Below are 57,671 nucleotides of genomic sequence, written 5' to 3'. Positions count from 1 at the left end.
AAATGCCAGGTGTTTACGTTGCAGGAGATTGGGCTGGGCATGATGAAATATTAGCTGATGCTGCGGTAGCAAGCGGGAAACGTGCAGCGTTACACATTTTAAAGCAATTAGAAAGTGAGGCAGTTCATCATGGAAACGGAGCAATTATATGAAGCGTATCAACCATTATTATTTTCATTAGCATATAGAATCCTTGGGAGTGTTATGGACGCTGAAGATATCGTTCATGACGTATTTATCGAGGTAAATAATATAGAGGATGTTCAATCTATAGAAAATATGAAAGCATATTTGTGTAAAATGGCGACAAATCGTTCAATTGATACATTACGTTCGGCAGCGCATAAACGTAATGTATATGTAGGGATGTGGTTACCAGAGCCATTTGTGGAAGAGTCTGATGAGCCAGCAGAGTCATTTGTAATGAAAGAATCAATTTCTACGGCATATTTATTACTTTTACAACAATTGTCTGAGGTAGAAAGGGTTGTTTTCATATTAAGAGAGGTTTTCAGTTATGACTACGAGGAAATAGCTTCAATTGTTGATAAGAGTAGTGTGAATTGCCGGAAGGTCTTTCAACGCGCACGAAAAAGTATTTTAGATAAGCCGAAGCAATCAACATTAAGTACGAAGAAAATGGCTGCCTATGTGGAAAAGTTTGTATCATCATTACAGTGTGGGGATACGCAAGGCATGTTAGAAGTATTAAAAACAGATGCGATATTTAAAGCAGATGGTGGTGGTAAAGTTACAACTGCAATTAATCCGATTTATTCTGCAGATAAAATTATACGTTTGTTCTTTGGAATTGTAAAACGATTGCCAGAAAAGTATAGTGTTGATTTCAAAATAGTAAATGGTGCACCAGGCGTTATAGTTACAATAAATAATAAAGTGACGTATGTACTTTCATTCATATTTGAGGATGAGAAAATTTCAAACATTTATATGATGGTTAATCCAGAAAAACTTATGCACTTAAATGTAATAGTATAAAAAAGACGCATTTCTTTAGAAGTGCGTCTTTTTTTTATTTTTCTAACATTTCAAGAGGTACATCTTTTTCGCCGGCTACCTCGAATTTAATTTCCCCGTCTTCTTCATAAATGCGTTTAATAATCGGTATAGTTATCATTAGTTTTTTATGCTGTTTACGTCTTCTAGCAGCATCTAAGTTAATCACGTTCATGTGTAAGCATCCTTTCTTACAGAAATATATAAACAAAAGAAAATGCGTCCGAAAAGGGCGCTTAGTTGAATTAGAAATACCGATTCATTTAAATGGGGTTTAGATTATCTTATAATTGAAAACTGATTGTAAAATAATGTGAATTAAATAATTGCACGTAGAAATTAACTTTACCAAAAAACGAAACAATATGCTATAAAAAAAATTAATTCTTTGTCGTATAACAGGAAAAAGGTGTGCATTTCGCATATAATGAAAAGTAGACGGGCATCATGTACTTTTTCATCATATTGCTTGGAAAGGCGATGGAGAAAATGAATACTCTAGATTCATTATTATTGCAACTTGAACAATATGGAGAAGAGCATGATCGACATAAAGAAAAAAGAGAAGAAAAATTAAGAAATATTTCTCGTGAAATGGGGCAGTTTTTATCAGTATTAGTAAAGGGGTGCAATGCAAAAAAAATTTTAGAAATTGGAACTTCAAATGGCTATTCTACATTGTGGCTAGCAAATGCGGTAGAAGAAACAAATGGAAATGTTATAACTGTAGAACTTTCTTCAGAACGGGTTGGAGAGGCACTTGGAAATTTTGAAAGGGCAAATCTTATACAGAGAATCGATATTCATAATCAAGAGGCTGGGGCATTTTTAGATTCGCAAGTAGATCGTTCATTTGATTTTATTTTCCTAGATTCAGAGCGCACGCAATACATGTGGTGGTGGGAACATATAAAACGTATTTTAGAGCCAAAAGGTTTTCTTGTAATTGATAATGCAACTTCTCATGCGGGGGAATTAGCTGGATTTATAAAGATGATTGAAGAAGACGTTACGTTTGAAACCGTATTATTAGCTTTTCAAAAGGGAGCATTTGTTGCGCGGAAGAATAATTAGAAGTGGACCTAATATAATTATCACATTGAAAGATAGTATATGTCAAAATATAGAGCATTGTATGAATTTAAGAAGGTAACTAAATGGAATTTAAAATTAATAGTCAGTGGTGATAAGTAAGGTAAGCTGTGAAGAATCCGTCTTCAGCATGTTGTTCTCTAGGTCTTAAGTCTGAGGAAAATAATGACGAGAACAGGTATACTTATACTATGAAACAGGGAATGACTGCATAAGCAGGTATTTCTTGAAAAATCGATTTCAAGCAAGCAAAAATGTATATGAAATACGATATATTAGATGAAATATAGTGCACATAAATTCGCACATATAAATAAAGGAGCGATTTTGTTGACTGAACTCGAGAAAAAAGAACCTGTATCGATTGTGAAAGATAATAATGTAGAAGTAGTAGTGGATACAGTAATAAAAGATGCAGAACTTGAAGAACTGAATAAAGAAGCAGATCTTTATGTACAAAAGTTAAATAGCGAGCAAAATACAGATTTATCAAAAGTATTGTCGCAGCTTGGAGACTTAGGGGATAAAGAGCAGCAAGCGGCAGGACAAACGCTATCAGCTTTAAAACGTCCAGTGACAGCGATGATGAATGGAAAGAATGAAGAAATTCCAAATACATTGTTAGAATTACGAAAAGTGGTATCAGAACTTGATCCAAACTCATTAAAAGCAACTGGTATGAAGAAACTTATGTTTAAAGTGTTTAAGAAAAATCCGCTTGAAAATTACGTGCATAAATATCAATCTATAGATAAGCAAATCGAGGAGATTATAAGATCACTTCTCATTGGCCGTGATAACTTGCAAGAGGATACGGTTGGTCTTGAAATGTTAAAAGAGCAATCACACGATAAAATTCACGCTCTTGATAAACAAGTATACTTAGGAAGAAAACTTGCTGGTATGCTTGAAGCTGAGAAACAAAATCCAGAACGTCAAAGGGATATTCCGTTAATAAATGATGCATTAGAAAAGATACTTGTGCGTACTCGTAATATGCAACAAGCAAAAAGTGTATTATTACAATCTATCGCATCTGTAGACATCATTAAGAAAAATAATGAAAAGCTATCAGAGGCAATTCGTAATGCAATTACGATGACGCAAAATGTTGTAACGGTTTCCGCTGCAATACAGCTTGCATTAACAAATCAACGTAAAACAATTGATGCTGTTAATGCAACAAATGAAGCGATTGAATCAATGGTATTAAGCAATTCACAAGCATTAAAACAAAATACAGAAGAAACAACAAAACTCCTTGAAAATCCTGCAATTAGCATGGATAAATTACGTGAATCATTCCAAAATGTATTTGCCGCTATTGAAGCATCTGAGAAATCGTCAGAACGTATTATTGAGTCTAGTAAGAAATTTGTAATTGAACTAGATACATTTAATGATGAGATGAAGCAGAAACTCATTCAGCGTCCAAGGAAATAACAGACTTTTAGAGGAGGTGAAAAAATGAGTTTCATTCAAGGAGTATTATTACTATTAGGATCATTACTTTTAATCGCATTTACTGTCGTCGTTTTAGTTGTATACTTCGGACGTAAACTTTATTTTTCATGGACGAAACCATATAAGAGAGCACACGATTCCATTGAGAAATTATCAAACAAATCGACACCGTTTTTACAAGAGTTTACGCAACATCCACTCTTTTATCGCTGGATTCGTACGGAAGGAAAGAAAGAACAACATACATTGAATACTCTTTTCTGTACATCAGGTCAACGTACGAGAGAACAAGTATTTTCAATGTTACCGAAAGAAAAACAGAAAAAAGTGCATGTAATGGCAAAAACAACGAAAAAGCTTACAAATGAAGATATCGATGTGGCCGCGATGAAAGTGAAAGATTTCTTAAGACAAGAAACGCAGCAAACTGTAAAGCCGACAGACTTATCGTTTTATAAACTGTATTTCTATGATCGATATCCAGATGCATTAAATACAATTCAAGCATATAAACGCTCGATTAATCCTTCACTACAAAGAACGGTTGATGACATTACAATTTCAGTATTAAATGCATTGCCGTACTATCAAGAGCAGCGTATGTTTGAACAACAACATAAACTTGAAACGTTTTTAATGAAAGATTTAACTGCGATGTTATCTTTAGTGGTGCAATTACCTCCATCACAGCGACCAGAAAAAGAAGAAGAGTTAAAAGTCTACTTGCAAAATTTCCAAAAAGAAATGGAAGTAGTAGAGCGTGATATTCGCGACTCCATTGATCATGATTTGAATGTGAAGATGAGAGCAGCGACTGAGAAGTTTAAGAATAAATAAAAAAGGCGCCTTAAAAGCTAAGTATTTCTCAGCTTTAAGGCGTTTTTTTTGAGATTTTATTTTGCCTTAACGGTAGTAAAACTAGAAGGAATGCTTTCATTATGCAATCGATCAACTGCAGTTACCACATACGTATACGTTTCTCCAGAAATAGCCGTTTTATCTACGTAAATTTCTCCAAGTTTTGTTTTTCTTACAGTAGTAAGTAAATGTTTTGGATTTTCTATATCCACTTCATTTTTTCCATTTACACGGTAAATTGCGTAATAAGCAGAGTCATTCTCTCTATCATCAATGATACCTATAGCAATACCTTCTTCTCTTGGAATAGCACCTTTTAAAGTAGGTTGTTTTGGTGGGTCTTGATCAAGCCAAGGCATAGGTGGGATTAATGCAAGATGCTTATATATGTCTTTTGAGAGTCTGTTTTTAACTCCTAGTGGATTGTTATTAATATCTTTTAAGCTAAAATGCATACTTCCTTTTATTTCAGGATATTGACGATTTAATGCGATTTGTTTTGGATATTCTTCAGGATCAGACCAAGCAGGGACAGAGTTGTTATTAATTTTATAGGCCGCCTGACCGATGTATAGGTGAATGGGTTTATTATTGGTTTCTTTTACCCACCAATCTACTAATATATCATATGCAGCAGGTGTAAAACCTATATTCCAATATATTTGCGGTGTAATGTAGTCAATATATCCTTTTTGTATCCACTCACGTGTGTCAGCGTAAAGGTCATCAAAGTTTCTTTGACCTGCAGTTGTGTTAGAGCCAGTTGGATCATCAGCTATATTTCGCCATACGCCAAATGGACTAATGCCAAATTTCACGTATGATTTTTCTTGTTTTATAGCAGTATTTAAACCTTTTACGAGTTCATTTACATTATTGCGACGCCAATCTTCGATAGTTGAAAAATTCCCATTATTATATGATTCAAATGTTTTTTGATCAGGAAATTCTTCGCCAACTACTTTATAAGGATAAAAATAATCGTCCATATGAATTGCATCAACATCATAATTTTTTACGATTTCTAAAGCGCCTTCCGTTATAAAGTTTTTCACATTTGGAATACCAGGGTTGTAATATAGCTTCCCGCCGTAAGGTACAACCCAATCGGGATGCTGTTTTGCAGGGTGATTATCCGATAATCGATTTATATCAGTGTGATTCATCGTTATTCGGTATGGATTAATCCATGCGTGGAATTCTATATTTCTTTTATGTGCTTCTTCAATCATAAATGCGAGTGGGTCGTATCCAGGGTCTTTTCCTTGTGTACCCGTAATGTATTCAGACCAAGGACCGTAATTTGAAGGATAGAAAGCATCAGCAGTCGGTTTAATTTGTACAACGACTGCATTCATACCAGTGTTTTTTACATCGTCTAATAGTCTTATAAATTCTTGTTTCTGCTTTTCAATAGGTAAGCCAGTTTTTGAAGGCCAATCAATATTGAGAACAGATGCTAGCCATACAGCGCGTAATTCATGTTTTTTGTAAGTATTATTTACTTCAGCATAAGTAGAGTGAGGGGAAATAAAAGAGAAAGGAATAAAAAAGATGACGATACAACATATCATTAATAAACGTTTAACAATCATTTATACGCCTCCCTATCATATGATTATCTAATATATTATCTGAGGCGGGGTTGGCCTTGCAATAGAGAAAATTGCATATTGAAACATTAATTTAATAGGAAAAATATTTTTAGTGAAATTTACTTTCAGTATAACTAAATCGTTTCATTTCTTCATATGCTTGTTAGTAAAGTGAAACTTTCTTTCATTTGAAGGAAACAATTTATAAGTATAGGAGGATTCAATAATGAAAGTTTTATTCGTTTGTTCTGGAGGAATGTCCAGCGCAATTGTTGTAAACGCTTTAAAAAAAGAAGCACAGAAAAAAGGTATGAACATGGAAGTGCATGCTATTGGAACAAGTGAGGTGGAGGAAGAAGTAAAGAATGGTTGGGATGTTGTAATGGTTGCACCTCAAGTTAGACATCGATTTGACGCTGTAAAAAAACTTACAGAACAAGAATCTATTCCGTGCGGTATTATTCCGCCGCAAGCATACACGCCGCTTGGTGGACCGACTTTATTAAAAACTGTAAATGAATTAATTAGTTAGGGGGAAGCGTTATGAATAAGTTTGTCACGTTTCTTGATAAAAACTTATCTGGACCGATGGCAAGGCTTTCTGAACAGAGGCATTTACAAGCAATCCGTGATGGAGTTATTTCGGCGTTACCATTTATTATCGTAGGGAGTTTCTTTTTAATAGTAGCATTTCCACCATTACCGAAAGATAGTTTCATATCAGTTTGGGCATTGAAAAATCAAACAAGTATATTAATACCATATCGTTTAACGATGTTTATTATGTCTTTATATATAGCATTTGGTATAGGATACAATTTAGCGAAAAGTTATAAGTTAGATGCTTTATCAGGGGCACAGTTAGCAGTATGCTCACTACTTTTAACATTGACGCCCGAATTAATCGATAAAAAAGGATTTATGCTTCCAATGACAAATCTCGGGGGGCATGGATTATTCGTAACGATGATCGTATCTATTTTATCAGTAGAGATTTTAAGATTTTGTAAGACGAAAAATGTAATGATTAAAATGCCAGAACAAGTACCGCCGTCTGTTTCACGTTCGTTTGAAGCACTTATACCTGCTGCATTCGTAATTATTTTAATGAGTTTAGTAACTGTCGTTTTTAGTATTGATTTACATCATGTAGTTGATAAATTAGCGGCACCGTTAGTAAAAGCTGGTGATAGTTACTTCGGTGTAATCATTCCAGTATTTTTAATTACATTTTTTTGGTCATTCGGAATCCATGGTGTGTCGGTTGTTGGAACTGTTGCCCGGCCATTATGGGAAGTATATTTAGGGAAAAATGGTGAAGCAGTTGCTAGTGGAGCAAACCAGTTGCCATTCATTTCACCAGAACCATTATACCAATGGTTTATATGGATTGGTGGTTCTGGTGCGACGTTAGGACTTGTATTAGCTATGATTGTATTTGGTCGATCAAAATATTCGAAAGCATTATCAAGAACTTGTATTGTGCCTGGTATCTTTAATATTAATGAACCTGTTATTTTTGGATTGCCGATTGTACTAAATCCAATTTTAATTATCCCGTTTATCATTACACCACTCGTAACAGCAACTGTTGCATATTCAGCAACTGCGATGGGATTTGTAACGCCAACACATATTATGCCGCCGTGGACATTGCCAGCTCCAATTGGCGCGTATTTAGCCACAGGTGGAGATTGGCGTGCAGTAGTATTAGTTTTTATAAATATAGCAATATCATTCCTTATTTACCTACCATTCTTTAAAATGTATGACAAAAATATGCTTGAAATTGAAAAGAATGGTGACGGGGAATCTGTTAGCCCTTAAGTTTTATACTGTTATTTTGAGTGATAGACTTTTTGTCTATCACTTCTTTCATATTAAATCGAGAGAGGTGAAATGGAATGAATATAAAATTTAGTTATAAAGGTGTATTTATATTATTGTTTGGAGTAATATGTGCAAATTTACTCTTAGTACCTTTATTAAGAATGTTAAATCTACCACAAATGCATAGTATATGGATCGTTACAAGCATTGCGGCAAGTGTTTTGCTTACGATCGTTGTTTCTTTCATTGATGGCACATTTGTATCGAAAGTCCAGTTGTTTATTAGATTTATATTGTTTTCTGTAGGTTGTACGTTGTTTACTTACATAATTGTTTTTTAGTGAATAGGGGGCATGCATTTTATGTATATTGCAGGAATAATGTCCGGTACATCGTTAGATGGAATAGATGTAGCGCTCGTTCATATAGAAGGGAACGGTGTAGATTCTAAGGTCGAACTCATCCATTTTACTACTGTTCCATTTTGCAATGATATAAAAAATGAGATACAACATGCATTATCAATAGAGAATTCAAATGTGCAACTAATATGTAGTTTAAATTTCAAACTTGGTTTATGTTTCGCCAATGCTGTAAAGGAAGTTTGTAAACAGGCTGATTTGTCGCTAAAACAATTAGATTTAATAGGTTCTCACGGACAAACGATTTATCATCAACCAGCACCAGAAGGTAATATTATTTCTTCAACATTTCAAATTGGGGAACCAGCAGTTATAGCGTATGAAACGAACACTTCGGTTATCTCTAATTTTCGAACGATGGATATGGCAGCAGGGGGACAAGGTGCACCACTTGTGCCATATTCAGAGGTCATTTTGTATCGTCATCAAACTAAAAATAGATTACTACAAAATATTGGCGGGATCGGTAATGTTACAGTAATACCAAGTCATCTAAGTGATAAGAGCGTTATTGCTTTTGATACTGGCCCAGGAAATATGGTAATCGATGATGTATGTCAAAGATTATTTCAGTTGCCATATGATCAAAATGGTAGGATTGCAAAACAAGGAGTAGTTGTAGATGAAATTTTGACATATTGTATGAACCATCCATTTTTGAAAATGAATCCACCGAAATCAACTGGTAGAGAACAGTTTGGAGAAGAGTTTGTAAGTGAATTATTGAAGCGGTTTGAAAAGCATGGTAAAGAAAATCTTTTGACGACTGTCACGATGTTTACAGCAAGTTCAATTGTTCATCATTATAAGGAGTTTATTCTGCCGTATTATGAAATCGATGAAGTAATTTTAGGTGGTGGGGGCAGTTATAATCGTACACTTGTTGAAATGATACGAAATGGATTGAAGGAAGAAAAGTGCGCGATATTCATTCAAGAAGATATAGGCTATTCTTCAGAGGCGAAAGAAGCAATCGCCTTTGCGATTTTAGCAAACGAAACGCATCATCGTAATCCGAGTAATGTGCCAAGCGCAACAGGTGCAAAGCAATCTGTAGTTTTAGGGAATATAACATTCCCTCCAATAAGATGATGAAAATGAGGCGAACATATGAAGTATATGATTGGAGTAGATGGTGGGGGCACGAAGACAGAAGCAATTGCATTTGATCAAGACGGAAACGAAGTTGTAAGAGGTACGAGTGGGTTTGGAAATATATTAATAGATTATGAAAAAGCAGTTTCGCATATTATGGAGGCGATCGATCAATGCAAGAAAGCTTTAATAGATGGGCACTGCGTTTGTATTTGTTTAGGGTTAGCGGGTATAAGTGGAGCGAATACAAATGAATTAACATTACGATTAATAAAGAAATATGAAACGAAAATTGAAGTTTTTAATGACGCAATGATTGCACATGCAGCTGCTTTAAAAGGTAAGAATGGAATATTAACTATAGGTGGTACAGGTGCAATTTGTATAGGAAAGAAAGACGAAGTGTACGAGTATAGCGGTGGATGGGGACATATTTTAGGGGATGAGGGAAGCGGTTATTGGATTGCGTTACAAGGTTTAAAGAGAATGGCAAATCAATTTGATCAAGGAGTTAGACTTTGTCCATTAAGCTTAAGGATTCAAGACGAGTTTCGACTTTTAACATCATCTCATATAAAAAGACTAGTATATAGTTCTTCAAAAGATAAAGTTGCAGCAATTGCACCATTAATTATAGAGGAAGCGAGGAATGGGAATGATGATGCACATAAAATTATTTTGCAAGCGGCTAAGGAATTAACGATAATTACGGTGAATATTTACAACAAGATGCAGTTTGATTTATCACCTTTAATTGCAGTTAGTGGTAGTATATTGTGTTCAGTACCTGAAATATATGCTGAATTTAAGAAATGCTGTGAGAAAAGTATGGGAGAAGTTACATTTATAACATTATCAGAAGTTGCAGCGAAAGGAACATATTATTTAATGAAGGATATATATTTTAATGTGTAAATAACCAAATGCGACTTTTGGTATGATTTGTAAAAATATGATGTTAAAATGTATAAAGGAATGTAGAGCAAGAAAAGTACAATATACATAGTAATTGAATATTGTATAAGTATTCCTATGTAGAAGGTGAATAATTACATGATTAATAGTATGCAATTGTTTTATGTAGTGGCTTCTTATTTGTTTGGAAACATATTGACCGCTTATATAGTAACAAAATGGAGACATAACGTTGATATTCGTGATGAAGGAAGCGGAAATCCCGGTGCAAGAAATATGGGGAGAGTATATGGGAAAGGGTATTTTGTCGCTACATTTATAGGTGATGCGATTAAAGGTGCAATTGTAGTTTATATAGCAAAATACCTTTTTGAAGATGCTACATTCGTAATGCTGGCATTATTGGCTGTTATCATCGGACATATTTATCCAATTTTGTTTAAAGGCAAGGGTGGAAAAGGTATTTCAACATTTATTGGAGGATTAATCGCATTTAATTATTTGATAGCGCTTACTCTAATAGGTATTTTTATTGTATTTTATGTAATATTTAAAGGATTTACTAAGCCAGGGTTAATTACAATCGCTTGTTTACCAATTTGCATGATTTTTTATTCTTACTCTAGTGTTACGACTATTTTAAGTGTACTTATTATTCTACTTATTCTATATGTAAATCGAGAATAAAGTGAACTTTTAATAAGTGGAGTAATCTCCACTTATTATATTTTTTAAATAGATAGTGAGCGATAATTAGAGAGATAAAGGGGATAGGACATGGGGTTAATTTATAAAGTTGCTGATCAAACTTGGGAATTTGAAAGTATACATAAATTGAACTATAAAACATTTGTAGAAGAGATTCCGCAGCATGAAGAAACGAAAAACCGTTTTCGTATAGATCGATTTCATGAAGAAAATACATATTTAATTTGTTTAGATGGTGAGAAATTAGTAGGTATGGTCGCGGTGCGGGGAAAACGACCATTCTCATTAGATTATAAAATTTCAAATTTAGATTTTTATTTACAAGAGCATGGAGAGAAAGTATATGAAATTCGGTTGCTCTCAGTAGAAAGTGAATATCGAAATGGAAGAGCGCTATTAGGCTTAATTCGCTTTTTACATCGTTATTTACTTCTAAATGGATATGAATTAGCACTCATTTCAGCCACAACACGTGAGCTTCTTTTATATGAGCAAATGGGATTCAAACCTTTCTATACGTTAGTTGGTACAGAAGCAGCAGCTTTCCAGCCAATGTATGTTACACCTGCTATGTTTGAAGAGTCGAGTGTTGGGGGGATTATGACGAAAGAATATACGTTTTTACCTGGCCCAGTAGACATCGAAGAGAATGTCCAAAAGGCATTTTCTACTAAGCCTATTTCCCATCGCTCTAAGTCATTTCAAGTGACGATGGAAAATGTAAAAAAACGATTACTTCAAATAACGAAAGCAAAACGTGTACAACTTATGTTAGGAACAGGAACGTTAGCGAATGATGCAATTGCTTTACAGTTACGTTCTTTAAAAGGTAAAGGACTAGTTTTAGCGAACGGGGAGTTCGGTAATAGATTAATTGGGCAGGCAAAACGCGCACAGTTATATTTTGATACGTATGAAAAAGAAATGGGAGAACCGTTTATTTATACAGAATTAGGAAAAATAATGGAAACTGGAAATTATGAATGGCTTTGGTTTGTTCACCATGAAACATCAACTGGAATGTTAAACAATTTAAAAGAGCTAAATACTCTATGCAAAAAGTATCAAATGAAACTATGTGTAGATTGCATAAGCTCAATTGGGGCAATACCAATAAATTTGAAGGATGTATATTTTGGAAGTGGTGTAAGCGGAAAAGCGATTAAATCATTTACAGGATTATCTTTCGTTTTTCATAATCACATGATAGAGAAAAACGAAGCAATACCTGTGTATATGGATATTGGTATGTATGAAATGAATGATAGTATTCCATACTCCCATTCATGGAATTTAATTTATGCATTGCAAGAAGCATTGAAGCGACTTGAAAATGAAGAGGCATTTGAAAAAATAAAAGAGGCGTATGCTTATATTGAACAAGCTATTAATACTATGGGTTTAAAGCTTGTTTCACCTAAAAATCATGCCGCTCAAATTGTTCTTACCATTCAATTAAACGAAGGGCAGTCTTCTAAGGCAGTAGGCGATGCATTAGCATTACAAGGATATATTGTTCATTATGAATCAGCGTATTTACAAAAGAATAACTGGATCCAAATTGCATGCCTGAATCATTACAAAGAACGTGATATGAAAAGGATGTTGAATTGTTTACACAGATGTACATTAAAGAATGGCGTACATATATGAGCAATGATTTTTGAACATAGTTGGTTGCGTATAAAGGGATTATTACTTACGAAAACTTAAAAATGAGACAAACAGTAGATTATAAATTATTAGAAGAGGTGTTAGCATGATAACTAAAAAACTACCATTACATATAACAGACATTAAAAAAGCTCAAAACATTTTAGACAGAAATGCTCGTAAAACTCCTTTAGTAAAATCATTTTATTTGACTAGTAAAACAGGCGGAGAAATTCACTTGAAATTAGAAAATATGCAATTAACGGGTTCTTTTAAATTTCGTGGTGCGTTTAATAAAATGTCACAGTTGACAGATCAAGAAAAAGAGCGAGGCGTAATTGCTTGTTCCGCTGGTAATCATGCGCAAGGAGTTGCTTTATCTGCTCATTTACTTGGTATTAAGAGTAAAATTGTGATGCCGATTTCTGCACCGAAGGCGAAAGTTGAAGCAACTAGAGGATACGGATCAGAAGTGATTTTATATGGTGAAACTTTTGATGATGCGAAGGCAAAATGTGAGGAGATTATTAGGAAAACAGGTGAAACATACTTACATCCATATGATGATGTGGAGGTAATGGCTGGTCAAGGTACAATTGGTTTGGACATTCTTGATGATATGTGGGATGTAGATACGGTCATTGTACCAATTGGCGGAGGTGGCATTATTTCTGGTATTGCTGTTGCATTAAAGTCTTTTAATCCATCAATCAATATAATTGGTGTACAAGCTGAAAATGTTCATGGGATGAAGGCATCTTATGATAAAGGGACAATCGTAGAACATTATGAGGCACCTACTATAGCAGATGGTTGCGCAGTTAAAATACCAGGTGATTTAACTTTTGAGGTTGTAAAAGAATTAGTAGATGATATTGTAACAGTGTCAGAAGGTGAATTAGAAGTAGCGATGAAAGACTTATTACAGCGTGGTAAAGCCGTTGTAGAAGGTGCAGGTGCATTAGCTACTGCTGCTCTACTTGCAGGGAAAGTGGATACATATATAAAAGGGAAAAAAGTAGTAGCGGTTATATCTGGTGGGAACGTAGATTTGCAACGCATTTCGAGTGTTTGTGAGCAATTTTTTGTAGCTAATGAAGTGAAATAATCTTCAAAAAACATAAATTTTATGAAAGCAGAGTTAAGAAAACTAATCTTAGCTCTGCTTTTTGTCTACTGTATAGTACAAGTTGTAATACACATGCTGTATTTTCCGTATAGTGAATTATTTTATTTAAGCATCTATTTTCATAGATAACTCAAATAATTATATCAATATTGTCGAAACAGAAACAGAAATTTAATATAATGGTTTTAATGTATGAATGAGCTGTTAGGAGGATAGGCCATGAATAAGGAAGAACAGGTCATGAACGGTTTCAGGGAATTATATAATAAGATGGTTTGGCTAAATAAGGATAAGATGGAAGCAGGTCTGAAGGGTTTTAAGTCTTCTGAAGTACATTGTATTGAATATATTGAAAACAATACAGATTCTAACGTGACACAACTTGCAGAGGCTTTTTATGTGACTCGCGGTGCAATAAGTAGAATGACTAAGAAGCTCATAAAAAAAGACCTTATCGAAAGCTATCAAAAGTCGGAAAATAAGAAAGAAATTTATTTTAGGCTTACCGAACAAGGGAAAGAAGTTTATAAAATTCATGAAGAACTGCACAAAGAGTTTCAAGAGCGGGATAAAGCTGTATTTGAGCAAGTAACCGAGGAAGAATTCGACAGTATAATTAACTTCGTGGAAAAGTATAGTAGGCATTTGGATGCAGAAATAAAGAAACAAGGTATACATATTAAGTCATAATAAAGTTGAAGCATTCGGGCTTTTACGGGTAGTTAATCCCGAAAACTAACTTATTTTCCCGTTCATGCGGGATACATTTAAATAATAAAAAGGTAGCCTGTTCATAGTAAGGCTACCTTTTTATTATTGTATTTTTGTTGACTAATCAACAAAACAGAGTTATCATTTTGTTGACAAAGCAACAAAATGTTTTAAGGGGAGAAGTTAAATGTCTATTTTTAAATCACAAAATGAAAGCGAAACTGAAAAAAACATAGATAAACATGCTTTAATATTCGGCCTTATTTCTGTATTTCTTTGTGGAATAGGTTTCAGTATCATTATGCCTGTAGTGCCATTCTTAGTGCAGCCTTATATAAGTAGTCCGGAAGAACAGGCTCTAGTTGTTACGCTACTGACCTCTGTTTATGCGGTTTGCGTGTTTTTTGCTGCTCCTGCACTCGGGGCTTTGAGCGATAAATATGGCCGTCGTCCATTACTTTTAATATGCCTTTTCGGTTCCGCAATCGGGTACTTAGTTTTTGGTATAGGAGGGGCCTTATGGGTACTATTTGCTGGACGCATAATAGAAGGTATAACAGGCGGGAGTATAAGTACAATTTTCGCATATTTTGCAGATATCATTCCTCCAGAACAGAGAACGAAGTACTTTGGATGGGTGAGTGCAGTGGTAGGTGCAGGAACCATTATTGGGCCAACACTTGGGGGATTACTTGCCAAGTTTGGTCATTCTGTACCTTTATATTTTGGAGCGTTCATAACTTTATTAAATGTCTTATATGGGATGAAATATATGCCTGAGAGTCTTGACAAAAATAATAGGTTAAAAGAGATTACTTTTGTAAGGTTAAATCCTTTTGTACAACTTGCAAACATACTTTCCATGAAAAACTTAAAATGGTTACTTGTCTCAGCGTTTTTACTTTGGATACCTAACGGATCTTTACAAGCAATTTTCACACAATTTACGATGGATACTTTTAGCTGGAAGCCTGCACTAATCGGACTTATGTTTTCAATTATGGGCTTTCAAGACATCATTTCACAAGCTTTTATAATGCCAAAGCTTTTGATCAAGCTTAGTGATAAACAAATAGCTATACTTGGAATGGTTTCGGAGATTATTGGCTACAGTTTTATTGCAGCATCTGCTTTGTTTTCCCTATATCCTCTTCTAATCGTTGGGATGTTACTGTTTGGTTTTGGTGACTCAATTTTCGGACCTTCATTCAATGGGATGCTTTCAAAGTCTGTCGATTCTAGTGAACAAGGGAGGATTCAAGGTGGTAGCCAATCTATTCAAGCTTTGGCAAGAATGATTGGTCCAATTATTGGAGGACAAATCTATGTATCACTTGGTCATGCTGCTCCTGCTTTTATGGGGATGATTCTTATAGTAGTTGCAATAGCAGTTTTGTATAAAGGGACGCATGTAACTGTATAAACTATCTGCACTATTATGGTCTTTCTTTATATAAGGATGTTTCTACGGGAATCTTTCCTGAATGAATTGTATAACAGATAAATATAAGAACAAATAATAGGGTGTCAGAACTTAGGAACAAGTACTGGCCCCTATTTGTTTACAGTTTGAGAGCTAAGAAAAATTAAGAATTTATTCTGTAATGCTCTCATGGTGAAGGCTAAATAGAACTATCAATAATTAAAGTTAGCTTTTTTGAAAGTAAAAAGCTATGTAAATGACTAGATAGTTTAATTATGCTTGTGCTGAAGTAAATAATGACTCCATTTTTACTTTGCTCTTTTCTCGAATTTCACTGTCCGCATGGCGCATTACAAATTTATGTGCTATAGCGATTGCTAAAACATCATCTAATAAGCCGATCCCAATAATAGCAGCTATATCTGGAATGAAGTCGATTGCTAATACGTAATAAGATAAAGCAGCTAATATTATGAATTTCGCTTTAGTAGGTAACCCTTTTTTTCTCATTGTGTAGTATAAAATAATACTTTCATATACGCTTGATTTCCCGAGGTTTGCTGAGCTTTTTTTGAATTTTTTCCAAAGGGTCTGTTTCTCCATATAAACACTCCTATTACAAAAACATAGATTTTTTAAAAGGATAGACAAAGAAGTAGGGAAATAATCAATTTTATTGTTTTTTCTTATTGTATATTTCGATATTTATAAGCGAATACCTGTTCAAAATAAAACAATGCTTGTTAAGCGGATACGATTATGGAAATGGATGAAGAGAAAATCTGTTTTGGAAAGCAAATAAGTTTCCGATAGAGGTTTCAATGAATTATTTGCGTTCTGCAACGAAGGCAGAAAAAACTTTTGATTTCTTAATACAAAGCTCGAGAGTTCATATGAAAAATACGTAAAACTTTTAGCGGAAATCTTAAAAGATAACAAGTTATCTGTAGGAAAAGGATTGTGGATTCACTACGATGTGATTAAATATCTTGGCGGTACAGATCATGAAGATCAACTTGATTATTTAAAATCTCATGGGGGATCAGGAGCTCAATCCCGTGCTGATGTACAACGCGCATACAATAATTCTAGTGTGGATGTTTCTGTACCTGAAAGCCACCTAAACCAACAGAAGTACCAACAGCTGTAACCAATGGTATAGCTTATATTGAAGGCTACAACGTTAATTTACGTAAAGGACCAGACACAAGCTATTCTAAGATTCGTCAACTAAATAAATCAGAAGCTTATGTTGAATGGGGCGAAAAGCCTGGTTGGTTAAACCTTGGTGGAGAGCAATGGATTAAGAACAATCCATCCTATGTGAAGTTTAGTAAGAAAAGTACAGTAGATTGTTCTATTGTAGGAAAGCGTGTTGTTTCTAAAGTTAACATTCTACGTTTCTATGATGCTCGATCTTGGCAGGATAAAGACGTGGATGGTTTTGTAGATGTAGGTGAGGTATTTACAATTTTCAGGAAGTTAAATATGGAAGGTTCAGTACAATTTAAGGTGCACAATAGTATAGGGAAAACATATTATATTACGATCAATGAAGTTTATGTATATGTAACTGTATTACTACAGTATAGTACACTCATAGGAGGTAGTTATGTGTTTGATAAAAATGAAATACAAAAGATAAATGGGATACTTCAAGCTAATGCATTAAATCCAAATTTAATTGGCCCTACACTTCCCCCAATCCCACCATTTACTTTACCCACAGGTCCAACAGGAGGGACAGGCCCAACAGGAGTAACGGGTCCAACAGGAGTAACGGGTCCAACAGGAGTAACGGGTCCAACAGGAGTAACGGGTCCAACAGGAGAGACAGGCCCAACAGGAGGAACTGAAGGTTGTCTTTGTGATTGCTGTGTTTTACCTATGCAAAGCGTTTTACAACAACTTATTGGAGAAACTGTTATTCTTGGCACTATTGCAGACACACCCAACACGCCCCCGCTTTTCTTTCTATTTACTATCACTTCTGTGAATGATTTTTTAGTTACAGTTACAGATGGCACCACAACCTTTGTGGTCAATATATCTGATGTAACAGGGGTAGGTTTTTTACCACCAGGACCACCAATTACATTACTTCCACCTACCGATGTAGGATGCGAGTGTGAATGTCGTGAACGACCAATTAGACAATTACTGGATGCGTTTATCGGATCTACAGTAAGTCTTTTAGCAAGTAATGGTTCTATTGCAGCAGATTTTAGCGTGGAACAAACAGGACTTGGGATAGTACTAGGGACATTACCTATAAATCCAACTACAACCGTTAGGTTTGCAATTTCAACTTGTAAAATTACAGCTGTGAATATAACCCCTATTACGATGTAGTCTATTTCTTTCAGAAGTATCTGTTGCTACTCGATAAGAAAAGCACAGTTTATTTGTCCACCTTGAAAACGTATTGTTTTCAAAGTGGACAATCTACGTTTCTAGGATGCTCCATCTTGGAAATATAAAGATGGAGCTGGTTCTGTAGATGCAGGGATTTATGATTGATGCAAAAGTGAGTGTCAATGGTTCGCCACAGTACAAAGCACACAGCAGTAAAGGGAAAACATACTATGTTATTGCAAATGAAGCCTATTTATTCATCTAACGCACTATACCTTCATGAGTAATTAACCATGCCCCCTTACTCTTTCTATATCCTTCATTTGTAAATTTCTTACTACTATATTATTGGCGTACAATATATGGCTAAATGTATCTAAATGGTTTTCTAAACGCACAAAATTCCCAAATTGATATGGTAAGGCTATAAAAATTATAATGAAAAATAATAAATATCTCTAATGCACTATTAGGATTTTTCCATTTTATATTGCAAACCATCTTTCTGAAAGATAAGCTCATATGCTAAATCAAAATGAAGGTTATATAATGCTTTCGTATTACATATTAAATTGTAGAACTTAGTTCCTTGATGTACATATTGGTGTAATTTATTTTGAATTGGTGAAACAATGATTTTTAAAATTACGTTAATATCTTCATTAAAGAAGTTATAGGAGGGAATAACTTGGGCTCATTATTTGATGTAATAGCAGATATAATTTTATTTTATCCTCGAAATGACGTGAAATTAAAACACCATATTGCCAAATTAAGCGAATTTGAGTGGTTTCGAAGGTTACACGAAGATCCGAAATATACAGGTCTAATTTGGAGTAATAGAAAAATTAAGAAGTATATTTTGAATTCGACAAACATGGAAGCATTAATAAAATCCGAGAAAAAACAAAAAGAATTTGTGCATCTAATACACGATGAAAATAAAAAAAGAAGATAAGAATTTTTTTATTTTTCATATTTGGCGAAACAAATGGTACAATGAAAGCTAATGTGAAAAATAAGGAAAAGAAGTGGTCTATTTGAAAAACTTTTTAGAATTAGGAATTAGTGAAACTTTTAATCATACATTACGTGAAAATGGAATTACAGAAGCAACACCGATTCAGGAGAAGGCAATTCCTGTTATTATGTCAGGTAAAGATATTATTGGGCAGGCGAAAACAGGAACGGGTAAAACGTTAGCATTCGTGTTACCGATTTTAGAAAAAATCGATCCAGAGTCTAGTGATGTTCAGGCTTTAATTGTTGCACCAACAAGGGAACTAGCACTGCAAATTACAACTGAAATTAAAAAAATGCTTGTTCAAAGAGAAGATATTAATGTACTAGCGATATATGGCGGACAAGATGTAGCACAACAATTGAGAAAATTAAAAGGTAATACACATATTGTTGTAGCGACACCAGGACGATTATTAGATCATATACGACGTGAAACAATTGATTTAAGTAATCTTTCAACGATTGTACTAGATGAAGCAGATCAAATGCTTTATTTCGGATTCTTATATGATATTGAAGATATTTTAGATGAGACACCTGATAGTAAACAAACGATGTTATTCTCAGCAACGATGCCAAAAGATATTAAAAAATTGGCGAAGCGTTATATGGAAGAGCCGCAAATGATTCAAGTACAAAGTGAAGAAGTAACGGTAGATACAATTGAGCAGCGTGTCATTGAGACGACAGATCGTGCAAAGCCAGATGCACTTCGTTTTGTTATGGATCGTGATCAGCCATTTTTAGCAGTTATTTTCTGTCGTACAAAGGTTAGAGCAAGTAAGCTTTATGATGATTTAAAGGGACTTGGTTATAATTGTGCTGAACTTCATGGTGATATACCTCAAGCGAAACGTGAAAGAGTCATGAAGAGTTTCCGCGAAGCTAAAATTCAGTACTTAATTGCGACTGATGTAGCAGCTCGTGGACTTGATGTAGATGGTGTAACGCACGTATTTAACTTTGATATCCCTGAAGATGTAGAAAGTTATATTCACCGCATTGGCCGAACAGGACGTGCAGGTGGATCAGGTCTTGCAATTACGTTCGTTGCAGCGAAAGATGAAAAACATTTAGAAGAAATTGAAAAAACGCTTGGTGCACCAATACAAAGACAAATAATCGAACAACCGATGATAAAAAATGTAGATGAAAATGGAAAACCGGTACAAAAGCCGGCTCCAAAGAAATCAGGTCAATATCGTCAAAGAGATAGCCGTGAAGGTTCAAGAAGTGGTTCAAAAGGTGGTCCAAGAAACGATTCAAGAAATAGTTCTAGAAATGATAACAATCGATCATTTAATAAGCCAAGTAATAAGAAAAGTAGTACAAAACAAGGTCAGCAAAGACGTGGCCGTTAAATAGTTATTATTCAAAAAGAGTCGCAAAGTGTTGCGGCTCTTTTTTGTTTTTATACAACGAAGTCGATATAAGTACAAGGGTGATTACATAGAAACAACCTTTAAAATTTCATTCACCGTATTAAAAATAAATTTTAAAATTCATAAAGGAAATATAAAGTAGGTTGTTGTATATGTACGATAACAGGAAACTTTTCACATACTAAACATATACTTTAAATAAACCGACAGTCGGTCCGTAGGAAGGAGTACATGAATGAGGATCGTAAAAGAATATGGGGAGCGTAGAAATGAAATTTTAGAAACTGCTGAACGTTTGTTTGTTACAAAAGGGTATACGAAAACTACAGTAAATGACATTTTAAAAGAGATTGGTATAGCAAAGGGGACGTTTTATCATTATTTTAAGTCGAAAGAAGAAGTAATGGATGAAATTATTATGAGGATTATTAAAGCAGATGTTGCTAAAGCGAAAGCAATTGTCTCTAACCCTAATATCCCAGTTTTGGATAAGTTATTTCGAGTTTTAATGGAACAATCACCAAAATCAGGAGATGTAAAAGATAAAATGATTGAACAATTTCATCAGCCAAATAATGCGGAAATGCATCAAAAAAGTATAGTACAATCAATTATTCATTTATCTCCTGTTTTAGCAGAGATTTTAGAACAAGGAATCGCTGAAGGCATATTTTCTACTCCATACCCACAAGAAACGATTGAATTATTACTCTCTTCAGCACAAGTCATATTTGATGAGGGTTTATTCCAATGGAAGCCGGAAGAAATGATGAGGAGGGCTAAAGCTTATATCAAAATGATGGAAGCATCTGTTGGAGCGAAAGAGGGAGCCTTTGATTACATGGTGGAGGTTTTAATCAAACAGAAATAATAATTTTCTGTTTGGATATTATCGACCGACAGTCGGTCTGAATCGAATGAAAGGTGTGATAAGGATGTCAGCCAGTATAAGGTCTTCGATGAAAGATTTTCACTTAATGGTGAGTGGACAAATTATTACTATTTTAGGTTCAACACTTGTACGTTTTGCCCTGTCATTATATGTGCTAGATATAACAGGGCGTGCTGATATATTCGCAGGATTATATGCGGTAACGAGTATTCCGTTTTTACTAGCTCCTCTCGGCGGAGCGATAGCAGATCGTTTCAATCGCCGTAATTTAATGGTTATTTTTGACTTTATCAACGCTGCGATTGTATTAAGCTTTATAGTTTTGTTATTTACTGGACCTGTATCTATTATATTGATTGGAACAATTATGTTTTTACTAGCAGTCGTTAGTGCAATGTATTCACCTGTTGTAATGGCGAGTATTCCGCAATTAGTTCCAGAGAATAAGTTAGAGCAAGCGAACGGTATCGTAAATGGTGTGCAAGCATTGTCAAATATAGTTGCTCCTGTATTAGGAGGAATACTGTACGGTATAATTGGTTTGAAAATGCTCGTAATAATAAGTTGTCTTGCTTTCTTTTTATCTGCGATTTTAGAAATGTTTATTAAAATACCTTTTATAAAAAGAGCACGAGAAAGCCATATAATACCGACAATTGTAAAGGATATGAAAGAAGGATTTATATATGTTTTAAAACAACCATTTATTTTGAAATCTATGCTTTTAGCTGCATTACTAAATTTAATACTTACACCGCTATTTGTTGTTGGCGCTCCAATTATTATACGAGTAACAATGGAAAGTAGCGACACGTTATACGGAATTGGAATGGGATTGATCGATTTTGCTACTATTTTAGGTGCATTATCGATAGGTTTTTTTGCGAAAAAGCTACAGATGAAAACATTGTATTACTGGATGCTTTTAATAGCTTTATTAGTACTACCAATGGCACTATCAGTTACGCCAGTTATTCTTAATTTAGGATACTATCCACCATTTATCCTCTTTATACTTTCTTCTATTCTAATTGCAATGATCGTGACAATTGTATCCATCTATGTGATTACTGTAGTCCAAAAGAAAACACCAAATGAAAACCTAGGAAAAGTAATGGCAATTATAACAGCGGTATCTCAATGTATGGCACCAATTGGGCAAGTCATTTATGGTTTTATGTTTGAAGGATTCAGTATGAAAATTTATTTACCTATATTAGTTATTAGTTTCATAATGATAATAATAGCGATGGTGACGAAGAAAATATTATGGAATGAAGGGAACTAGCTTCATATGATTAGGAGAATGTTAAAAAGAGATTTCTCTCAAAATAAAATGATAATTACCATTCTATTTATGTTTATCATGTTATCAAGTCTTTTAATCGCAAGTGCTTCAAGTAACGTTATAAATCTATTGAACTCAACGGATCAATTGTTTAAAGTATCAAACGCACCGCACTTCGTACAAATGCATGCCGGAGAAATAAACCAAAAGTCAATTGATTCATTTGTAGCGCAAACTCCTTTTGTAAAAAAACAACAAACAGCAGAGATGGTTCAAATAGGCGGATCTAACATTTTTATAAAGAAGAAAAATCAAGCGGAACATAATAGTGTAATGGACATTAGCTTCGTTAAGCAAAATACTATTTTGGACTTTTTATTAGATTTAAATAATGAATTGATCAATGTTAGGAAAGGAGAAATAGGTGTACCAATTTATTATATGCAAAAATATAATTTGCGTATTGGAGATAAAATATGGGTTGTGAAAAATAATAATGAGCTAGAATTTACTATTTCGGCATTTGTTCGTGATGTTCAAATGAACCCATCACTTGTTAGTTCAAAACGATTTGTAATAAGCGATGAAGACTTCGAAAGAATAAAGGGGAATTTTGGAGAAAGTGAATATCTTATTGAATTCCAGCTAACAGATTTAAATAAAATAAATGAATTTGAAAATTTATACCAGTCATCAAACTTACCTCAAAAAGGTCCCTCTATTACGTATTCACTCTTTAAAACACTCAATTCATTAACAGATGGAATAATAGCTGCAGTGCTGATCATTATAAGTGCATTATTAATGCTAATCGCGATTTTATGTATTAGATTTACGATTATGACTTCAATGGAAGAAGATTATCGGGAAATTGGTGTTATGAAAGCTATAGGCATTCAAAGTAAAGATATTCAAAAACTATATGTAACAAAATATGTTGTTATTTCAGCTATCGGATGTATATGTGGATATATCCTTTCGTTATTTGTTACAAAAATATTTACCTCTAACATCGCACTTTATATGGGGACAGCTAATAAAAGTATTTTATATTATGTTGTGCCATTGATAGTCACAACATTGTTATTTCTAGCCGTTATCCTTTTTTGCCGCATCATTTTGCGGAATTTCAGGAGAATTACAGCAATAGACGCTTTACGATCAAGAGATAAACTAGGAAAAAGAAAGATTAGAAGATTTTTTTCTCTCTATCAAACTAAAATTACAAATGTAAATATATTTATTGGTATACAAGATGTAGTGAAACGATTTAAGTTATATCGAGTATTAAGTATCGTTTTAATTATTGCAGTGTTCATGATTGTTGTACCAGTTAACTTTTTGTACACGATTCAGTCACCGCAATTTGTTAATTATATGGGAACAGGAAAGAGTGATATACGAATAGATTTACAGCAATCTGAAAATATAGAAAAACGGTTTAATGACGTTATATCGTATGTCGGAAACGATGAAGAGGTAGAAAAATATGCAGCATTTGTAACGAGTACATTTAAAATGGTGAAAGCTGATGGTACACATGAAAACTTAAATGTAGAAGTGGGAGATTTCGCCCAATTTCCAATAGAATATGTTAAAGGTATGGCACCAAAAAATGAAAATGAGATCGCTCTCTCTTATATGAACGCAAATGAATTAAAAAAGAATATAGGGGATGAAATCGTTTTATTTGTAGAAGGAAAAGAGAAAATGCTAACTATTAGTGGTATATATCAAGATGTAACGAATGGAGGAAAAACAGCTAAAGCGAGTTTTTCTTATAATAAAGAAAATATATTATGGTACGTAGTAAATGTAGATATGAAACCCAAAGTGAATCTACAAGAAAAAGTGAAGGAGTATAAACAAAATTTTAATTCTGCAAAAATAACAGATACGGATAATTATTTATCTCAAACTTTAGGAGAGACAATTAAACAATTAAGACTCGTGACACAAGTGGCAATTTTGATTGCTATATTGATATCGGTTTTAATAACGGCGATGTTTTTTAAAATGTTATTGGTAAAAGATTCTTCGCAAATATTAATTATGAAAAGTATCGGCTTTTCCTACAAAGATATTCGTATACAATATGTTACTCGTTCTATCTCTATAGTATTAGTAGGTATTTTAACAGGGACATTTATAGCTGCTACGTTTGGAGAAACACTAATAAGCTGGTTAGGTTCATTTATGGGAGCAGCTCACATAAAGTTTGTTGTTAATCCGATCATTTCTTATGTAATATGTCCAGCTATTTTATTTATATCTGTGACCGTAGCAACACTTTTCAGTAGTTTTACAGTGAAACAAACAAATGATTTAAAGCTAAATGGGGAGTAGGAGGTGTGTAATTTGAAAAAAATTTTAGAAGTAAAACAATTAAATAAAAAATACGAAATGGATGGAAATAAAACTTACCATATGTTAAAAAATATAAATTTAGAGATTTATGAGGGAGAGTTTATATCGGTTATGGGACCTTCTGGTTCAGGGAAATCGACGTTACTATATAATATTAGCGGAATGGATCAAATGTCATCAGGAAGTGTGAAAGTTGATAGTAAAGAAATAACATGTATGAAAGAAGAAGTGTTAGCAAAATTACGACTCAGCGAAATGGGATTTATTTTTCAACAGAGCAATCTTCTTAGAAATTTGAATCTTTTTGATAATATAGTTTTGCCTGCGTATTTAGCAAAATTTGAGAGCAGGAAAATAATAAATAAACGTGCACTTGAATTGATGAAAAAAACGGGAATTAGTCAAATTGCAACTAATAATATAACTGAAGCATCAGGAGGCGAATTACAAAGGGTATCTATTTGTAGAGCACTCATAAATAAACCTAATATTATTTTTGCTGACGAGCCAACGGGTGCTTTGAATTTAAAAGCGACAGAAAAGGTAATGGATATTTTAGCAAATATAAACCGTATGGGAACTACAATTTTGCTAGTTACTCATGACGTAAAGGTAGCAGCTAAAACAGAAAGAGTTCTTTTTATGGTGGACGGGGAAATTGTTAGCGAAATACAGATGGGTAAGTATAGAAACGATGATTTGAAAGTGCGAGAAGAGCAGTTGTTAAAATGGTTAACCGTACTTGGATTTTAAAGAGATAATATTTTTGACTCCTATTGAATATAGGAGTTTTTTCTTTGTTTAAAAGTTTAAAAAGAGATATAATAATTTTCTGACTATTGATTATGGAGGGGTATAAATGAAAAATGAAACGTTACGTACACAAGAAGATATATTAAAAATGCTTGATTCATTATTAAGACCTGCAGAACCATTTTGGAATGAATTTTATGTGAATAGAGAAAAAGATGTTCCGTTTTTTGAAAATGTTCCAGATGAGAATCTAGTTTCGTATATACAAAAAGAGAGTGTTTCAAAAGGGAAAGTATTAGAACTTGGATGTGGTCCAGGAAGAAACGCAATTTATTTAGCGAATGAGGGATTTGATGTAACAGCAGTAGATTTATCTATAGAAGGTATTAATTGGGCGAAAGAGAGAGCATTAGAAAAAGGAATAGAAATTCACTTTATTTGTGATTCAATTTTTAATTTAGGTGCTCAAAATGAATTTGATTTTGTATACGATTCGGGCTGTTTGCATCACATTCCACCGCATAGAAGAATAAATTATGTGGATTTAATTAAAAACTCATTGAAATCTGGTGGTTATTTCGGATTAACATGTTTTGCAGCTGGCGATTTAGATGAGAGGAATGGATCAGAAATAACGGATTGGGACGTATATAGAGGTTGGAGTTTACAAGGTGGTCTTGCCTATTCGGAAGAAAAATTAAGGGGAATATTTAAAGAGTTTGAAGTGATTGAAATTAGGAAGATGAAACAAATTGAACAACCAAATAATATGTTTGGAGAGTCATTTCTTTGGACAGCATTGTTTAAGAAGAAATAAAAAAATAGAGAATTGACAAATTCATTGTCTTTATAGACAATATATTTATCGGAATGTACGTTCGGTTTTGTTGTCCGATGTCTGTTTTGCATAAATACATAACAAGGGGCTGTCTCTATATGAATAACACAAATCAAAAAATTACTACGTTCTTGATGTTTGAGGGCAAAGCTGAGGAAGCGATGAATTTTTACACATCGCTATTTAATCAATCAGAAATTGTAAGTATCTCTCGTTATGATGAGAATGGACCAGGTAAAGAGGGAACTGTAATTCATGCAACATTCACGCTAAATGGACAAGAGTTCATGTGTATTGATAGTTATGTAAAGCATGATTTTACATTCACTCCAGCTATGTCTCTTTATGTAACTTGTGAGACGGAAGAAGAAATTGAAACGGTCTTTAATAAACTAGCGCAGGATGGAGCAATACTTATGCCTTTAGGTGCCTATCCATTTAGTAAAAAATTTGGCTGGTTAAATGATAAGTATGGTGTATCTTGGCAGTTAACTCTTGCTGGAGATGAATAATTAAAATAATATGGTGATATTAATGTTATAAAAAATAAAAGGGATGATACAAGATAAATATGTATCATCCCTTTTATTTTTTGTTTTACAACCGTCATCGTTTGTATTTATAACGACTTTAGGGGTGCTTTTTAAGTTTTTTATATAATATAAAACTGCTAATTTAATTTTTCAGCTTATCTAGTAATTGAATTCATTAACTGGAAGAAGTATTCAGGCTTATAAGTCTTATTTAGGTTATACCACGAATGTAACGTATCTGGTGCAAATACATCAATTTTTTTCAATACTTCCATTGCAAATTCCAGAGGAGCTACTCCTGATGCAGTAATCAAATTTTCATCACATACTGCAGGTTCCATCTTATAAAGTTGTTCTCCTTTATAATTAGGACAAACCATTTTAATATATTCTAAATCATTGCTTGTATGTTTTCTAGAATCTAGGTATCCCAAATTCGCTAACCCCTCAGTTGCACCACAAATGGCAGCAACAATAGTGCCGAGTTTTAACGCTTCACCAATTTTTTTTAAGATAGGGTGATGAATGCTTTCCCCCCAAGTAGTCCCTCCAGGTAAAACTAAAAGATCGTTACTCTCAAGAGTACATTCATCCAGGGAAATATCTGGCTTTATGCTCAGTCCTCCCATCGTAGTAATAATTTCATTATTAGCTCCTACTGTAACTACCTTTAAAGGGGCTAACTCTTTTTTGAAATATCTTCCTGAGTTTAGTTCTGCAATTAAATGTCCATATTCCCAGTCTGACATCGTATTAAATACATAAAGATAAACTTTTTTTGTTTGCATACAATAACACTCCAATCACAATTGAGTTTTTCAAAAAAATATTAATAAATAAATTTTACAATATTTATCATTTGAATTTAACCTATTTCCTTAAGAATTCTTTAAAAAATAATTTGGATACTTTATTTGAAGGTATGGTTTACGAATTAAACAACCTTCAAAAAATATAATAGTTGAAATTTGTTGGTTTTAGAATGAAGAAATTAGGCTCAATATACCAACTTAATTATTCATAATTGAGTTGTGGTATAATTTACATACAGGGGGAAAGTAGATGACACAACATAAAGAAGAGCAAATGAATGAGGCATTAGCATTATTTTACTTTGCATATAAAACTTTTACAGAAAAACCAGATGAAATAATAAAAGAGTATAGTATACAGCGTGTACATCATAGAATTCTGTTTTTTATCGCTCGTTTTCCAGGGCTTAGTGTAAATGAGCTGCTATCACTTTTAGAAATAAGTAAACAAGCTCTTCACGGACCGTTGCGCCAACTGTTAGATAAAGGACTTATTGAGAGTAATGAAGCTGCACATGATCGTCGTGTGAAACAGCTGTCTTTAACAGAAGAAGGAACAGACTTAGAGAAAAAACTGAGCGATGTTCAAAGAGAACAAATGGGAGCTATTTTCTCACAGTTTGGCGAATCATGTGAAGAAAATTGGCATCAAGTTATGAATGAAATGGCAAATAGCCGTTCAGGATTTGATGCATGGACGTCTAAGCGTGAGATACCAGTAGAATAAAAGATAGAAACAGTATCTTGTTTTGTAGTTTGAAAAATCATAAATTTTTATCTGTATATTTGGCAACTATGGATAAAAAATTCACATTGCCAAAAACTTTATATGTGTACGTATTGAAATTTTAAAATTCATATTTCCGAGAGGGGAATTATAATGATAAAACTTGTACTCATTCGTCACGGACAAAGTTTGTGGAATCTTGAAAATCGATTTACAGGATGGACAGATGTGGATTTATCAAAGAATGGATTAAGTGAAGCGAGAGAAGCAGGAACAATATTAAAAAAGAATGGATATACATTTGATGTTGCGTATACCTCGGTACTAAAACGAGCAATTCGTACATTATGGATTGTACTGCATGAAATGGATCTCACTTGGGTTCCTATACATAACTCATGGAAGTTGAATGAACGCCACTATGGTGCACTACAAGGATTGAATAAAGACGAAACTGCAAAAAAATATGGAGATGAACAAGTTCATATTTGGAGAAGAAGTATAGATGTGAGACCGTCTGCACTTACTGAAGATGATCCTCGATATGAGGCGAACAATCCAAGATATAAAACGTTAAAAAAAGATGAATTCCCATTGACTGAATGTTTAGAGGATACGGAGAAAAGAGTAGTTGATTATTGGCATTCAGAAATTGCACCGTCATTAAAAAGTGGTGAGAAAGTAATTATTTCATCGCACGGTAATACAATTCGTTCGCTAGTGAAATACTTAGACAACCTTTCAAGTGATGGTGTGGTTTCATTAAATATTCCAACTAGCATTCCGCTTGTTTATGAGTTAGATGAAAAATTACGTCCGATTCGTCATTATTACTTAAGTATGGATGGAGAAGTACCTGAAGGGGAAATTCCGAAACATATTTCTTTTTAACATGAAAATTTGAAACGCATGCTTGTCTACATATACAATGTAGATTCATGATAAAGTGAAACTTTAATCAGTGGAGGGTGTTCATCCCGCACTGATTATTAGCCTTCACCAATCGGGCTTTTATGGGCAGTTGATCCCTCACCTAACGTCTTTGCTTTCGCTGAATTTTGAGGTGGGGGGGCTTACTGCCCGTTAATGCGGGATAAAAGACGTGGCCTGCTTCTAATGTATATGCGATGTTGCTAACTTTAGAAGGTTGTCCACGTCTTTTGTCATAAAGAGAGCTGTTTGTGCATGTAATGGTATCGTGAGTAGTTTTGGAATGGAGGGTGATGTGATTGACGATCTCTAACATTCGAATTGGCTTATTTATTTTAGCAATCGTCTTTATTGTTCTTGTTTTCTTTTATTGGAGAAATGAAGAGTTGTACGAGGAGAAGAAACAACGAATTCGAAAAACGTGGTACGGTTTGTTCATAACATCAGTCACAGTTTATTTCACGATAAAAGGAATAGATTTAACCCTCTGGAAAAATCTTTTAATGTTTACTGCGATGGTAATTTTCGTTGATATTGCATTCATTTTGACACCAAATATTTCAGAAATATGGGGCGCAAAATTCAGCGATATTGGAAAGACGGTCCAATCAATTAAAAGGTCATTAATTGCTTCAAAAGCAAGAGGAGAAATATATACGACAATTATTCAAAATGTGAATCCAACAGCCTTTGGGACAATGGAATGGCATACGGAAGAGGAATATACAAAAAGCTTAAACACATTTTTAGATTCATATGGGGAAAAGATTGGTGCGAAAATTGTTGTATTTGAAGCGGTGAAGGAATTAAATACAAACTTTCGTGGTATCCGCTCTCAATTTAGTATTATTGTTCCATTAGAACACATCGAGCAATTGAATGAGCAGAAAGCGGTGCAAGTAGAAAATGTCGGAATTATACCAGCAAAAATAGTTAGTGATGTTTTCATTGTTATTGATGGGAAGAAAAATAACCTTCAAGATCGAGATTTTGAAAATGTATATAATTTAACAATTCATCATAGTTATTTTAGTAAATAAGGACAGAATCTTTTTCTGTCCTTTTCACCTATACATAAAGGGAGAACAAATTCAGACAAGCTTGTATAAAATTGGACAATCATTCCTACACTAGCACGTAGAGGTGATTGTAGTGATAAAAGATTATGACAATGATTTTTTTAAAGAAGATAATGAAGATACAACAGATTTCTCTTTAATAAAAGGAGATACTTTGCAGCAAGTAGAAGAGTTAGAAGAAGAATTAAAAAGAAAATGATACGTGTACACTCTGTCTGCATTTGCTATATAATATAAATAAAAGGTTGTATCTTTTTGAAAAGGGGGAGAAGAGATGGCAGAAGTAAATGCTCAAAAATCTTCGTTTTTTAAAACTAAAAAAGAAGAATCAAATACAGATTTCTCTCTTGTGAAAGGTGCATTAACAGAAAATATAAATCGTTTAGAAAAACTTATGGATAGTAATAGTTCGAAATATGCTCGAGTGAAAAAAATAAAGGAAAATGCATAAGAGCATTTTCCTTTATTTTTCATTTTGCATTAAACTTTTCTTTTACTTTTAAAGGTAAATCCGCTTTTTGAATTTCTTCATAGGATTTTACTTCAATCGATGATATTTCATTTTTATCTTTATTTTCTTGGTCTACATAAATGCACAAAAATGCCTTTTCATTTAATTTTTGATCGTTTGATTGTTTTTTACTTCTAAATGTAATTTGTTTTCTTACTCCATCTTCATCATATGCCGGCAATGTGTAGTTCCGTAAGTTTCTACCTTCTATCTTTTCAATAAACCCTTCACCTTTTATCTGTACGTAATATACATCCTTACCGATTCTATTTAGAGAAGCTCTTTCACACCCGATAGTTAAGTTGCAAAATAATAAACTTAGTGTAATAACAGATAAAATTTTTTTCATTTTCATTATCTCCTTTAAATTATGTATTTAAAGTATACGATTATTTTTTTTATAGAAAAATCGATTTTGATTACAGCACTCTTACAATCTTGTAAGAGTATAGCTTATTTACACTAAATTAAAAAATATGAGGATGGAATGAATAGGTTATAATGAATTTTTGAAATCTTAAAATAAAAGTAAAATAATGAATCATGGTATAATAATAAAGGACGTACATATTATTTTGTCAATTGGAGAGGAGCTTAAAAATGTATTCTACTTTAGAACAATTAACAAAGCACCCTGTATTTTATCATTTTGCAGAAATTTCAAAGATTCCTAGAGGATCAGGTAATGAAAAAGAAATTAGTGATTACTTAGTGAGTTTCGCAAAGGAACGTAATTTAGAAGTTATTCAAGACGAAGCATTAAATGTCATTATAAAAAAAGAAGCTACTTCTGGTTATGAGAATGTTCCAGCTATTATCATTCAGGGGCACTCTGATATGGTGTGTGAAAAAAACCAAGCGACAGTTCATGATTTTGAGAAAGATCCAATTGAATTAAGAATTATTGGAGATATGTTATATGCAAACGAAACTACTTTAGGTGCGGATAATGGTATTGCCGTTGCATATGCATTAGCATTATTAGATTCAACAGACATCCCGCATCCAGCTTTAGAAGTTGTTATTACAACTGAAGAAGAAACGACAATGGGCGGTGCATTCGCTGTTGATTCAAATCATTTTGACGGAAAAATATTTATTAATATTGATTCTGAAGAAGATCATAAATTACTAGTGAGTAGCGCAGGTGGTGCGAAAGCAGTTGAAACGATTTCAGTGATTTGGGATGAAGCGTCAGTAGATATGGACACATACCGACTATATGTTGGGGGACTTAAAGGTGGACATTCTGGTTTGGAAATTGATAAACAACGCGGTAATGCGAATAAAGTATTAGGACGAGTTTTACGTGATTTATCACTTCACATTCAGTTTAATATGAGTGAAGTTCATGGCGGCTTAAAAACAAATGCAATTCCGCGTGAAAGTGTAGCTACAATTTTATTACGTGCAGAAGATGTACAGCAAGTAGAAGAAAAACTAAAATCATGGACACGTATGTTACAAGAAGAGCTACGTGCTGTTGATCCGGATGTTCATGTTTCACTTACAAAAGTAGAAGAAAAGGCGGAAAAAGTCTTTTCTAAAGAAACACAAAAACAGCTTATTTCTTCATTATTCTTAATTCCAAATGGTATACAAAGTATGAGCATGGATATTAAAGGTCTTGTAGAAAGCTCAACTAATTTAGGAGTTATTCAAACACTGCAAGATGAGATTAAATTACGAAGCGAAGTGAGAAGTTCTGTAAGTAGCTTAAAACAACATATTGTAGATGAAATTAAGTATATTGCGGAATTAGTAGGGGCAACATTTGAAAAAGAGTCTGAATATCCAGAGTGGCCATATAATCCTAATTCGCCTATCCGTAATCTATTCGAAAAAGTGCACCAAGAAAAATACAGCAAAGATGCTGAAATCTTCGCAGTACATGCAGGAATTGAGTGCAGTGTATTTGTTCAAAAAATGCCTGAGTTAGATGCTATTTCATTCGGTCCAGATATCTTTAATGTTCACACTCCAGATGAACATATTAGTATTTCTTCTGTTGTGAATAACTGGGGATTTTTCGTTGATGTAATGCAGGGAACGAAAGAATTAGCTAAGTAATAAAAGACGGAATAAAAAGCAGCCTAAATTTATAGGTTGCTTTTTTGTATAGAATTTTATGTGAAGCAAAATAATGGCCAAGAAATTTACCTATTGTTGATTTAAAATAAAGTTTGATAAAAAGATCTATTTTGCAGAGTATCTCTTTCTTCAACAATCGGGCCATTTAATTGAATAAGACTACACAAAAAGTCGCTTTCCTTTACCTAAGGAAAGCGACTTTTTAGATTGGTTTTCCCCTTATTATCAAGCTTTTTACTTTAAGTTCCTTTGACTAATAAGGTTTACTTCAGTAAAATAAGGTATATTATATTTGTTGAATAGATTCTCTTTAAAGACAAGAAAAGTAGGTGAACAAAGTGGGGAAATATCAATTGGATTACAAAGGTCAGGCAGCTGTGGCAAAGTTTCATGAAAAACAGACGCCTGCCAAATTTGATAAAAAGCAGCAACTTGAAAAATTGCGTGCGGAGTATTTGGAAAAGAAGCAAAAACAAACAGATAAATAATACGTTATGTTTTTCTGAATTTTCTTTATGTAATGCAAACAAACACAAGAAAATAGGTAAGTTATTCATCGTTCAAATATATACAGGCTATTTTTTCAAGCCTCTTACTTAATGAACTAAAAAGTCGATTCCTTGAGATGGAAATCGGCTTTTTTAATAAGTGACATTTCCTTAGCGTTGTAAATCCGCATTTTCCTGATACTACCCCAAGAAGTAATTGAGGATAATGTATATACCACAGTCGGGCGCTTTAATTGAGTAAGGTTCACAAAAATTATCAAACTTTTTTATAAAAGGATGATTCAATTGAATATAGAAAAAGCGTGTTTTGATCAATCTTTTTTTCAAAACACGCTTTTTCTATTCGCTCTTTTATCAAGGTTTATTAAGTTAATTTAATCAAACTTTATTCAAAAGCTACACCTATGTAAAGTTCTACTGTAATATTATACCCCCCCCTTGATAAGGAGAAAGTATTACTACACAAGTGTCATGTGAATTTCATGTACCGTAATTTAAATAAAAAAATAAAGAGTTTCAAAAAAATATAAAATGGTTTTCTTGTCCGCACTCTCGGATTTATTATAACTTGGTTAATTTGACTTGTGTAATTTATTACGTTATGATTTTTCATTATAACTGAAAGGCTTGAAGATAATGATTCGTCGTTTGAAAAAGTTTAAAAATGTCGCTGTCGTATTAAGCTTCTAAGTAAATTGCAAAAATCTACAATACTTAGAAGCGAGGAATATAGTTATGAAGCATCCATTATTTAATCATTGGTCTGAAACAAAGTATTTAAAAGATATAGTAACAAATCCACTCATTGAAGTAGGAGAGTACTCCTATTATTCAGGGTATTATGGAAATCAAAATTTTGAAGATGGTTGTGTAAGGTATTTATGGGGCGATGCTAAGTCCCAAGCACTGTTCAATCCAATTGAACAGATGGGTTGGCATCTTGATAAACTTATTATTGGAAATTATGTTTGTATTGCAAGTGGCGTTATCATTTTAATGGGTGGTAATCATAATCATCACTCAGAATGGATTACAGTGTATCCATTCGCTGAGCAAATAGAACATTCATATGAACCGAAGGGCGATACAATCATTAAAAGTGATGCCTGGATTGGAATGAATGCTATTATAATGCCAGGCGTTACAATCGGTGAAGGTGCTATCGTTGCAGCAGGATCTGTCGTAAGTAAAGATGTTCCGCCATATACGATAGTGGGCGGTAATCCTGCTAAGGAAATAAAGAAACGGTTCACTGATACAGAAATGAATATGCTAATGGAAATGCGTTGGTATGATTGGGATAGAGAGTTGATTGAGAAGGCAATTCCTCTTTTATCTAGTCCAGCCATTGAACCATTATTTGCTTTTTATAAAAATGAAGTAAAAAATAAATAAATCAGCTAGAAAAACTACATTCAATATAGGATGTAGTTTTTTTATTATTTGTACTAGAAACAATTATGAAATAATCTCCCCATTATGGTTTAGTTTTTATAAATTATCTTAAGAAAAATTAAGAAATATAACCAGTAGTTCTTAATATGTTTTATTTATAATTCAAATGATTACACAAAATTGTTTCTTCATTTTCCCTTCAAGGTGTTCCATCACGAATTACTCGCCCGGAGGTAGAAAAGGTAGCTTATATGTTAGAAGTTTCAGCGATACTCCAAAAGCATCCACCTGAAGTATCTAGTGGGCAGCAACATGTATACTTGTGCATGAGCCAGCCATTATAAAGTTTATAATGGCTGCAGCAATAATTCTTTTTTGTGAGATGGCGAAAAGGGATTTTTTATGTGCAATTCATTGTGTTTTCTTAACAAAACACCTAGTGCTTTCTTATCTTAAAGGGGAACATATTTATTACTTAGATTGTCTATTACGTGTATTACTAAAAATGGATATTCAAATTAAATACAATAAATCCCGTTTGATACCTATTTTTATGTATTACAAAAGTATGAAAGGACTTATTATTTTGAAAAATAAAAGGATGTGTATTGGTGGTGGACAAGTTTAATACTTTTACAGATGAAGCATTGCAAGTGGAAACGAAAAAGACATAACTCAAACAGTAGCTTATCAATCATACAAACGTAGGAGGATATATATGATGAAACCAGTTGTAGACGTGAAAAACGTTCAAAAAGTGTACGGTAAAAAAGCTGAGAATCAATCACACGCATTAAAAGGTGTTTCATTCTCGATTCAAGAGGGGGAGTTTGTCGGTATTATGGGGCCATCTGGTTCTGGCAAAACAACATTATTAAATGTAATTTCAACACTTGATAAAGCGACAGGTGGTGTTATTGAAATTGCAGGAACGGATATTACGAAAATGAAACAAGGTGAGCTTTCAGATTTCCGTTCACAAAAATTAGGGTTCATTTTCCAAGATTTTAACTTATTAGAGAACTTATCTATTTATGAAAACATTGCACTTCCACTTTCCCTTCAAGGTGTTCCATCACGAAATATTGGGCCGAAAGTAGAAAGGGTAGCTGATATGTTAGGAATTTCAGTAATACTTCAAAAGTATCCATCTGAAGTATCTGGTGGACAGAAACAGCGTTCAGCAGCAGCACGTGCACTTGTGCATGAGCCGGCAATTATTTTAGGGGACGAGCCAACAGGAGCTCTTGATTCTAAAAATGCAACAAGTTTACTTGATGCAATGACAAACTTAAATAAAAAACAAGGTGTATCTATTATGATGGTTACACATGATCCATACAGTGCAAGTTACTGTCAGCGTATTTTATTCATTCAAGATGGTGAGTTATATAAAGAAATTCACCGTAATGGTACACGTGAAGAGTTTTACAAAGAAATTTTAGACGTGCTTGCAGACTTAGGCACACAAAAAGCATAAGAAAGGAGGTTTGGGCATGTTATTTAAACTTTCCATGTCAGGGCTAAAAAGTAAGTTACAAGATTATATTGTATTACTTATTGGTCTAATTGTATCTATTTCAACTTTCTATATGTTTCAAACGCTATCACTAAATAAAACGTTCCTTGAATCTAATGCAAACGTTGGTCCTATTGTATTAATATTCCAAATAGGTTCCTTTTTATTAGCGATTGTAACATTTTTTTACATTATGTATGCAAACTCTTTCTTATTATCTCTTCGCCAAAAAGAGTTTGGTATGTATATGATGTTAGGAGCAAAAAAGTATAAAGTTACATTACTGATGTTCCTTGAAACAATTGTATTAGGTGCGGCATCACTTGTAATTGGGATCACAATTGGTGTAGGACTTGCAGAAGGTATCGGACAGTCATTAATGAAACAATTGGAGTTAACTGGAGAAGGTTACAAAGCTTTGTACATTCCATCTATGGTTGCTACTTGCATCTTCTTCTTTGCATTATTTGTACTATCAGCAAGTATGAATAGTATTAAATTATCACGTATTTCTGTATTACAACTTGTACATGCAGATGCACAAACAGAGCATGTCGCGGTAAAAGGAAAAATGACAGTTGTAGTTGCATTCCTTGGTCTGATTTTGTTAGGTATTGGTTATGCATCACTGCTCTATATACCACAGGCAAAAAATCTAGGAACCGTTCCTACATTAATGGCTCTTGGATTAATCGCAGCAACTGTTAGTACTTACATGTTGTTTGGATCACTTCTCCCAGTTATGATTAAAAAATTAAAAAGTAATAAAAAGCGTAGTGAAAAAAGGCTTAATGCTTTTACCTTTGCTCAATTAAACTTCCGCATTAATGGCCTAACAAATGTGCTTGCGACGGTAGCGATCTTAGTAGCCCTTGGAGCAGGTGGAATTGCGTGTGGTATGGCATTTAAAAATGACGTTTTAAAGCAGACTGATAAAGGAACAATTTACGATTCGGTAGTTCATAATCCAACAGCAGAAGAAAAGAACATTTTGAGTAGTATTTTATTTCAAGAGAAACTTGAATATCGTTACAAAGTAGATGATAAGTATGTTTATTATATAAAAGAAGAGCTAGAGAACAATCGTCCTTTAGTAAAAGATAGAAAAAATGAGAAGATAATGAAAGTTTCAGAAGAGATTCCCATGGATGCATTTGCATTGTCAAGACAATGGGGTAAAGAGGATGCGGAATCAAAACAATGGAGAGAAGCTTTCGAAACAATTCAGCCAAATTATATACATCCTGATCATAAAATAAAAATTGTAGATCAAAACATATACGATAGTATGAAAGATACAGAAAATACGGTGTTTATTGGGAAAACAGATGTTTTTGGAGCATACGTAAAAGAATGGAAAAAAATTGATGAATTGCAGGTAGTTAAATATAAAAATGTGAAAGTGGAAGAACTGGATAGTAAGTATCAAACATATAAGGTGAATCAAAGTTTTTCCAGCGGACTAATGTTTATGGGGTTCTTCGTTGGAATTGCGTTTTTAGCAATGATGGCAAGTTGCTTAATGTTTAAAATTCTATCTGGCGCATCTAAAGATAGTATACGTTATCAAATGCTTCGTAAAATTGGTGTTCGCCGGGAATTATTAACACAATCGATTTATAAGGAGTTATCCTTCGTATTCTTAGTCCCAGCAATTATCGGTATTGTTCACATATTAGTTGGTATGAATATGTTTGGCCCTCTTTTAATCGATCCGTATTTTCGAATTTGGTTACCAATTGTTATTTTCATAGTGATTTACTCAATTTACTACTGGATTACAGTTCAATTGTATAAAAGAATTGTACTTCCGAAAGAAGGTTAATGTAATAATGTTATGTATACTAAGTATCATCATAATTGCCCCCCGTTATGATGAAGGGAAAGGCAGTGGGAAAATAGTATCGTTCCTACATTGAGTACTACTTTAACCTTATTTGTAGGAACTCTTGCACTATCCCCTTACAATAAAATTGAATAATCATCCCATATTAATTGTTAACTATAACCGGAATTTTGACAGGATGGAACAATTATCAAAATAATATCTTGTATAAATTGTGTCTATTATAGCTATCATTTAAAATTGGGTCTGCACCAAAAGAGTGTAAATAAACATAAAACTTGTAAACCTTATTCATCATAAGGATTATCGTTTTAGAAAAGGAGTGTGTGTTGAAAAAATTTTTAAAGGTAATTTTAATCTTATTAGTAATATTTATAGGAATTATGTTGGGAAGCATAATTTTAAATAAAACATATCATACAGAGTTTAAGTCTTTAGATAACACGGATCAAAAGATGTTAAAAGAATTAGCTACTATTTATAAGAGCTTTGAAGAATCGAGTGATAAACTTTGGAACGAAGATTATCGCTTCGAAAAAATGCCATTGGTTCTGATACGTAGTAATAAAGACGGGGGATTCTTTAGACAAGAAGCTTATGCAGTTAATGTAACGGGATTAGAAAATAGTATTTTTGCAAAGGAAATAAAAGTCTCAAATTCTCTGCATCTACCTAAAGTCTATCGCTTAACTCGTTTTGATTTTAGAACTATTTCTACCTGGTTTCCTTGTAACTTTGGGACAATAAATATTAATGATATGGATGTATTTTATTTAAAATATCATCCTAAAATGTTTAGTAATCCAGATTTATATTTTGATTTTTCATCTTTCTTATTACATGAAGGTTCTCATGCTTATAAACAAAAAGATTGGACATATGATGCAAATGGTGGAGAGTTTATTCACGAATATCCGATTAATAAAGAAAATTACGCGCTAATGGGATTAGAATTTAAGCTATTAGATAAAGCAATGATTGATACAAGACCAGAAAGTATTAATCAGGCATTATATGATTGGACAATTGTACGTAACTATCGCTATAAAAAATGGCCTCAATTAATTGGAGAAACAAAAACTGAAGCAATAGAAGGTTCAGCACGATACTTAGAGTATCGTTATAGTAAGTTAACTGGTGGAAATCTTATGGTACTTGCAAAGAAACAGAAGCCATATCATGTTACTTTTATGGAGGCGTTCAACTTCGTTGCTAATGGACAGGCAGAATCTCCAAAGTTTTTAGAGCGGAATATGAGATATGAGACTGGTTCAGCCCTTGAATTAAGCATGGACAAAGCAAATATTCCATGGAAAGAAGCTATTGAAGATAGTGCAACCAAACAAGGAAAGACACCATATGAAGTATTAAATACGTACTTTAATATAAATAATACGCCCACAATTGAAAATAAAATCAAAGAAATTAAAGAGAACAATGACTATGAAACACTTTTAGAACAAGGAGAAAAACTGGTTAAAATAAGTAACGAGTAAAGAAAATAAGATTTGAAAAAGAATTTCCTTTAATGAGCGTATTGAAGAGGATTCTTTTTTCATTTTATAAGTTATATAAACTACAGGTGTAATCAAAAAAGTTTAATTAAAAGAAGGAATCTCAAAATAATTATTTTTTATTAAAAGCTAAATTTAATGAAGAAGAAAACTTATTAATTGTAAATGGATCTAAAGAAAATTTTGAACAATATTTAAGACATTATCTTTTATACTGATTATGTTATTTTGGCGCTTTTAATTGCAAGTATATACTAAAGAGAGGATAGAAATGTACCACCTGCTTTTGCCTTTAGTTGTTCAATACGAGAAAAATGTGGAGGAATATGATGGAGTCAAAAATTCTTATTGTTGATGATGATAAAGAGATTAGAAATCTTATCTCTGTTTATTTGGAAAATGAAGGTCTGAAAACTCAAAAGGCAGAAGATGCTATTGAAGCTTTAAAATTGTTAGAAGAAAAGAAGTTCGATCTTATTATTTTGGATATTATGATGCCTAATATGGATGGTATTGAAGCATGTATGAAAATTAGGGAAGAACGAAATATGCCTATTATCATGCTATCTGCAAAATCAGAGGATATAGACAAAATTCAGGGGCTAGCGTCTGGTGCCGATGATTATTTATCAAAACCGTTTAACCCGTTGGAGTTAATCGCTAGAGTAAAATCCCAATTAAGAAGGTTTAAAAAATACAATACGCATACAGATAATAATAAAAGCATCTTAGGAATTGGTGATTTAACCGTGAATACAGATACACGTCAAGTATGGGTAAGAGGAACGGAAGTAAGGCTAACTCCAAAAGAGTTCGATATACTCAAACTACTTGCTCGTAACAAAGGAATTGTTCTCAGTGTTGCAAAAATATATGAAGCAGTTTGGAAAGATGCTTTTTATAAATCGGATAATACTGTCATGGTGCATATTACAAAAATAAGAGACAAAATTGAAGAGGATTCTAAACATCCAATTTATATTAAAACTGTTTGGGGAATTGGGTACAAAATATGAAGAAGGTTAGTTTTAGAAATAAGATAATTATAAAACTTCTTGGTGCTGTTGCAGTTAGTTTTTTTGTTTCGTTTGGTTTAACAATCCTCACTTTTCTATATGTCATAATCCCATTAAATCTAAATCACTATCTTGATGATCTTAGTACATTTGAAAATAATATGCTTACATTTCTTATATTCGCGTTAGCAATCTTTACTTTTATAATCATTTTTTTGATATTGGTTCGAAAGAAAATAATATATTTAAAGCTCATTTCTGATAGTGTTAATGATATTGCCAATGGAAAGCTGGGTTTGACAATTGGGATTGAGGGAAAGGATGAATTGACTCATCTTGCTCAAAATATTAATTATATGTCCAAGGAATTGGAGAATACATTTGAACAGGAAAGACAATTGGAACGTACAAAAAATGAACTCATAACCAACGTATCTCATGACTTACGCACACCGTTGACATCTATTATCGGCTATGTAGATTTATTAAAAAGAGGGCAATACGACAGTAAAGCACAATTACAGGAGTATCTCGAAACCACTTATTTAAAATCACAGAGATTGAAATATCTAATTGATGAACTATTTGAGTACACCCGTTTATCAGACATCGATGCTAAGTTAAACATTAACGAAGTTGATTTATCAGGCTTGTTGGAGCAAATAGTTGGAGAATATATTCCTATATTTGAAAAGGCAGGTTTAAGTGTTCAAAAATCAATAACGGAAGAAACAATACCTATTTTCATGGATGTAGAAAAAATGGTACGTGTTTATGAAAATCTGTTTATGAATGCGATAAAGTACAGCATGAAACCATCCGAATTATCAATATGTCTTGAACTAATAGGTAACAAAGCAATTTTGAAAGTATCAAATAAAGTCGAGAAGCCGCCTGTTAGCGATCCTAATAAATTATTTGAAAGGTTTTTCAGGGGTGATAAGGCAAGAAAAGATGATCAAGGAAATGGGCTGGGACTCGCTATTTCAAAAAGAATTGTTGAACTTCATAATGGTAATATGCATGCAGAATATAAAGTAGGCTGGATGTCCTTTATTGTTGAACATCCAATTAAATAGAATGGCTTATGGAATGAAAGGTTCCATAAGCTTTTTTTTAAACTTAAGAAACTTCTTAAGTTAATAATTCAAGTAGGCCATTCATAGTAGACATGATACTGATAAGTTAATTTGATTTATTATTATAAGGTGATTAATCGAATAAAGGGGAAGTTCATTGATATGAATAATGTAAGAGGCGATAGTAAATTTAGCAACCAGTGTGTTTTGGTATTCAACCAGGGCACACTGGTTTTATTTTTTTATAAATGTGGAACAAATGTATTACTTAGATTGTCTATTAAGTGTAATCCTAAAAGATATGAAAGTACAGATCATTTCGAAAAATACAAAGGTATTAAAAAGAGGGATATGTGTGGGAACACTAAGTGTCAGTGTGCCTAAAAGGGTGGGATGAGATGGTCTATATGAAAGTGGTTCTAATGTCTTATACGTATATAGAATTTGATAACGCTGTCTATTTTTTGGAGGATTATGTTAAAATAACGTTTTTTTGAGTACAAAGATATTGGAGGTAACAGAAGTGAAAAGTATGTTTTGCAAGAGATTTATTACAATAGTAACAGTGCTTACACTATTTTGTAGCATGGCCGTTACATTTGGAAGAGCATCAGCGGAAACAGTTCCTGCTATAGACGTAGAAGCAGGATCAGCAATTTTAGTAGAAGCAAATTCCGGGAAAATTTTATATCAAAAAAATGCAGATGAATCATTAGCAATTGCTAGTATGACAAAAATGATGAGTGAATACTTAGTTCATGAAGCGGTGGATAAAGGAAAACTTAAATGGGATCAAAAAGTTAAAATTTCTGAATATGCATATAAGATTTCGCAAGATCGCTCATTATCAAACGTTCCATTAGAAAATGGTGGCTCTTATACGGTCAAAGAGTTATATGAGGCAATGGTAATCTACTCTGCAAACGGTGCAACAATTGCTTTAGCTGAAGAGATTGCTGGAAAAGAAGTCAATTTCGTGAAAATGATGAACGATAAATCAAAAGAGTTTGGAATGAAAAATTATAAATTTGTAAACTCTACAGGTTTAACAAACCATGATTTAAAAGGACATCACCCAGAAGGGACAACTCCAGACGAGAAAAATAAAATGTCCGCAAGAGATTGTGCGATTTTAGCACAACGTCTTATTCAAGATTTCCCGAAAATATTAGATACAGCAAAAATCCCTAAAAAAACATTCCAAAAGGGTGGCAAGTATCCGATTGATATGACGAACTTTAACTGGATGTTAAAAGGCTTAATTAAGCAATACGAAGGTGTAGATGGGTTAAAAACAGGAACTACTCCAGAAGCCGGAGATTGTTTTACTGGTACAGTAGAAAAAAACGGTATGCGTCTAATCTCTGTAGTTATAAAAGCAAACTCTCATACAGCACGTTTTGATGAAACAAAGAAATTATATGATTATGGATTTGCAAATTTTGAAGTGAAGAAGGTCTATGAAAAAGATTCAGTAGTAAAAGGTCATGAAACAGTGCGAGTAGCAAATGCAAAGGACAAAGATATAGTTGTTCAAACGAAGCAAGCTGTTTCACTTCCAATGCCAAAGGGCAACAAAGACGTTTATAAAAAAGAATTTAAAGTATCGAATAAAGAACAAGAAGCGCCTATTAAAAAAGATGTAACAATTAGTAAAATGACTATATCACCTAAAGATAGTACAGATCCTGGATTTTTATCAGGTAAATCATTACAAGTAGACCTTGTAACAAAATCTGAAGTAGAACAAGCAAATTGGTTTACACGTTTAATGCGCGAAATAGGATCTTTCTTTAGCGGTATGTGGAATAGTGCGGTTGATATAGTAAAAGGCTAACTTTGTAGGATAAAACTAAATATTAGCCTGAAATAAAAGGTTTCAAAGTATTATAGATTCTTATGTGGATGGCTTGGAATGGAAGATTGCATTAATTCTCAAATCTGGTTCTTCGGAACTTTCGGTATTGCAATCAAGCTAAGGTAAATTTGTATCCATATAATCAAAAAACGCTATTCTTTTTGTAGAAATATACAGAAAGGATGGCGTTTATTATGAATTGTTCGATTCAAAGGGTTCTGGTGCAAGGCTAGTTTAATAAAGTTACATGATGAAAACACATTCATTATTCCATCAAGTGACAATAAAAATAAATACCTGGTACTTATTCCTGTTATTAAATTTTATAAAAATTTAATAAAATCTTTTCTTCTTATTAAATATTTTGTTTTAAATTAATTATATAAAGAAATGGAGGCCGAAAAATGAATTTTTTAAAGAAATTTAAGTATCTTTTTATAGTGTTTGTCCCTATGTATATAGTTATTCTTTAATTTCAATCGAATAAAAAAGCAAGGTATTCGAGAAAAAAGTACGGTACCATACAGAGAAAACGCTCTCCCATACAAAAGTAAACTGTACCGAAAGTGATAAAAGCGAATGTTATATGGAGGGAACCCCCTAATAATTTCACCTGAAAATCGGTAATTAATGAAACAAACAATAACAAGATGATACATGATTACGAGTTAATATCCCCAAAAGATAGGATTACTAGTGACAATCTTTGATACTGACAATTGAGGTGACGTCGATGAGAGGGACATTAATAAAAAGTGGAGTATTTATTTTAGTTTTAACAGGAGGGCTATATCTTACAAAATACGCATATGACCATCATACTAACCGAGTTAAAGTAAGAGACACGATTCAACAAATATCAATAGAGCATGGTATACCACCATGGATTCCTTTATCTATTGCATTCCATGAAAGTAAGTTTGATCGAAACGCAATTGGAGATCAGGGCACATCATTTGGACTGTTTCAGCTTCATCGAGGTGGACTAGCACCTAAAGATTTAACGAACGAAGATTTGAAAAATGCAGAAACCAATACTCGAATTGCAATATCTAATATGATAAATGCATATAACCGTGGTTTACAGCAAAATTTAAAAGGACCAGAGCTATTAAAATATGTTGCTAATACCTCAGGGTGGCCTGGGAATAAGGGTGTTCAATGGACAAATAAGCAGACAGACTATAACGAGGGTTTAGAAAACAGTTTTAAAATGTTTTCTAAACGACAATACGATTTTATAGAATGAAATTTCTTTTTTCTTTCTATTATTATATAACTTATGCCTAAATACGAAAGTTCCCTAAAACAGATACATAGATTGACTTTGTACTGCTTATATTAGGAATTTAAAGAAACAATATGTATAATTCTCCCACTACAATAGTATAGTGGCCTTTATTAACAGCAAAATCTACAATTTACAAGGAGAACATTTTATGAGTAAGAGAATAAAAGAATTAGATTCCATACGAGGGTTAGCGGCACTTACAGTGGTATTTGGACATTTTTGTTTAATGCTACCATCGTTGCCTAATTCTATTAAATTTTCCCCGCTTAGGTTTTTATGGGCTGGCGGGGAAGCTGTAATCGTTTTTTATATACTAAGTGGTTTTGTGTTATCTATGGCACTTTATCATTCAAAAACAAATTATTGGGGATATTTAATTAAGCGATTTGTACGAATCTATATTCCTTATTATTTTTGGATAATCATTACCTTTGCTTTATTTATTTTGTTCTCGCCGTATGAAGTGGCTGGACTACGGGATTGGTTCTATGATAGATGGCAAGGGTCTATAACAAAAATAGATATTATAAACCATTTTGTGCTTCTTAATAACTTTTTTACGGAAAATTATAATCCAGTTATCTGGTCATTGGCTCAAGAAATGCGTATATCTATTGTGTTTCCGTTGTTATTCCTTCTTTTTTATAAACTGAGTTGGAAGAAAACGATACTATTTGCTTTGAGCTTTTCTTTAATTAGTGTTTTCCTTAATATGTTGCATATAGGGAAAGCAGAGGGATTTTATAATGGTTATGCCGATACACTGCATTTCACATCGATGTTTATGGTTGGAATGTTACTTTTTAAGCATCAGGAAAAGCTTATCTACTTATATAGGAATATGAAAAAATTTAATAAAGGATTTCTTATTGCATTAGGGGTTATTCTATATTTATATTCCATTTTAATTTATGGTTTTTCCCGTAATGATACTACTTTCTTATTAAAAGATTGGGGTGTCGTAATCGGTGTTAGTATATTTATAATAATGGCCATGAGTAACCTAAAAGTGAAAGCATTTTTAAATAAGAGTGTATTTGTATACTTAGGAGAAATTTCATACAGTATCTATTTGTGTCATTTTCCAATCATGATGGTACTATTTAAACTTTTGTATACAAAGATACCTATCTTTTTCCTTCTTGTTTTATGTATTTCAATGACAATACTTCTTTCTATAGTTTCGTATCATTTAATTGAAAAGAAATGTATCAACTGGGCAAAACAAAGAACAACAAATTTTCGGAAAAAAGTGTAATGCTTGAAGGGATTTTATTTCTTTAGTAAATATACGAATATTACCGATTCTTAAGTATATTAGGAATCGGTCAATTACGGATTCTATATAAATATACTAAAATTGAACAAATTTTTAATTTTATACTTAACTCCAAAAATCCTCTTACTAAAGAGAATCTTCGTAACGTTTTTCCAGACATAGCCGAAAGTACAATTAGTAAAACGCTAGTTTCCTTGTAGCTGCTTGGTCAAATAAAGCTGGTTTCAGGAGGAAGAAATGCTCAATGTATACAGGTTTAATTCTGTATTAATAATTATTAGGGGGAACAACACATCGCTATCTATATCTAAAATGTTATATAAAACTATTGAATCTTTTATTCGTAAAAACAGAGGTGTAAAATGAATTTTATTTCCGAACTACTTGTTACCTTTGCAATTCCTACAATACAACTCACATTCTTGTTACTACTCATTTTTGTTTTTAGCTACTTTGTAGTATACAAAAAGGTATGTAAAGGAGGGGGGGAATTTACCGTACAACAAGTTATATTGTTTATATTGATAATAGGATATTATTCCCTTGTATTATCAGCTACTTCATTTGGTCGTCCAGATGATATAACTTTTGCAAGAACAATTGACTTTGATGTACTTAGTGTTTATAAAAAAGCATGGAATACCTTTTCATTTTCTTCTTTTTTCCATATCATTGTGAATATAGGTATGCTTTTTCCGTTAGGAATTTTATTACCTTTATTTAGTAATGTTTTTCAAAAAACAAAATGGATGTTAATCAGCTCAATTATAGCAAGTTTATTGATTGAAATCCTTGAATTTATAATGCAACGTGGAAGTATGGAACTAGCCGATTTACTTCATAATACTTTAGGAATGATGCTAGGATATTCTATGTTAAATATAGTTCTTATATTGTTGAAGAAAAAAGAAACAGATACACAAATGACCAAATATTTATTTCTTCCGATTACAGTAAGTTTTGTTACACTTGGAATAATGATTTCGTATCAAATGAAGGAATTTGGGAATATGCCTCTAGATCCCATTACAAAAACAGACATGACTGATGTCACTATAAAAACATCAATAGAGTTAAAAGACGAAGGTAATAAAATGCCTGTTTACAAAGAGGAAATTACAAAAATGCCTAATGACAATGAGCCAGTTACAAAAAAATCACATATTCGAGATGTCGAAATTCTGTCTCCCAAAGAAGTATTTCAAAAACTAAAACAAGGAGACTTTGATCCTATAATATCTTTCAAAGCAGGTGATACATTAGTCATTACAGATTATAATATAGATTACTACGCTGATACAAAAGGCTTTTCTCAACCTATATATGTTTTTCAAGTACGCTTAAATGATAATGGGAAAGATAGTTGGTCTCAACCTATTTCTGCGAGAAAATAACGTAGATTTTCATGTTTTTGTTCATGTGAAATAGTTTAATCGAGTTGTCTTGCTCATTTAAAAAATCTCCTATGGAATTTAATTGAAATTGAAAAACATTTAAGAAGAACAATTACGCTGCGGGCTATTGTATAGTGTAGATATGAATAACAAAAAAGGGGGACTATATATGTGGAAGCGATTTGTAGCGATTGGTGATAGTTTTACAGAGGGGATAGGGGATGAAGTTGAGGGAATAGCATTAAAAAGCTGGGTAGATCATTTTGTTCAACTGTGTGTAGATGATTTAAAATATGCTAATTTTGCAAAACGTGGGTTAGTAACTAAAGAAATTCGCTCACAGCAATTGGAACAGGCATTAACTTTTAATCCAGATTTGGTTAGTCTAATTGCAGGTGCAAACGATGTTTTAAAAGGACGTTGGAATCATCAAGCATATAAGAACGATATGGAATTTATGATAGATACATTAAGTAAAGCAGGTGCTGATATTATTATAGCAAACCTTCCAGATTTTACTGTTAGGCTTCCATTTCCTTCTGAAAAAAAACAAGTATTAAAAAAACAATTATTTGAGGCAAATGAAGTTATACTTTCACTGAGTAGAGAGTATAAGCTTCATCATGTTGACTTTTGGGATCATCATTTAGTTAATGACAATACGCTTTGGTCTACGGATTTAATTCATCCAAACTCAAAAGGATATGTAAAAGTTGCTGAATTGATTTTTAGTAGTTTGCCTGTACATGACTCTTTTAAATAAGCTGTAGAATGACCTAAACTCCTGTCGCATGCTGTACAGGGGTTTTTGGTGCGAATAAGAAGGATATAGAGTGCCTATAAATTATACTTTAAGTAATTCTTTTTATTGTTTATATTTTTGTTATTTTCTGTTGCAGAATCCTTATTATAAGGATTCTTTTTTTGTATCAATAATCTATAAAGAAAAAAGATGAAATTGGCGAAAATGAACTAAAAGGTATTTTAAATGAATTGTTAAAACAACACTAATAATGATAACGTTCGCGAAATATATTCGTCGTTTGTAAGAATCTTAAAATCTTCCCTTTTGAATGCAGCTTAACCATAAATTTAATTTTTTTGTAAATGTGGAACTATTTCATTACTTACACTGTCTATTAAGCGTTAAAACATTTTTTATTTAACATATTTAGAAAGGAATAATCATTTTTAATTAAGGGAGAAGATTGAATTGAAAAAAATATGGATGCTGCTTTTCTTTTGTTTTGGAGTTATGTTGGTAGGATGCAATAAAGATGAGCCGCCAAAACAAGCATTTGAAGAATATATCAATTTATGGAATGATAAAAAATTTACAAATATGTATGATCGTTTATCAGAACATGCAAAAAAAACGATTTCTAAAAAGGAGTTCACAGAGAAATATCAAAAAATTTATGAGGGTATTGGAGTTAAGAATTTAAAAATTAAAATGAAAGGAGAGAATAATAAAGATAAAGAACTTTTTCTTTTTGAAGTTAATATGGATACGGATGGAGGAACTGTTTCATTCATCCATGAAGCAAAACTCGTGAAAGATAAAGATAAGGAATCTTGGAAAATAGATTGGACACCAGACTTCATTTTCCCAGGTATGAAAAAAGATTACAAAGTACGTATGCAAACAGAGCAAGGAAAACGAGGGGAAATATATGATCGAAATGGAAAAGGGCTTGCAACGAATGGTAAAGCGTCTGAAGTTGGAATTATTCCAGAGAAACTAGGTGAAACGGCAGCGCAAACGAAAGAAATAGTAGCACAATTACTTGATATGTCTATAGAAGAGGTCGATCAGAAGCTCGCAGCAAAATGGATAAAACCAGATTCCTTTGTACCAATTGGTATTTTAAAAGAGGGAACCAGACAGAATGATTATATTGAATTAGAAGGAGTTTTATCTCGCCCAGTAAATATTCGTACGTATCCATTAGGAGAAGCAGCGGCACACTTAACGGGATATATAGGAAAGGTAAATGCAGAGGAGTTAAAATCGCTTCAAAAAAAAGGTTATCAAGCAGATGATTTAGTGGGTAAGACAGGTTTAGAGAAAGTATTAGAGAATAAATTGCGTGGTGAAAAGGGTGGACGCGTATTTATGGAAGATGAGAACGGGAAAGAGATTAAAAACGTAGCAAAACAAGAAGCAAAAAAAGGGGAAAATGTTACGTTAACTATTGATGCTGCAATTCAAGAAAAAATCTTTAATGAGATAAAAAATGAAGCAGGATCTAGTGCAGCGGTCAATCCTAAAACGGGTGAAACAATCGCACTTGTAAGTAGCCCTGCTTATAATCCAAATACAATAGTTAGAGGAGCATCAAAAGCTCAACGGGAAGCATGGAATAATGACTCGAAACTGCCAATGATGAATCGCTTCACACAAGCATTTGTACCAGGTTCCGTATTTAAAACGATAACAGGTGCAATTGGTTTGGAAACAAACACAATAAATCCTAAGGAAGAATTTAAAATTCAAGGATTAAAGTGGACAAAAGATTCATCTTGGGGAAATTATTATGTAACACGTGTGAAGGATGCTAGTCCAGTTGATTTTGATAAGGCAATGAAGTACTCTGATAATATTTATTTTGCTCAACAAGCTTTGAAAATAGGAAAAGATCAGTATGTAAATGAATTTAAGAAATACGGATTTCATGAAAAATTACCAATTGAATACGAATTCCCTATTTCAATCATTGCAAAAGATGGGATAAAAAATGATATTCAACTAGCAGACACGGGGTACGGACAAGGACAAGTATTAATGACACCTCTTCATTTAGCATTGACTTATGCACCGATTGTCAATGAGGGTAACATTCCGTCACCGCATCTTATGAAAAAAACAAAAGAAGCGGGAAATTGGAAAGAAAATGTAATTTCTACCAAGAATCAAGAGATATTAAAAAGTGCGTTAATAAAGGTTATTAATGATCCTGATGGTGCTGGGAGAATTGCTAAAGTTGATGGTGTAACTCTCGCTGGTAAGACGGGTACAGCAGAACTGAAAGAATCGAAAGAAGCAGAGGGTAAAGAACTTGGATGGTTTGTAGCTTTCGATGCAAGCGCGCCAAACATGATTGTTACCATGATGATTGAAGATGTAAAAGGGAGAGGCGGGAGCAACGTTCCAGGTGAAAAAATAAAACATGTTTTTCAGAAATAATACTTAATTAGAAGGTGAAATTTACTTCTTTAGTAAATATACAAACCTTACCGATTCAAGATTATATTAGGAATCGGTTAATTTATGTCTAAACGCAGATTTTATGATTTTAATAATCGTATTTAATTACGTGTTTTTTACACAATTAAATACGATTATTTTTTATTTGAAAATTATAAAATAACAAATTTTAAAATATTAAATTAGATAATTGAAATTTAAAAAATAAGAGCTATTATACTTAACTTTATTTTCAGAAATATTACAAAACTGTTAGTTTGAAGTAAGGTTATTCAATATAAGTAAGAGGGGAATTTCTTTATACTAAAAGATAAAAGTATTAATTAGATATTTCTAGATAATAAATAGATACATAAATAAAAGGAGCTAAATGTATGTATAAAATCATGATTGTAGAAGATGACCAAAAAATTTCTAAACTACTTCAATCCCATATTAATAAGTACGGGTATGAAGGGAATATTACAGAGGATTTTGAAAATATTTTGGCTAACTTTGAAAAAATTCAACCTGATTTAGTTTTATTAGATGTAAATTTACCGAGTTTTGATGGTTTCTACTGGTGCCGACAAATTAGAACGGTCTCTACTTGTCCCATTATATTTATATCAGCACGTAGTGGAGAGATGGAGCAAGTTATGGCACTTGAACATGGTGCAGACGATTATATCACTAAACCGTTTCATTATGAAGTTGTAATGGCAAAAATCCGAAGTCATCTTCGAAGAATTTACGGAGAATACGCACCGAAAGCGGAAGAAAGAGTTGTTCAGCAATCCGGTTTAATACTTTATCCAGAAAAAATGGAATTAAAGCTAAATGATAGCATGTGTATACTGTCAAAAAAAGAAACTGTTTTACTAGAAACTCTCTTACGACAATCTCCTAGTATTGTTAGTCGAGAGAAAATCTTAGAAAAACTTTGGGATGACTATACGTATGTAGATGATAATACGTTAAGTGTAAATGTTACACGTGTCCGAAAAAAATTAGAGGAAATCGGAATAAAAAATGCATTAGAAACAGTTCGTGGTGCTGGATATCGTTTGAAAATAACTTGGAAGAATGATGAGGTATAATAATGAATTTATTTTTACGTGAACATATCCCTTTCATCTGTTTCTCAATCATTCAGCTATTTGTCGTTCTAACTGTTTATTGGCTGGATGGATATAACCACTTATCTACTGCGTTATATAGTGTGTTTTTAGGAGGATGCTTTTTAATTGCGTTTTTACTGTATCGCTACTTTAGCCATCGTAGATTTTATAACAAATTATCCAACCCTTCTGAAACATTAGAGGACTCCTTAGAAGAACTCGATTCCACTCCATTATCAGTAGCACTTCAGCGTGTGTTAAAGACACAATACAGTCAATATCATCAACAGTTAAAGACTTGGGAATATAAACAAAAAGAGCACCTTACATTTATTAATCAATGGGTGCATCAGATGAAAACGCCTCTATCAGTTATTGAACTGATCACACAAGAAGAGAATGGGGAGGTTTTTGAAAGTATTGTGGAAGAAGTAGATCAAATGCAGTACGGATTAGAAATGGTCTTATATATGGCGCGATTACAAACGTTTGAGCAAGATTTTTATGTGGAAAGAGTTTCGTTACAGGAAATCGTTCAAGAAGTAATCCGTGAAAATAAACGTCTGTTTATCCGTAGCTATGTTTATCCAGAAGTAAAAGTAAAACAAACTATTATGGTAGAAACCGATAGAAAGTGGCTTCGGTTTGTTATTCATCAAGTGATATCCAATGCCATTAAGTATTCAGCAGGAAGTAGAAAAAACGTTACTATTACTACATTAGAAGAAGAGCGCTCAGTAATCCTTGAAATACACGATCATGGTGTAGGAATTCCAAAAGAAGACCTCCCGAGAGTATTCCGCCCATTTTATACGGGAATAAATGGTCGGAAATTTAAGGAATCTACTGGGATGGGATTATATCTTGTGAAAAATATTATAAAAAGATTGGAACATGATATTGAAATAAAGTCGGAAGTAGGTAAAGGAACAACAATCTGTATTATTTTCCCTTATGCAAATCGTTAGAACGGTGTTTAGTTTGATTTTTCAGAAATATTACAGACCTGTTAGATATATGAAAGGTTAATCGATATGAGAAGAAGGGACGCTTAGATAAACTTAGGTTATTAAAAGATAAAAAGGAGCAAAACGATATGGAAATATTAAAGGTCTGTGAACTGAGTAAAATCTATACAGGAAAGGTATCTTATGAAGCGCTCGCCGACATTAATTTGAGTGTGAAAAAAGGGGAGTTTGTAGGAATAATGGGACCATCAGGAAGTGGAAAAACTACTTTGTTGAACATGGTTTCTACTATTGATTCTCCCACATCAGGAGAAATATTGATTAATGGAGAAAATCCATATCAATTATCTCAAAATGAACTGGCATTATTTCGAAGACGTGAATTAGGTTTTGTGTTTCAAGCATTCAATCTTCTTACAACATTAACTGTAAAAGAAAATATTGTTCTTCCTCTGACGTTAGATGGTACTAAAGTTGAGGATATGAATCAGCGTGTAGAAGGTATTGCAGAAAAATTAGGCATTCAAGATATATTAAATAAACGAACATATGAAATATCGGGCGGACAAGCACAAAGAACAGCAATTGCACGTGCTCTAATTCATAAACCTAAATTATTACTTGCAGATGAGCCGACAGGAAACTTAGATTCAAAAGCGGCTAATGATGTAATGGAGTTATTAAAACGATTAAATAAAGAACAAGATGCAACAATGATGCTTGTTACGCACGATCCAGTGGCTGCAAGTTTTTGTGATCGCGTTGTATTTATTAAAGATGGAAAATTATATAACGAAATTTATAACGGAGAAAACCAACAAATGTTTTATCAAAAAATTATAGATGTACTTGCATTACTAGGAGGTCGTAAGCATGACTTTTCAAAGATTCGCTTTTAATAATATCATTCGAAGTAAGCGGACTTATGCTGCACACTTTCTAAGTAGCTCATTTTCAGTTATGGTTTTTTTTACATATTCACTCTTACTTTTTCATCCTGATTTACAAGGAGAACTAGCCTCCACAAGTAAAACAATGAGCCTTTTAGGAACAATGGGGATGCAAATCTCTCAATATCTCATTTTTGTATTTTCATTCTTCTTTCTTTTATATTCGGTGAGTTCTTTTTTAAAAACAAGAAAAAAAGAATTTGGAATTTTAATCATGCATGGTATGACACCGGCGCAGTTAAATAAATTAATTTTTTTAGAAAATATGTTAATTGGAGTCGCTTCAATTACATTTGGTATCTTAATTGGTTTAATATTTTCAAAGCTCAATTTATTGGCAAGTGAAAATATATTAGCGATTGATAAGGGTCTTCCTTTTTACGTTCCTATAAAAGCTGTCTTTACGACAACTGGCGCATTTTTGATTCTGTTTCTAGTCATTTCGTTGTTTACTTCTAAAATGGTAAAAGCAAACAAGTTAATTGATTTGATGAAATCAGAGGAAAAGCCAAAACCAGAGCCAAAGGCATCAAAATCATTAGCATTCCTTTCCGTATTATTAATTGGGTTAGGGTATGGATGTGTGTTCTATTTCGTACTAGAAAGAAACTTCATTATGCCTTACTTACTTGGAGGGGTAGTCTTTGTAGTGATAGGGACATATTTTCTATTTTCACAGTTGAGCGTGTATGTAATACGTGTCTTAAAGAAAAAAGACACTTTGTTTTTTAATAAAACAAACCTTCTTACTATATCTGAATTGGCCTATCGTATGAAGGATAATGCAACTATGTTCTTTATGCTAGCGATTGTTTCCGCTGTGGCCTTCACAGGGATTGGTACATGCCTAGCAATGGGAAATAAGGGATTAACCGAAATGACCAACCCATTTGCATTTACCTATACTTCGTTAGGAGAAAATGCACAAGAAGAAGAGCACATTACAGAAATGAAAAAACAACTTACTCGCTCAAATTTCTCTTATCAGGTAGCGGTTACGAATCCTAAATTCACGGAAAATAATTTAGTGCTAATCAAAGTATCAGAGTATAACAAGTTTGCAAAAATTTTCGGATATGAAATGGAAAAGATGGATAACGATCAAGAAGCGACCATAGTACCCTCAATCATTTCGCAAAAAGAAAAGTATGCAAGAGGAAAAGATATACCTGAAAAAATAGATGTAGTACAGGAAAACTTAGAAATGTCCCTCCGGGTCAAGAAGGCGGTCCCACATATAGTTCTCCCAAATTCAATTGGAGCCATTATTGTTGTTTCGGATTCTCTGTACGATAAAATCCCTAACAGAAAGACGGAAGATGATTCTTACGTAATGAAAAGTCAATATGGTTTTGTCGTGGAAAATTGGGAGAAATCAAGAGTGGTTACAAAAAAATTAGAAGAAACAATGGGTAATCATAATTCGGGGCAAGCACATTATTATTTTAAAGCGTTGTATTCTGAATGGATTTCTTCGAAACAAGAGAACGGCATTTTACTTATCGTCAGTGTTTTAGTAGGTATTGTATTCTTTACGTTTGCAGCCAGCCTATTATATTTCAGGCTATATGCAGATTTAGAAAGAGAACAACAACAATACGAAATGATTGCAAAGGTCGGTCTAAGTAGAAAAGAACTAAAGAAAATCGTAACACGACAGCTTATACTAATGTTCTTCTTGCCTATCATTATAGCGATTATTCATAGCGGGGTCGCTTTTATAGCCTTGCAACAGCTAATTGACTACTCTGTTTTAAAGATTTCGATTTTAATTATACTAGCCTTTATATCCATTCAAAGTGTGTACTTTTTCACTGTCCGTTGGCGTTATTTACAACGGTTATATAAAAAAATCATGTAACGTATTGATAAAACAAGCAAAGAGGAGAAAAAGAAATGAAAAAAGTAATGAAAGTGTGCGTGGCAGGGATTGTATCTATTTCTATGTTAGGAGCTTGTTCTTTTGGGAAGAAAGAGGAACCAAGGAATGCCGCTTTATTAATTGGAGGAGAACAATCATTAAAAGGAATAGTAAATCAACATAAAAGTGAAATTAAGACCAACACTTTGTATAAAGTGAAGCAAGCAGAAATTGATGGTAAACAAGTATTAATGATGGATCAAAAAACAGCGAAAAAAATGGTTGGGTTAGGTGTATTAAGAGAGTCAGATAATGATGATGAAGTATGGAGTTCAGACCCAATTAAGTCAGTACCTTCAGCTCCAAAAGGTAAAGCTGTCTTACTAGCTAGTAAGAAAAATAAAAAAATCAAGGAATTAACAATTAATGAAAAGAAAATAGATGTCCAGTATGCTAGTGATACTTGGTTCGGTCACTATCGTAATCCAAATTACGAGGAATTGATTGTAATTGTTGATAATGCAACTTTCAATCAGATTCCTGTAAATGAAACATCAATGGAAATCCTACATTTCAATAAATCGTATGGAGAAGATAGACCATACAACTCAGATGATGTTAAAGCTGCACAAGCAGAAACTGAATGGAAAAAACTCACTAAAACTATGGAGAGTCAAGTGGATGTATTAGATGCGGTTTCTATTATAAAAAAATAATGAAAATATATTTAATACAGAAAAACCAGGATGATTTTAAGAATTTATCCTGGTCTTTTTTATTACATTTTTTTAAGAAATATCATCTGTCGAAAAAAAGATAAACAATGGAACAAATGAAACTTGTATCATGTCTATATATTGAAACCATATTAAAAGTGAGGGCAGCTTTATGTTTATTCAAATAAGTTTGAGGTGTGGAAATGGAACAGAAGTTTATTGAAAAATGTAATCATGATGAGCTTGACTATGTTATAAAAGACTATTGGCAAGATGTATGGAATTATTCATTTATTATTACGAAAGATCCACACTTATCAGATGACATCACACAAGATGTATTTATTAAGGTTTTTAAACATTGGAATTCGTTTCGAAAGGAGTCATCTATTAAAACGTGGATATTAAAAATTACAAGAAATACGGCAATAAACTATTTGAAATCCTCTTATTTTAAAAGGATATCTTTAGTGGGATTTTTTAGTGACGATAAGCAATCTCCATCGGCAGAACAAGAATTTTTTAATCAAGAGGAAATGAATGATGTGTGGGATGTTGTATTAAAACTACCTAAAAAACACCGCGAAATACTAATATTGGACGCGAAATATGAATTATCTTATGAAGAAATGGCTGAAACATTAGGTGTATCCATTGGAACAGTCAAATCTAGGT

55 protein-coding genes and 4 pseudogenes (1 of these 59 running past the window's edge) are annotated in these 57,671 nt (G+C 33.0%); 53 read left to right on the top strand and 6 right to left on the bottom strand.

Annotation, left to right across the window (positions count from 1 at the left end):
* Both MR155_RS24990 and MR155_RS24985 read left to right on the top strand, forming a co-directional pair.
* Nucleotides 1-152: the end of a phytoene desaturase family protein gene (locus tag MR155_RS24990; RefSeq protein WP_242311349.1), read on the top strand. It extends 1,159 nt beyond the left edge of the window; the window shows 152 of its 1,311 coding nt (coding positions 1,160-1,311); its start codon lies off the left edge, out of view; the stop codon is at nt 150-152.
* Nucleotides 130-999, top strand: coding sequence for a sigma-70 family RNA polymerase sigma factor (locus MR155_RS24985; protein WP_242311348.1), 870 nt, complete (start codon nt 130-132; stop codon nt 997-999). Before MR155_RS24990 ends, MR155_RS24985 begins: the two co-directional genes overlap by 23 nt.
* A gap of 34 nt (nt 1,000-1,033) precedes the next feature.
* Here the strand turns inward: MR155_RS24985 and MR155_RS24980 are convergent, their stop codons facing one another.
* The gene (locus MR155_RS24980) at nt 1,034-1,192 is read right to left on the bottom strand and encodes a hypothetical protein (RefSeq protein WP_002085567.1); all 159 of its coding nucleotides are present in this window, start codon (nt 1,190-1,192) and stop codon (nt 1,034-1,036) included.
* 305 nt (nt 1,193-1,497) lie between these two features.
* Between MR155_RS24980 and MR155_RS24975 the strand changes: the two genes are divergently transcribed.
* The 3 genes from MR155_RS24975 to MR155_RS24965 all read left to right on the top strand — a co-directional run bounded on the left by MR155_RS24975 (nt 1,498) and on the right by MR155_RS24965 (nt 4,410).
* The gene (locus MR155_RS24975; RefSeq protein WP_078176220.1) at nt 1,498-2,091 is read left to right on the top strand and encodes an O-methyltransferase; all 594 of its coding nucleotides are present in this window, start codon (nt 1,498-1,500) and stop codon (nt 2,089-2,091) included.
* A gap of 348 nt (nt 2,092-2,439) precedes the next feature.
* On the top strand, nt 2,440-3,552 hold the full coding sequence (locus MR155_RS24970; RefSeq protein ID WP_002119468.1) for a toxic anion resistance protein: 1,113 nt from the start codon (nt 2,440-2,442) through the stop codon (nt 3,550-3,552).
* 24 nt (nt 3,553-3,576) lie between these two features.
* A complete protein-coding gene (locus MR155_RS24965; RefSeq protein WP_219302261.1) occupies nt 3,577-4,410 on the top strand; it encodes a DUF3974 domain-containing protein in 834 nt (277 codons plus the stop codon).
* Nucleotides 4,411-4,466: 56 nt separating this feature from the next.
* Here MR155_RS24965 and MR155_RS24960 read toward each other — a convergent pair whose 3' ends face one another.
* Complete coding sequence (locus MR155_RS24960; protein WP_242311347.1) at nt 4,467-6,026, bottom strand: glycoside hydrolase family 10-like protein; 1,560 nt, start codon at nt 6,024-6,026, stop codon at nt 4,467-4,469.
* A gap of 226 nt (nt 6,027-6,252) precedes the next feature.
* Between MR155_RS24960 and MR155_RS24955 the strand changes: the two genes are divergently transcribed.
* From MR155_RS24955 to MR155_RS24910, 10 genes are all read left to right on the top strand, one after another.
* On the top strand, nt 6,253-6,558 hold the full coding sequence (locus tag MR155_RS24955; protein WP_242311346.1) for a PTS sugar transporter subunit IIB: 306 nt from the start codon (nt 6,253-6,255) through the stop codon (nt 6,556-6,558).
* Nucleotides 6,559-6,569: 11 nt separating this feature from the next.
* A complete protein-coding gene (locus tag MR155_RS24950; RefSeq protein ID WP_085311089.1) occupies nt 6,570-7,853 on the top strand; it encodes a PTS sugar transporter subunit IIC in 1,284 nt (427 codons plus the stop codon).
* A gap of 77 nt (nt 7,854-7,930) precedes the next feature.
* Nucleotides 7,931-8,197 (top strand): hypothetical protein, encoded by a 267-nt coding sequence (locus MR155_RS24945; RefSeq protein WP_085311091.1) that lies wholly within the window; start codon nt 7,931-7,933, stop codon nt 8,195-8,197.
* 21 nt (nt 8,198-8,218) lie between these two features.
* On the top strand, nt 8,219-9,370 hold the full coding sequence (gene anmK / locus MR155_RS24940) for an anhydro-N-acetylmuramic acid kinase AnmK (protein ID WP_219302264.1): 1,152 nt from the start codon (nt 8,219-8,221) through the stop codon (nt 9,368-9,370).
* A gap of 18 nt (nt 9,371-9,388) precedes the next feature.
* Nucleotides 9,389-10,288, top strand: coding sequence for a BadF/BadG/BcrA/BcrD ATPase family protein (locus tag MR155_RS24935; protein ID WP_242311345.1), 900 nt, complete (start codon nt 9,389-9,391; stop codon nt 10,286-10,288).
* Between the two features lie 138 nt (nt 10,289-10,426).
* Nucleotides 10,427-10,975, top strand: a complete 549-nt coding sequence (gene plsY, locus MR155_RS24930; protein WP_242311344.1) for a glycerol-3-phosphate 1-O-acyltransferase PlsY — start codon at nt 10,427-10,429, stop codon at nt 10,973-10,975.
* Nucleotides 10,976-11,065: 90 nt separating this feature from the next.
* Complete coding sequence (locus MR155_RS24925) at nt 11,066-12,649, top strand: aminotransferase class V-fold PLP-dependent enzyme (protein WP_242311343.1); 1,584 nt, start codon at nt 11,066-11,068, stop codon at nt 12,647-12,649.
* Between the two features lie 106 nt (nt 12,650-12,755).
* The gene (gene tdcB, locus MR155_RS24920; protein ID WP_113936510.1) at nt 12,756-13,757 is read left to right on the top strand and encodes a bifunctional threonine ammonia-lyase/L-serine ammonia-lyase TdcB; all 1,002 of its coding nucleotides are present in this window, start codon (nt 12,756-12,758) and stop codon (nt 13,755-13,757) included.
* 240 nt (nt 13,758-13,997) lie between these two features.
* Complete coding sequence (locus tag MR155_RS24915; RefSeq protein WP_242311342.1) at nt 13,998-14,468, top strand: MarR family transcriptional regulator; 471 nt, start codon at nt 13,998-14,000, stop codon at nt 14,466-14,468.
* A 208-nt stretch (nt 14,469-14,676) separates the two neighbouring features.
* Nucleotides 14,677-15,912 (top strand): MFS transporter, encoded by a 1,236-nt coding sequence (locus tag MR155_RS24910; RefSeq protein ID WP_242311341.1) that lies wholly within the window; start codon nt 14,677-14,679, stop codon nt 15,910-15,912.
* 273 nt (nt 15,913-16,185) lie between these two features.
* Here the strand turns inward: MR155_RS24910 and MR155_RS24905 are convergent, their stop codons facing one another.
* Entirely contained in the window at nt 16,186-16,515 is a 330-nt protein-coding gene (locus tag MR155_RS24905; protein ID WP_078174372.1) for a YkvA family protein, read from the bottom strand.
* A gap of 271 nt (nt 16,516-16,786) precedes the next feature.
* Here MR155_RS24905 and MR155_RS32070 point away from each other — a divergent pair.
* From MR155_RS32070 to MR155_RS24895, 3 genes and pseudogenes are all read left to right on the top strand, one after another.
* Nucleotides 16,787-17,484: pseudogene (locus MR155_RS32070) on the top strand (N-acetylmuramoyl-L-alanine amidase); the annotation flags it as partial.
* 42 nt (nt 17,485-17,526) lie between these two features.
* Complete coding sequence (locus MR155_RS24900) at nt 17,527-18,264, top strand: exosporium leader peptide-containing protein (protein ID WP_313897565.1); 738 nt, start codon at nt 17,527-17,529, stop codon at nt 18,262-18,264.
* 66 nt (nt 18,265-18,330) lie between these two features.
* A pseudogene (locus tag MR155_RS24895) lies at nt 18,331-18,532 on the top strand (N-acetylmuramoyl-L-alanine amidase); the annotation flags it as partial.
* 216 nt (nt 18,533-18,748) lie between these two features.
* On the opposite strand, the pseudogene MR155_RS24890 reads toward MR155_RS24895, so the two are convergent.
* A pseudogene (locus MR155_RS24890) lies at nt 18,749-18,937 on the bottom strand (hypothetical protein); the annotation flags it as partial.
* 18 nt (nt 18,938-18,955) lie between these two features.
* On the opposite strand from MR155_RS24890, the gene MR155_RS24885 reads away from it, so the two are divergent.
* The 8 genes from MR155_RS24885 (at nt 18,956) to MR155_RS24850 (ending at nt 27,322) form a co-directional block, all read left to right on the top strand.
* Nucleotides 18,956-19,225, top strand: coding sequence for a hypothetical protein (locus MR155_RS24885; protein ID WP_242248765.1), 270 nt, complete (start codon nt 18,956-18,958; stop codon nt 19,223-19,225).
* A gap of 73 nt (nt 19,226-19,298) precedes the next feature.
* Entirely contained in the window at nt 19,299-20,651 is a 1,353-nt protein-coding gene (locus MR155_RS24880) for a DEAD/DEAH box helicase (RefSeq protein ID WP_002141774.1), read from the top strand.
* A gap of 256 nt (nt 20,652-20,907) precedes the next feature.
* Nucleotides 20,908-21,543 carry a TetR/AcrR family transcriptional regulator gene (locus MR155_RS24875; protein ID WP_002069302.1) on the top strand — a complete coding sequence of 212 codons (636 nt, stop codon included), beginning with the start codon at nt 20,908-20,910 and terminating at the stop codon, nt 21,541-21,543.
* Nucleotides 21,544-21,589: 46 nt separating this feature from the next.
* Nucleotides 21,590-22,852 (top strand): MFS transporter, encoded by a 1,263-nt coding sequence (locus MR155_RS24870; RefSeq protein ID WP_277929111.1) that lies wholly within the window; start codon nt 21,590-21,592, stop codon nt 22,850-22,852.
* A 6-nt stretch (nt 22,853-22,858) separates the two neighbouring features.
* Nucleotides 22,859-25,198: an ABC transporter permease gene (locus MR155_RS24865; protein ID WP_219302273.1), complete on the top strand. Its 2,340-nt coding sequence runs from the start codon at nt 22,859-22,861 to the stop codon at nt 25,196-25,198.
* Nucleotides 25,199-25,210: 12 nt separating this feature from the next.
* Entirely contained in the window at nt 25,211-25,972 is a 762-nt protein-coding gene (locus MR155_RS24860; RefSeq protein ID WP_242311339.1) for an ABC transporter ATP-binding protein, read from the top strand.
* A 106-nt stretch (nt 25,973-26,078) separates the two neighbouring features.
* Nucleotides 26,079-26,789: a class I SAM-dependent methyltransferase gene (locus tag MR155_RS24855; RefSeq protein ID WP_242311338.1), complete on the top strand. Its 711-nt coding sequence runs from the start codon at nt 26,079-26,081 to the stop codon at nt 26,787-26,789.
* A 119-nt stretch (nt 26,790-26,908) separates the two neighbouring features.
* Entirely contained in the window at nt 26,909-27,322 is a 414-nt protein-coding gene (locus tag MR155_RS24850) for a VOC family protein (protein WP_219302276.1), read from the top strand.
* Between the two features lie 176 nt (nt 27,323-27,498).
* On the opposite strand, the gene MR155_RS24845 is transcribed toward MR155_RS24850, so the two are convergent.
* A complete protein-coding gene (locus MR155_RS24845; protein WP_219302277.1) occupies nt 27,499-28,131 on the bottom strand; it encodes a type 1 glutamine amidotransferase family protein in 633 nt (210 codons plus the stop codon).
* A gap of 274 nt (nt 28,132-28,405) precedes the next feature.
* On the opposite strand from MR155_RS24845, the gene MR155_RS24840 reads away from it, so the two are divergent.
* The 5 genes from MR155_RS24840 (at nt 28,406) to spoIISB (ending at nt 31,342) form a co-directional block, all read left to right on the top strand.
* Nucleotides 28,406-28,882: a MarR family winged helix-turn-helix transcriptional regulator gene (locus MR155_RS24840; protein WP_002017049.1), complete on the top strand. Its 477-nt coding sequence runs from the start codon at nt 28,406-28,408 to the stop codon at nt 28,880-28,882.
* A 153-nt stretch (nt 28,883-29,035) separates the two neighbouring features.
* Nucleotides 29,036-29,773 (top strand): 2,3-diphosphoglycerate-dependent phosphoglycerate mutase, encoded by a 738-nt coding sequence (gene gpmA, locus MR155_RS24835; RefSeq protein ID WP_242311337.1) that lies wholly within the window; start codon nt 29,036-29,038, stop codon nt 29,771-29,773.
* Between the two features lie 338 nt (nt 29,774-30,111).
* Nucleotides 30,112-30,852, top strand: coding sequence for a type II toxin-antitoxin system SpoIISA family toxin (locus MR155_RS24830; RefSeq protein WP_002032139.1), 741 nt, complete (start codon nt 30,112-30,114; stop codon nt 30,850-30,852).
* A gap of 112 nt (nt 30,853-30,964) precedes the next feature.
* Nucleotides 30,965-31,090, top strand: a complete 126-nt coding sequence (locus MR155_RS24825) for a hypothetical protein (RefSeq protein ID WP_000588712.1) — start codon at nt 30,965-30,967, stop codon at nt 31,088-31,090.
* Between the two features lie 75 nt (nt 31,091-31,165).
* A complete protein-coding gene (gene spoIISB, locus MR155_RS24820; RefSeq protein ID WP_002017052.1) occupies nt 31,166-31,342 on the top strand; it encodes a stage II sporulation protein SB in 177 nt (58 codons plus the stop codon).
* Nucleotides 31,343-31,361: 19 nt separating this feature from the next.
* Here the strand turns inward: spoIISB and MR155_RS24815 are convergent, their stop codons facing one another.
* Nucleotides 31,362-31,751: a YxeA family protein gene (locus tag MR155_RS24815; RefSeq protein ID WP_002085522.1), complete on the bottom strand. Its 390-nt coding sequence runs from the start codon at nt 31,749-31,751 to the stop codon at nt 31,362-31,364.
* A gap of 251 nt (nt 31,752-32,002) precedes the next feature.
* Between MR155_RS24815 and MR155_RS24810 the strand changes: the two genes are divergently transcribed.
* The 22 genes and pseudogenes from MR155_RS24810 to MR155_RS24700 all read left to right on the top strand — a co-directional run.
* Nucleotides 32,003-33,472 carry an aminoacyl-histidine dipeptidase gene (locus tag MR155_RS24810; protein ID WP_016102002.1) on the top strand — a complete coding sequence of 490 codons (1,470 nt, stop codon included), beginning with the start codon at nt 32,003-32,005 and terminating at the stop codon, nt 33,470-33,472.
* A 359-nt stretch (nt 33,473-33,831) separates the two neighbouring features.
* Complete coding sequence (locus MR155_RS24805; RefSeq protein ID WP_187770547.1) at nt 33,832-33,981, top strand: hypothetical protein; 150 nt, start codon at nt 33,832-33,834, stop codon at nt 33,979-33,981.
* A gap of 756 nt (nt 33,982-34,737) precedes the next feature.
* The gene (locus tag MR155_RS24800; protein ID WP_061675943.1) at nt 34,738-35,397 is read left to right on the top strand and encodes a CatB-related O-acetyltransferase; all 660 of its coding nucleotides are present in this window, start codon (nt 34,738-34,740) and stop codon (nt 35,395-35,397) included.
* Between the two features lie 352 nt (nt 35,398-35,749).
* A complete protein-coding gene (locus tag MR155_RS24790) occupies nt 35,750-36,025 on the top strand; it encodes a hypothetical protein (protein WP_242311366.1) in 276 nt (91 codons plus the stop codon).
* Between the two features lie 90 nt (nt 36,026-36,115).
* Nucleotides 36,116-36,877, top strand: a complete 762-nt coding sequence (locus MR155_RS24785; RefSeq protein WP_242311336.1) for an ABC transporter ATP-binding protein — start codon at nt 36,116-36,118, stop codon at nt 36,875-36,877.
* A gap of 16 nt (nt 36,878-36,893) precedes the next feature.
* Nucleotides 36,894-38,741, top strand: a complete 1,848-nt coding sequence (locus MR155_RS24780; protein ID WP_242311335.1) for an FtsX-like permease family protein — start codon at nt 36,894-36,896, stop codon at nt 38,739-38,741.
* Nucleotides 38,742-39,091: 350 nt separating this feature from the next.
* Nucleotides 39,092-40,258, top strand: coding sequence for a hypothetical protein (locus MR155_RS24775; RefSeq protein ID WP_219302280.1), 1,167 nt, complete (start codon nt 39,092-39,094; stop codon nt 40,256-40,258).
* A 347-nt stretch (nt 40,259-40,605) separates the two neighbouring features.
* On the top strand, nt 40,606-41,292 hold the full coding sequence (locus tag MR155_RS24770; RefSeq protein ID WP_242311334.1) for a response regulator transcription factor: 687 nt from the start codon (nt 40,606-40,608) through the stop codon (nt 41,290-41,292).
* Nucleotides 41,289-42,371, top strand: a complete 1,083-nt coding sequence (locus MR155_RS24765; protein WP_242311333.1) for a sensor histidine kinase — start codon at nt 41,289-41,291, stop codon at nt 42,369-42,371. The genes MR155_RS24770 and MR155_RS24765 overlap by 4 nt, the downstream gene beginning before the upstream one ends.
* A gap of 523 nt (nt 42,372-42,894) precedes the next feature.
* Nucleotides 42,895-44,208 carry a D-alanyl-D-alanine carboxypeptidase family protein gene (locus MR155_RS24760; protein ID WP_307897004.1) on the top strand — a complete coding sequence of 438 codons (1,314 nt, stop codon included), beginning with the start codon at nt 42,895-42,897 and terminating at the stop codon, nt 44,206-44,208.
* A gap of 754 nt (nt 44,209-44,962) precedes the next feature.
* A complete protein-coding gene (locus MR155_RS24755) occupies nt 44,963-45,478 on the top strand; it encodes a transglycosylase SLT domain-containing protein (RefSeq protein WP_002141806.1) in 516 nt (171 codons plus the stop codon).
* A 142-nt stretch (nt 45,479-45,620) separates the two neighbouring features.
* Nucleotides 45,621-46,778: an acyltransferase family protein gene (locus MR155_RS24750; protein ID WP_396027183.1), complete on the top strand. Its 1,158-nt coding sequence runs from the start codon at nt 45,621-45,623 to the stop codon at nt 46,776-46,778.
* Nucleotides 46,779-46,867: 89 nt separating this feature from the next.
* Nucleotides 46,868-46,999 (top strand): annotated as a pseudogene (locus MR155_RS24745) (Fic family protein); the annotation flags it as partial.
* 162 nt (nt 47,000-47,161) lie between these two features.
* Nucleotides 47,162-48,193, top strand: a complete 1,032-nt coding sequence (locus MR155_RS24740; protein ID WP_219302282.1) for a VanZ family protein — start codon at nt 47,162-47,164, stop codon at nt 48,191-48,193.
* 169 nt (nt 48,194-48,362) lie between these two features.
* Complete coding sequence (locus MR155_RS24735; protein WP_242311331.1) at nt 48,363-48,956, top strand: SGNH/GDSL hydrolase family protein; 594 nt, start codon at nt 48,363-48,365, stop codon at nt 48,954-48,956.
* A 450-nt stretch (nt 48,957-49,406) separates the two neighbouring features.
* Nucleotides 49,407-51,380: a penicillin-binding transpeptidase domain-containing protein gene (locus MR155_RS24730; protein WP_219302284.1), complete on the top strand. Its 1,974-nt coding sequence runs from the start codon at nt 49,407-49,409 to the stop codon at nt 51,378-51,380.
* 395 nt (nt 51,381-51,775) lie between these two features.
* Nucleotides 51,776-52,480: a response regulator transcription factor gene (locus MR155_RS24725; RefSeq protein WP_002085493.1), complete on the top strand. Its 705-nt coding sequence runs from the start codon at nt 51,776-51,778 to the stop codon at nt 52,478-52,480.
* Between the two features lie 2 nt (nt 52,481-52,482).
* Nucleotides 52,483-53,469 carry a sensor histidine kinase gene (locus MR155_RS24720; protein WP_002017026.1) on the top strand — a complete coding sequence of 329 codons (987 nt, stop codon included), beginning with the start codon at nt 52,483-52,485 and terminating at the stop codon, nt 53,467-53,469.
* Nucleotides 53,470-53,597: 128 nt separating this feature from the next.
* Nucleotides 53,598-54,368: an ABC transporter ATP-binding protein gene (locus MR155_RS24715; RefSeq protein WP_002017024.1), complete on the top strand. Its 771-nt coding sequence runs from the start codon at nt 53,598-53,600 to the stop codon at nt 54,366-54,368.
* Entirely contained in the window at nt 54,343-56,280 is a 1,938-nt protein-coding gene (locus tag MR155_RS24710) for an FtsX-like permease family protein (RefSeq protein WP_242248780.1), read from the top strand. The genes MR155_RS24715 and MR155_RS24710 overlap by 26 nt, the downstream gene beginning before the upstream one ends.
* 35 nt (nt 56,281-56,315) lie before the next feature.
* Entirely contained in the window at nt 56,316-56,996 is a 681-nt protein-coding gene (locus MR155_RS24705) for a lipoprotein BA_5634 family protein (RefSeq protein WP_219302288.1), read from the top strand.
* Nucleotides 56,997-57,199: 203 nt separating this feature from the next.
* Nucleotides 57,200-57,671, top strand: a 472-nt coding sequence (locus MR155_RS24700) for an RNA polymerase sigma factor (protein ID WP_242311330.1), incomplete at its 3' end; no start/stop codon positions are given.

The organism is Bacillus cereus group sp. BfR-BA-01331 (genome assembly GCF_022663915.1).
GTDB lineage: Bacteria > Bacillota > Bacilli > Bacillales > Bacillaceae_G > Bacillus_A > Bacillus_A mycoides.
Note: the sequence above shows the minus strand (reverse complement) of the source record. Positions and strands in the feature narration are given on the sequence as shown.

What these genes read in the sequence shown, in the direction of transcription:
- MR155_RS24950 (WP_085311089.1), top strand. Translation starts at nt 6,570, where the DNA reads ATGAATAAGTTTGTCACGTTTCTTGATAAAAACTTATCTGGACCGATG.
- MR155_RS24985 (WP_242311348.1), top strand. Translation starts at nt 130, where the DNA reads ATGGAAACGGAGCAATTATATGAAGCGTATCAACCATTATTATTTTCA.
- MR155_RS24840 (WP_002017049.1), top strand. Translation starts at nt 28,406, where the DNA reads ATGACACAACATAAAGAAGAGCAAATGAATGAGGCATTAGCATTATTT.
- MR155_RS24915 (WP_242311342.1), top strand. Translation starts at nt 13,998, where the DNA reads ATGAATAAGGAAGAACAGGTCATGAACGGTTTCAGGGAATTATATAAT.
- MR155_RS24770 (WP_242311334.1), top strand. Translation starts at nt 40,606, where the DNA reads ATGGAGTCAAAAATTCTTATTGTTGATGATGATAAAGAGATTAGAAAT.
- MR155_RS24845 (WP_219302277.1), bottom strand. Translation starts at nt 28,131, where the DNA reads ATGCAAACAAAAAAAGTTTATCTTTATGTATTTAATACGATGTCAGAC.
- MR155_RS24810 (WP_016102002.1), top strand. Translation starts at nt 32,003, where the DNA reads ATGTATTCTACTTTAGAACAATTAACAAAGCACCCTGTATTTTATCAT.
- MR155_RS24735 (WP_242311331.1), top strand. Translation starts at nt 48,363, where the DNA reads ATGTGGAAGCGATTTGTAGCGATTGGTGATAGTTTTACAGAGGGGATA.
- MR155_RS24755 (WP_002141806.1), top strand. Translation starts at nt 44,963, where the DNA reads ATGAGAGGGACATTAATAAAAAGTGGAGTATTTATTTTAGTTTTAACA.
- plsY (WP_242311344.1), top strand. Translation starts at nt 10,427, where the DNA reads ATGATTAATAGTATGCAATTGTTTTATGTAGTGGCTTCTTATTTGTTT.
- MR155_RS24850 (WP_219302276.1), top strand. Translation starts at nt 26,909, where the DNA reads ATGAATAACACAAATCAAAAAATTACTACGTTCTTGATGTTTGAGGGC.
- tdcB (WP_113936510.1), top strand. Translation starts at nt 12,756, where the DNA reads ATGATAACTAAAAAACTACCATTACATATAACAGACATTAAAAAAGCT.
- MR155_RS24725 (WP_002085493.1), top strand. Translation starts at nt 51,776, where the DNA reads ATGTATAAAATCATGATTGTAGAAGATGACCAAAAAATTTCTAAACTA.
- MR155_RS24875 (WP_002069302.1), top strand. Translation starts at nt 20,908, where the DNA reads ATGAGGATCGTAAAAGAATATGGGGAGCGTAGAAATGAAATTTTAGAA.
- anmK (WP_219302264.1), top strand. Translation starts at nt 8,219, where the DNA reads ATGTATATTGCAGGAATAATGTCCGGTACATCGTTAGATGGAATAGAT.
- MR155_RS24790 (WP_242311366.1), top strand. Translation starts at nt 35,750, where the DNA reads ATGGCTGCAGCAATAATTCTTTTTTGTGAGATGGCGAAAAGGGATTTT.
- MR155_RS24935 (WP_242311345.1), top strand. Translation starts at nt 9,389, where the DNA reads ATGAAGTATATGATTGGAGTAGATGGTGGGGGCACGAAGACAGAAGCA.
- MR155_RS24865 (WP_219302273.1), top strand. Translation starts at nt 22,859, where the DNA reads ATGATTAGGAGAATGTTAAAAAGAGATTTCTCTCAAAATAAAATGATA.
- MR155_RS24765 (WP_242311333.1), top strand. Translation starts at nt 41,289, where the DNA reads ATGAAGAAGGTTAGTTTTAGAAATAAGATAATTATAAAACTTCTTGGT.
- MR155_RS24710 (WP_242248780.1), top strand. Translation starts at nt 54,343, where the DNA reads ATGACTTTTCAAAGATTCGCTTTTAATAATATCATTCGAAGTAAGCGG.
- MR155_RS24780 (WP_242311335.1), top strand. Translation starts at nt 36,894, where the DNA reads ATGTTATTTAAACTTTCCATGTCAGGGCTAAAAAGTAAGTTACAAGAT.
- MR155_RS24925 (WP_242311343.1), top strand. Translation starts at nt 11,066, where the DNA reads ATGGGGTTAATTTATAAAGTTGCTGATCAAACTTGGGAATTTGAAAGT.
- MR155_RS24800 (WP_061675943.1), top strand. Translation starts at nt 34,738, where the DNA reads ATGAAGCATCCATTATTTAATCATTGGTCTGAAACAAAGTATTTAAAA.
- spoIISB (WP_002017052.1), top strand. Translation starts at nt 31,166, where the DNA reads ATGGCAGAAGTAAATGCTCAAAAATCTTCGTTTTTTAAAACTAAAAAA.
- MR155_RS24945 (WP_085311091.1), top strand. Translation starts at nt 7,931, where the DNA reads ATGAATATAAAATTTAGTTATAAAGGTGTATTTATATTATTGTTTGGA.
- MR155_RS24905 (WP_078174372.1), bottom strand. Translation starts at nt 16,515, where the DNA reads ATGGAGAAACAGACCCTTTGGAAAAAATTCAAAAAAAGCTCAGCAAAC.
- MR155_RS24910 (WP_242311341.1), top strand. Translation starts at nt 14,677, where the DNA reads ATGTCTATTTTTAAATCACAAAATGAAAGCGAAACTGAAAAAAACATA.
- MR155_RS24715 (WP_002017024.1), top strand. Translation starts at nt 53,598, where the DNA reads ATGGAAATATTAAAGGTCTGTGAACTGAGTAAAATCTATACAGGAAAG.
- MR155_RS24975 (WP_078176220.1), top strand. Translation starts at nt 1,498, where the DNA reads ATGGAGAAAATGAATACTCTAGATTCATTATTATTGCAACTTGAACAA.
- gpmA (WP_242311337.1), top strand. Translation starts at nt 29,036, where the DNA reads ATGATAAAACTTGTACTCATTCGTCACGGACAAAGTTTGTGGAATCTT.
- MR155_RS24720 (WP_002017026.1), top strand. Translation starts at nt 52,483, where the DNA reads ATGAATTTATTTTTACGTGAACATATCCCTTTCATCTGTTTCTCAATC.
- MR155_RS24855 (WP_242311338.1), top strand. Translation starts at nt 26,079, where the DNA reads ATGAAAAATGAAACGTTACGTACACAAGAAGATATATTAAAAATGCTT.
- MR155_RS24965 (WP_219302261.1), top strand. Translation starts at nt 3,577, where the DNA reads ATGAGTTTCATTCAAGGAGTATTATTACTATTAGGATCATTACTTTTA.
- MR155_RS24980 (WP_002085567.1), bottom strand. Translation starts at nt 1,192, where the DNA reads ATGAACGTGATTAACTTAGATGCTGCTAGAAGACGTAAACAGCATAAA.
- MR155_RS24960 (WP_242311347.1), bottom strand. Translation starts at nt 6,026, where the DNA reads ATGATTGTTAAACGTTTATTAATGATATGTTGTATCGTCATCTTTTTT.
- MR155_RS24815 (WP_002085522.1), bottom strand. Translation starts at nt 31,751, where the DNA reads ATGAAAAAAATTTTATCTGTTATTACACTAAGTTTATTATTTTGCAAC.
- MR155_RS24870 (WP_277929111.1), top strand. Translation starts at nt 21,590, where the DNA reads ATGAAAGGTGTGATAAGGATGTCAGCCAGTATAAGGTCTTCGATGAAA.
- MR155_RS24785 (WP_242311336.1), top strand. Translation starts at nt 36,116, where the DNA reads ATGATGAAACCAGTTGTAGACGTGAAAAACGTTCAAAAAGTGTACGGT.
- MR155_RS24955 (WP_242311346.1), top strand. Translation starts at nt 6,253, where the DNA reads ATGAAAGTTTTATTCGTTTGTTCTGGAGGAATGTCCAGCGCAATTGTT.
- MR155_RS24740 (WP_219302282.1), top strand. Translation starts at nt 47,162, where the DNA reads ATGAATTTTATTTCCGAACTACTTGTTACCTTTGCAATTCCTACAATA.
- MR155_RS24705 (WP_219302288.1), top strand. Translation starts at nt 56,316, where the DNA reads ATGAAAAAAGTAATGAAAGTGTGCGTGGCAGGGATTGTATCTATTTCT.